A 57,671-nucleotide genomic window follows, 5' to 3' on the forward strand; every position below is an offset into this window, starting at 1 on the left:
CCACAAGTTGCCCAAAATAGAACCCTTGTAACGCGCCTCTAAATCCCGGCGTACTAGAGTTCTCAGTAAGTCGAACTTCATCCACAACTGTTCATCTATGGGCAAGATGCGCCTCCATCTCCCTACCTTACGTACAACTCCTCGCATTGTTGGCAACAATTTATGCTTCTTCCCTTACTACTCACTACCCATTCACCTAATTGCTCTCACAGAAGTATTATATTTACGAAAGTTCCTTTTTTACGGACTTTCAAATAAAAAATATCCAACTAACTACTTGTTATTTGTGAGGTGGGTGTCTCAACCGCCTTTGGCTACGGGCGCTCGTGTCGCCCACCCCACAAGAATTGAGTATTTTTTTATTTGTCAATCCCTAATTTATTTGTTGGAAATCTCTTTAGTGCTTTGAGAATCTATCACCAGTAGAAAATTGTATCCAAATTATCTTGGTGATTATACAATGAATCGGCTATCTTAAGTATATTTTTAATACAAATCTAAATTCTGTTTGCAACGCTGCTTTCCTTGTTAAGGAGGTGAGTTTTAGCTTAACTCAAACTATCTGGATCAACTCCCTGCGATCGCAAATACTTTGCCAATCTATCAGCCCGTTGGCGTTCCTGTTCTGCTTGTTCTCTTTGAGTCGGCATCCAACCCGCAGAATTATACCAACGCAACCACAAACCTGTGTCTGCTGGTAAGAACCTTGCCAAAGACCCAATCCTAGTTCTAACTCTTGCAACCATAAGCGGTTCTCTGGTAAAGATATTGCCTCGTAGCGAGTGCCTATGAGTTGAAAAGCACCCAAATGATTTTCGTAGCGATCGTAGATAACGTAGTAAGGAACCCGTAAAATCAGTCACTAGCAAGCAAAATTTCTTCAGATGGATAAGTCAGAGGCTGACAAGTCTCACTGAGCAAATCCGCCTGAATGCGGTGAAATTCATCTGGCAAACCTGATTCCCCTACTAATTCACTGGGTAAATCATACATCGTCGGCATGGTTTCTTGTGGCGGACGGGGTGGATCTGTTTGATACATGACTACTACCTTTGTTGCTTAACTCAAGCTATCTGGATTAACTCCTAGCGATCGCAAATGTTCCGCCAACCGTTGCGATCGCATCTGTTCTTGTTCCAACCGCAATTGTGTTTCCGATACCTGTTGCTGTGCTTCCGATACCTGTTGCTGTGCTTCCGATACCTGTTGCTGTGCTGCAATAGCTGCCTGTTGCGCTGCTATTGCAGCTTCTTCTGGTGTTGGCACTAAATCACCATCAGGTGTAAAGTAGCGTAATTTACCTTCTTCTACGCCTAAATACAGCCTAAGCACGTCGCTCCAACACCATCCCCGCGCATTTGGTGTAATTTCCTGATACTTGTTGCCTACCAATTCAAAACCGACAAATTCCAAATTTTCCGGCGAAAACCAAAAATATTCTGGTGTGTGAAATCGATTTTCATAGAGATTTTTCTTCAAATTCCGGTCAATATCAGCCGTACTTTCTGAAAGTAATTCAATAATCAAATCTGGATAACGACCATCTTCTTCCCAGACTACCCAGGAATTGCGTGATCGCTTTTCAGTGTCTTTCACCAAAAAAAAGTCTGGGCCTCGAAAATCTCGATTTCGCAACTGCTGACGGCTAAAATAAATCGTTAGATTCGCACCTATAAAGAAATCATTAGAGTCACGCCACAGCCACTCAAGGGAAGTTACTAGCAGCAGTAGCTGCATATAGTGCAATGAAGTTTCCATCTCTGGCTCATCACTTAACAACCGAGTTGCATCGGGCATCTGCTGTTCTAGCTCTTCGGCTGTGACAAACATGGGTATCTACCTGCTTGGTTGTTGATTTAATTTTAAGCTGTAAGGTCAGGACTGAGAAGTTAGAAGTTTGGAATTTTCTCCCTCAGATCCACTGAATTTGTAAGAGCATCACGGATTCCGCTACACTGAGACTTGGTTTATTTGAAATCAGGCATGGAAATCGGACAAAAGGTTAAAGTCTTTCGTTTGCGCGATCGCGTTTCTCCCCCGGTTGTGAAAAAACTCGGACAAGTGGGTATCATCCAAGGCTACAAAGTCACTGATGGTGGTGGAATCGGTGTAGTGGTGGTGTTTGACGACAACACTTCCACCTGGTTTTTTGAAGATGAAATCAAACCTGTGTAGTAGTAAAGAACTCAGAACCGGGTTTTTCTCTTAATCTGAAGTTGAAAGCACAGGCCCAGAGTCTTTGTTGAGTGCTAAGTTGGAGTTGAAAAGCTCGGCGGTGAAAAGAGGAATCAAATAATGGCTCTAATATTGACATTTTTGGGCAAAGGCGGCACCGCTCGTACCAAAATTGCGATCGCCGCCGCCAAATTATTGGCAAGTCAAGGCAAGCGTGTACTTCTAGCAGCACAAGCAGAACCAACATTGCCAATTCTGCTGGGTAGTCCCATTGCTGCCGATCCCCAGGAAATCGCTCCCAATTTGCAAGCAGTCCAGTTTCAAGCATCTGTACTACTAGAACGCAACTGGGACGAAGCGAAAAAACTTGAGGCGCAATATCTCCGCACGCCCATCTTCAAAGACGTTTTTGGTCAAGAACTGGTAGTATTGCCGGGGATGGACAGCGCCCTAGCCCTGAATGCTATCCGCGAATATGATGCCAGTGGCAAATATGATGCGATCGTTTACGATGGCACGGGTGACTCTTTAACGTTGCGAATGTTGGGTTTACCAGAATCTCTCAGTTGGTATGTCCGGCGATTTCGGCAATTGTTTGTCAACTCCGATTTGGGAAGGACGATTACTGAATCACCCTTGATTCAACCACTGATTAGCAGCTTTTTCAATGTCAACTGGACAGCAGATAACTTTGCCGGGCCCACTAACCAAGTCAATAATTTCTTAGAAAAGGGGAGAGCTGCTCTTGCTGACCCCAAACGTCTGGCTGCTTTCTTAGTAACTACAGGAGATCCCATTGACGTAGCAAATGCCCGTTATTTGTGGGGTAGCGCTCAACAAATCGGTTTAACTGTCGGTGGTGTTCTGCTTGTGTCTAGTGAGACAAACGTCAACCTGTCAGAGGAATTTCTACCATTACCTGTGAGCGTCGTTCCCGACTCGCCAACAGGTGACTGGCAACCACTGATAGACGTCCTACCCAACTTTGAAGCACAAGCGTTACAAGCTCCCAAACCAATTGAGATAGATATCCACAACCGTCAAGTACGCTTATTCTTGCCAAGTTTTGACAAAAAGCAAGTCAAGCTCACCCAATATGGGCCAGAAGTCACGGTAGAAGCAGGAGATCAACGGCGCAATATTCCCTTACCCCCGGCTCTGAGTGGCAGACCCGTTGCTGGAGCAAAGTTTCAGAATAATTATTTGATAATTTCGTTTTAAGTTATGGGAATCGGGAGTGGGGAATTGGGAGTGGGGAATGGGGGATGAGGGAGATGTAGCTTTAGCTGACCGCAGGGTGGGAGATGAGGGAGATGATATTAATAACTAATGCCCAATTCCCAATGCCCAATGCCCAATTTTCAATGCCTAATTCCCAATGCCCAATGCCCTATTAATCAGTAAAAATTATGTCAGAATCAACTCCCATTACTCCAGACCCCAACCCATCTGAGGTATTAGACTCAGTGGTAAAGAATCCCAACGAGCAAGTGATGGCATCTGCCTCTAGCAATGCGAAAACTAGGCAACTGCTGGGGATGAAAGGTGCAGCGCCAGGGGAAACTTCAATTTGGAAAATTCGTTTGCAGCTAATGAAGCCGATTACCTGGATTCCCCTAATTTGGGGGGTAGTCTGTGGTGCGGCTTCTTCTGGTAACTATACTTGGACACTGGAAAATGTGTTGAAGGTAGCAACTTGTATGTTACTGGCTGGGCCATTAATGACAGGTTACACCCAAATTCTCAATGATTACTACGATCGCGAAATCGATGCGATCAATGAACCCTATCGCCCTATCCCTTCTGGGGCAATTCCCTTACCCCAGGTAATTATTCAGATTTGGGTATTACTGATTGCTGGGATTAGTTTAGCATTTGGGCTAGATGTTTGGTCTGGTCATGAATTCCCGACAATTACAGCGATCGCGATTATCGGTTCTTTCATCGCCTACATTTATTCTGCACCTCCCCTGAAACTCAAGCAAAACGGCTGGTTAGGCAGCTACGCCTTGGGTGCAAGCTATATCACCCTACCTTGGTCTACAGGACACGCTTTGTTTGGTGATCTAAATTCCACAATTGTGATTTTGACAATGTTCTACAGCTTGGCTGGATTGGGTATTGCCATTGTTAATGATTTTAAGAGTGTAGAAGGCGATCGCCAGCTAGGATTACAGTCACTACCCGTAATGTTTGGCATCAGCACTGCGGCTTGGATTTGTGTAGTAACGATTGATGTATTTCAAGGATTGATCGCAGCTTATCTCGTCAGCATCCATGAGAATTTGTATGCAACAATACTAATACTCTTAATCATTCCGCAAATCACCTTGCAGGATATGTATTTCCTGCGTGACCCTGTAAACAATGATGTTAAGTACCAAGCCAGCGCCCAACCCTTCCTGGTTCTAGGAATGCTCGTCACTGGTTTAGCGCTGGGTCATGCTGGCGTTTAACTTCTACTTCTATAGTAAGAAGTTATGAATTAAGAGCGTCTCCGGCTCCGCTTTGCCTCCGGTTAGGAGTTAATATACTTTTAGCTCCTAATTTATATCACCACATACCGTGTTTAAACTAATATCTTTCCTGATTTATGCGATTCAACCTTTATTAATCCCGATTTGCTTTGTCGTTGCTTGGACTGTAACTATTCTCGCTGTTTTGAGTCTGTGGACGGCGGCGCGAGATAGTGTAACTACAGCCAAGCAAATGCATCAAATTCCTTGTAGTGGTTGCCAGTTTTTTACCGACAATTACCGTCTTAAATGTACTGTACGCCCATCTATTGCTAATACAGAAGAAGCGATCAATTGTTTTGACTATCAACCGAAGACGAATCCTTATCTGTATTAAAGAGTGGGGAGGGGGGAGTGGGCCAATTGCATACCCATTTACTTCATTATTCATGAACCTGCCTTAAAAAAGCATCATAACCTAGACGAGGTATATGCTTGAAATCTCACAAGCCCCTCTTCAGTAGCTGCGAACGTGGTTAGCGAAGCTGTCGATAAAATTAAAGATAAGCTCACTATTTATTCTGGCGGGCTTTTAACCAAAACAGATCGATTCGACTCTTTTTCTTAGTTTATGTTATTTCGTTGCTGGTCTTTATAGTGCAGTCACGCTAAAGCCTATAACACTCGCATTTAAACTTAAAATTAAGCTATGTAGAACAATATTTAAATTTATCGCAGATGTAAGAAATAAATAGAATGCTCCATGCGTCGAGACTCAATTTTTTACAAACTGTTTCAACAATCCCCCACTCTTTTATTTGAACTCTTGACAAATCCCCCGACAAACGCAGATGCTTATCGATTTGATTCGGTAGCTGTCAAGGAACCCAAATTTGAAATTGACGGGGTATTTCTACCACCAGAAAGTGAGACTCCTGGGGTTGTATATTTCTGTGAGGTACAGTTTCAGAAAGATGAACAGCTTTATGAAAGAGTATTTGCTGAATCTTCACTATATTTCTACCGCAACCGCGCCAGATTTAACGACTGGCAAGCAGTTATAATTTATCCATCTCGCAATACCGAACAAAGTAACATTTACCCTCATCGGGGATTTCTCAATAGTAACCAAGTACACCCTTGTGTATTAGACATCTCCAGAAATTAAATATGCGTTATCTAGAACCCTTGTAGAGACGTAGCATTGCTACGTCTCTACATTCTTTTTCGGAGATGTCTATTTGGATGAATTGGGGGATATTCGCCAATTACCTTTATGGGTAGCACTGATGGTACTAACTACGGTAGAGAAAGAACAAGCACCTGAAGAAGCAAGGTATTTGTTAACAAGAACTCGTCAAGAAGTACCATTAACAGCGAGTCGCGCCATAATAGAGATGGTAACGACGATCATGATGTATAGGTTTGAACAATTAAGCCAAGCGGAGGTAGAGTCTATGCTAGGACTAACACTACAGCAAACGCAAGTTTACCGAGAAATCAAGGCAGAAGGGCGAGAAGAAGGCCGAGAAGAAGGCCGAGAAGAAGGACGAGAAGCGATGGCTAATGCTATTTCTCGACTATTGACTAAGCGGCTTGGAGAACTGTCTGAGGAAATACGCTCCTCAATTTCTGGTTTATCTTTGCCTGTTCTCGCAGATTTGAGCGATGCATTGCTTGATTTCACCACCTTGGCTGATTTGCAATCTTGGTTAGAAGAGCGAACGAATTAAACTACCTGTTGTTGTTTTTGAGTTAGATGCATCGCAATTCCTTTCTCGTAATAAGCTGCTTCATTAATAAAAATAGGATAAACAGTAGACGCTCCCTCATAGAAAATATCTTTTCCTTCAAAAGTCAGAAAGATTGGATCGCCTGGATTCAAAGGTTCATAATCTCTAAACTGAAGTTGAGGGTGAATCATAGCTTGAATCTCCCCGCTATCACTTCTAGGATAATCGATAGTCCCAATGTATTCATAGAGTGTAAGCGTGTTGTTTATCTGCGGAATATTACCTTGGTTACACCCTTCAAAATAGTCTAAAATTCCATAGATAAGCTGTTCTGTTTTCTGAAATAATTCGGCGTTTAAAATATTCTGAGCCACAGCACCAACTTCTATAACAAAACCTAATTCGCACAGAGAACGCAGAAAACCATTTTCTTTAGATTGCTGATTAATACAGACTTTCACCAAAGGATTGATAGAACTTAAATAAGCACCTAAACGAAGTAATAAAGGATGCATATCACAAAAAATCAGACTTAACCCCATGTTGGCAGTTGTGCTGTGCAAATCAACAATTACATCCACAAAGGGCTGATTTTGCGGTTGCAATATCTGTTGAATTCCTTTCGCACGCGTATCTTCATAACTTGAGAGTTGGAAATTATGTAAGCCTTGATTGGTGAAGGAACGATTTAAATCCTTATCAATGTATCGTTTGCCTTCTTCAATAGCTTTGAGATTACCAAGTAATGCCAGAGTTTTAAAACTTGATCTATTGATTAAATTAGGATACTGCTGAAACTTTTTGACTAAATGTACTCCTGTTAACTCATTACCGTGGATTCCTCCAACGATCGCAACTCGTTCAATGTGACTCATAAGAACCTCATGCCTAAAAACTTATAGGTGGACACTATAATGCCCATCCTATGCTTATTGAGAATAGTGCAAGATACAAGACAGAAGTATACCTTTAGGGAAACTGAAACTTGATTTGTCAACCCCTAAAATGTTTAGTTATGAACATTTTGCTTAAACAAGAACTCAAAACCTTTCTAGCCAAGGGGTTCGGGACATTAGTAGAAGTTATGGGCGATTTGGACAGCACCCCTGTAATACCTTATAGAACAGATGTAATCTTGCGTGGGGAGGATGCTGACTAAATATTGTAAGAGACTGACGCGATGTCTACGACGGGCTACGCCGGAGCTCCATATTCGATCCAAAATATAATAACTGTTAAGCTGTTGGTTTTAGCAGAAAAGGTGAGGAAATTTATGGGGTATAACTTTCAAGCGATTGCTGAACTTTACAAGAACGCCCTCCTCAACGATGTCCTCCCATTTTGGGAAAAATATTCTCTCGACTGGCAGCAAGGCGGCTATTTTACCTGCCTCGATCGCGACGGCAAAATTTATGATACAGACAAATTCATCTGGCTGCAAAACCGTCAGGTGTGGACTTTTTCGATGCTTTACAACCAGCTAGAAAAACGCGAAAACTGGCTAAAAATTGCTAGCAATGGCGCTAATTTTCTCGCCCAACATGGCAGAGATAGTGATGGTAACTGGTACTTTGCCCTCAGCCGTGAAGGGAAACCACTGGTTCAGCCTTACAATATATTTTCTGATTGCTTTGCGGCGATGGCATTTAGTCAATATGCACTCGCAAGCGGCGAAGAATCCGCAAAAGATGTGGCGATGCAGGCTTATAACAACGTTTTACGCCGCAAGGATAACCCCAAGGGCAAATATAATAAAACCTATCCCGGCACACGCCCGATGAAATCATTGGCTGTACCGATGATTTTAGCCAATCTGACTCTAGAAATGGAATGGTTGCTGCCAAAGGAAACACTAGAGAATGTTTTAGCTGAGACTGTCCAGGAAGTAATGACCGATTTTCTCGACCCAGAACGGGGATTAATGTACGAAAACGTTGCCCCTGATGGTTCCCACATAGATTCTTTTGAGGGACGGCAGATTAACCCAGGTCATGGTATTGAAGCTATGTGGTTTATTATGGACATCGCCCGTCGTAAAAATGATACTAAAACTATTAACCAAGCCCTTGATGTGGTGCTAAATATCCTGAATTTTGCTTGGGATAGCGAGCACGGCGGATTGTATTATTTTATGGATGCAGATGGTCATCCCCCACAACAATTGGAATGGGATCAAAAACTGTGGTGGGTTCACCTAGAGTCTTTGGTTGCATTAGCGATGGGCTATCGCTTGACAGGGCGTGAGGCGTGTTGGAAATGGTATCAAAAGATGCACGATTACACCTGGTCATATTTTGCTGATTCAGAGTACGGTGAGTGGTTTGGCTACCTGAATCGGCGTGGAGAAGTATTGTTGAACCTTAAAGGTGGCAAATGGAAAGGATGTTTTCACGTACCGCGTGCATTGTACCTTTGTTGGCAGCAATTTGAGGCGATCGCTACTCCTTTAGAATAGATTTGTTGCAAAAATTCATCTTCATAACGACAACTTCATCTGTGGTAACGACAGCTTAAGCATTCATAACAACAGCTTTAGCTGTGGTAACGACAGCTTTAAGATTACTTATGAATGTATTAGTTGTGGTAACGACAGCTTTAACATTCATAACGACAGCTTTAACATTCATTAGGTGATCAAGCAGTCATTCGTGGACAAGATCCCGTTACTCTTCCTAATCAAAGTGAGCCTGAGCCAGATGTTGTCATTGCACGAGGAAGAGATGAAGATTATCTGGCTCATCATCCCTATCCCGAAGATATTTTGTTAGTGATCGAAATTTCGGATAAAACTCTAGATTATGATCAAACAACCAAGCTGTCATTGTATGCGGAAGCCGGAATTTCTGATTACTGGATTGTGAATTTGCCAGCTCGTCAACTTGAGCGACACAGCCAACCGTATCAAAATGCTCAAAGCAAGTTTAGCTATCTCAGCAAACAGATTTCTCTATCTAACCAGTCAGTAACTATTCCTGGATTTGAAGATGCATTATTGGACTTGAGTCGATTGTTTCCAGAGAGTGCTAGTGAATGATTTTGTGAGTGCGATCGCGTAAATAAGTGTTGTAAGTAGGTAAGCGCAAATAATTAAAAGATAGTGTAGAGTGTGTTACCGAAGCTGTAACACACCGAAAATCAGAAATGGTGCGTTAGAGTTTCACGCTAACGCACCTTATAAAAGTTTTTTTATGCTCGAACAATTATTTGACATAGACTATAGAACTGATCCACACTGGATAGTCAAGTCATACTTTAATGCAATAGGGGGTATCTCTTTTCCTTATGCAATCAATACTCTTTTAAAAGGTACTGGTTATGGTAATGAATATAATATGTGTGCATTTCCTTGCGAAGATGAGGATGATATATTTGATGGGGTTCGCTTTAGCCATCTTGATGAAGATAAAATAGTTTCTCAGGAGATATTCAAAAAATATCTCAAAATAGCGGCTGAAAGGTACATTGAACTTAATCCCGAAAGGGCAGATGAGGTTCAAAATGTACTCAAAAATTTTAATTTATTAGGTTCGCCTGAAGTGCATTGACCAAAGAGAAATGATCACACTACTAAAATTATCCAATCTTTTTAAGATTAAATGTAGAGCGATCGCTTACAATACACTTCAAATAAGTTTGCTCAGAATTCATCGGCAAAATCCGCAACTTCCGATTTTTAAAGTCTGGTTCTAACCCTAAAACTTCCATTGGCGTTACGCCCAAAAGGGCATAGGGTACTTCTGTGAGTTCCAAACAATCAAAGGTTCCTTGACGCTCTGCAATACTAAGTTCAACATCTCGGAAAATCCGCCCCTGCTGCACTCCAGCAGCAGTCTCTACCTGGGCTTCTCCACCTTGAACTAAACCTAGTTGACTAATAATGCTAGCAGGTCTCACAAATTGACTCATAACCAAAAACAGTGCTTTACTTATAGCTTACTCTGCGATCGCCTCACTTAAATCATGAGTTCTTTCTGCATTTTCTCAAGTTTTTCTAAATTCCTAATTATGTAAAAAGACGTATTAACCAATTGGTAAACCTTCTAGCAATATCTGTATTGGGTCGGAGAGCTTGCTTAGTAATCGCTTGTCCCATAGGGCGACCAGGTTCATCTTGCCAAGCAAGATATGTGTGAATAACTGCTTTACTAATATCTAATGGTTTAAAAGTTGTTACTTTATTCACTTGTGCTTCAGCAATAGATTCTCTCACAAATGCTAGGGACGTCGGTTCTGCCAGTTCGGCACAAAAGTCCTCTAATTTACCTGAATCTTGATTATTTGGCATCAGCCAAAATCCTAGCTTGGGTTCATCTGTAATCCCCTCAACTATTGTTCCATCAATATCAGGAATATCAGGTAATTTATAGCTATAGTGACTTAATTTACCTTTGATGCTTGCCCATCTGCCTTCAAGAGAAGTATCAGCATCAAGCATTACTCCTATCACTTCAGGATGATCAGGACGTACAATCAAAGCATTCAGACGTTTTAAAACTTTTGTATCTCCATTGCACTCATATATTCCAAAAGTTTCAGGAACTTGGTGAGCAGCACACAAAGCCATTACGACATGGCAATCATCTGTCCCTTCTACAAGTAATACTTTATCGGTGTCTTGCTTACAGATATCACTCATATTATTTAGCGTATTTCAACATCTGTTTCAAGAGAATCCGTAAGCGTCTCTGAAGTGTATTCTGTTACCTTAATAAGATTATCTTTAACTTCAAGTCTAAAGAAAGCACCAAGTGAAGGACACTTATTCCATGCACTTTCAAAACCCTTTACACAATCTCGACTATGTGTTGTTGCAAATACTTGAACGTTCAACCTTTCAGAGAAACGAAAAACAATATCCCAAACTTTAGGCTGTACTGTCCAATGCAATCCATTTTCAAATTCATCAATTAAAAGGATGCCATTTCGAGCATTTACGAGAGCAACAATTATATGGAATAAACGAGTCATCCCATCACCCATACTTTTTAGAGGTAATGGCTCATCTATACCTTCAATTTTTATTAGTGGAATACGATTATCGCCTCCCTGCCTACGATTATTGCCTCCGATTCCTTTGCTAATATCTTCTACAAAAGCAACTCCAGATACTTTAGGTTCAATAAGTTTTAGGGCAGAAATAACCTCTGATTCCAAATTAGTTAAACTTGTCAAATCCCAAAGAGCGGCTAATTTTCGATTAGGCATATTCTCTGTCGAGACAAATTGCCATGTGTATTTAAATTCAGCATCTAGCCGTTCGTAAACAATTCTAGATGTGAGCCTCATATCTTTAAAATCACGATTTAATCTGAAGAGTCTCCGAGTTTTTTCACTTTCTTCTGCTACCAGAACAACTTCAATATCGGATAAATCCTCATAAAACTGCTCATCAGTGATGCGGATTCTTTTCGTGCTTCCTTCGTCATCAGATTTAATCTGATATGCAGCAACACTAATATGAATCTTTGCGCTTGAAGAAACTTCTCCTAGAATGATGCCTTCTTTTCCTATATCGGGTAATTTATGACCAAAAAAGAGATGACGTATGGGATTACCAAGAAAAGTTTGAGAATATGGTTGTGCCTCACTAACCCAAGATCCTTGCCTCGAATCTACAAGTTCAAGGAGATTCATCGGTGAAGCGTTGCTGGCATAAAGTTCTATTGCTTCGAGAAATGTACTCTTACCAGCATTATTCCTGCCGACAATGAGGTTAACATTACCTAATCTCTTAACCTCAAGATGATGAAAAAGTCTGAAATTATGTATTTGGAAGGACTCTAGCATATAAGCTCGACCTAATCCTTTTTCATTAGCTTACAAGATACTAGACTATACAACCAACATCCTCAATCAAGAAGACTGATTGTTACGGAACAAACTGGAAAAGAAATGCTTTTTCTTTGAAAAAAAGTAAGCGATTCACCCTCTCAGCAACAATACTCAACTAATTCTTCTACGTAACGCATGCACTACTAGCATAAAACAAAGACGCTAAGAAACCTTTGCCTCTTAGCGCCTCTGGGTGAGATATTCTTTCTAATTTCCTACACCATCTCAGACGAAGCCTGCATCATCTGCTGCGGCTGCGGCTGGAACATAAATAACGAGTACACCACATCTCGGCGAATGTTGACCATCATATCCAAGAAGAGTTCGTAACCCTCGCTCTTATACTCAATTAGCGGGTCTTTTTGCCCATAACCACGCAATCCTACCGATTCGCGCAAGGCATCCATTTGTTGCAGGTGTTCCCGCCACAGAGTATCAATGCGTTGCAAGATAAAAAAGCGTTCAGCTTGGCGCATCAGTCCGGGTTGAACTTGGTCAATCTGCGCTTCTTTGAGATCGTAAGCAATTCGCACCTGTTCATGGAGGAAAGCTTTAATCTCAGTAACCGACATATCCTCTAATTGATTTGGCTGCAAATCCGCTAGCAGATAGACGAATTCTTTGACTTTCTCCACCAGCTTTTCTAATTCCCACTCTTCCGAGGGCAAGTCTATATTGATGTAGTAGTCAACGATGTCATCCATCGTTTTTTCAGCGTACTTGATTACCTGTTCTTTCAAATCTTGACCTTCTAACACTCGGCGACGTTCGGCATAAATAGCACGACGTTGATTATTCATCACCTCGTCATACTCAAACACCTGCTTACGAATGTCGTAGTAGTAGGTTTCAACTTTTTTCTGTGCGCCTTCCAAACTGCGGGTAAGCATCCCAGATTCGATGGGCATATCTTCTTCCACTTGGAAGGCATTCATTAACCCAGCAACGCGATCGCCACCAAAAATCCGCAATAAGTTATCCTCTAAACTGAGGAAGAATCTCGTGGTTCCAGGGTCGCCTTGTCTTCCTGCACGTCCGCGCAACTGGTTGTCAATCCGCCGCGATTCATGGCGTTCTGTACCAATTACGTGCAAACCGCCGATTTCCACGACCTCATTATGTTCGCGGGTCGTAAATTGTTCGTATTCCTGCTTAATGCGGTTATAAGCTGCCCGCAATTTCTGAATCACGGGGTCGTCGATGGGAGCTTTTTCTGCCGCTACAGCTACCTTGTCTTCTGCTTCCAATTCCGGTAAACTGCGATCGCCATATTCACGCACCGCAATATCTACTGCTTCTTTAAGTAGTTTCTCCGTTTCTTTTGTCAACTGGGTGGGGAAAATTTCTGGTGAAGCCCGCCAAGTTTTGACTTTTTTACCAGGGGCAAAACCTTGGCCACTGCCGTGTCCTGTTGGTAATCCGGCTGCTCTTTGAACGCCAAAGCTGTCTTCATCTTCTGGCATGACGATTCGGGGCATGAAGTATTCCCGCAGCTTCAGACGCGCCATATATTCGGAGTTACCACCGAGGATGATATCAGTACCTCTACCAGCCATATTGGTAGCAATGGTAACAGCACCTTTCCGTCCGGCTTGGGCGACGATTTCCGCCTCACGCTCCACGTTTTCCGGTCGGGCGTTGAGTAATTCGTGGGGAATTTCTAGTTGCTTCAGCAGTCGGCTGAGAAGTTCTGATTTTTCTACACTAGTGGTTCCTACTAATACAGGTCTGCCGAGTTCGTGCATTTCGGCACATTCTTTAGCGATCGCACCCCATTTGCCCGATTCTGTCTTAAAGACCATATCAGACAAATCTTCGCGTCTTCTGGCTTGATTGGTGGGAATTACCGCGACTTCCAGCTTGTAAATTTTTTCAAATTCTGGTTCTTCCGTTTTTGCTGTTCCGGTCATTCCACCGAGTTTTGGATACAGCAAAAACATATTTTGATAAGTAATTGTCGCTAGAGTTTGAGTTTCTGGCTGAATTTCTTCGTGTTCTTTGGCTTCAATAGCCTGGTGTAATCCATCACTCCAACGCCGTCCGGGTAGCACCCGGCCAGTAAATTCATCCACAATTACCACTTCCCCATTGCGGACGATGTAATTTACGTCCTTGAGAAAAAGTTCTTTGGCTTTAATCGCATTGAAAACAAAGTGCGCCCAAGGATCTTCAGGGTCAAATAAATCTGTGACTCCCAAAAGATTTTCCGATTCAGCAAAGCCTTCATCTGTCAATAGCACGTTACGAGCTTTTTCATCCACATCGTAATGCTCGTCTTTTTTGAGTGTGAAGGCGATTTCGGCGGCTTGCAGATACTTTTCTGTAGGTCTTTCTACCTGCCCAGAAATAATCAGTGGTGTCCGCGCCTCATCAATTAAAATCGAGTCTACCTCGTCAATTACACAATAATTGAACGGACGTTGCACCACATCTGCCATTGATGTCGCCATGTTATCCCGCAGGTAGTCAAACCCGATCTCACTGTTGGTGACATAGGTAATATCGCAGTCGTAATTTTTCTGGCGTTCGCTGGGAGTCATGCTTGCCTGGATTAGCCCCACACTCAGCCCCAAGAATCGATGCACCTGTCCCATCCATTCCGCATCTCGACGAGCCAGGTAATCGTTGACGGTGATGACGTGTACACCTTTACCAGTCAGGGCATTCAGATAACTCGGCAAGGTGGCAACCAATGTTTTACCCTCGCCGGTTTTCATTTCGGCAATTTGCCCTATATGCAAAATGATCCCGCCAAGGAGTTGGACATCAAAGTGCCGCAAGCCTAAAACTCGTCGTCCTGCTTCCCGGACAACGGCATAAGCTTCTGGCAATAGGTCATCGAGAGTTTCGCCTTTGGCAACCCGTTGTTTAAATTCGGCGGTTTTACCTTTTAACTGATCATCGGAAAGAACCTTAATGTCTTCCTCTAAAAGGTTAATTTCAGTAACAGAAGGTTGGTATTTTTTAAGCTTACGAGCGTTGGGGTCGCCCAACAAAAGTTTTAGCATGGCAGATTATAGAACTGAATCAAGGGGGATGGGAATTAAAGGTTCGGCATTGATTATAAACATTTAACCCAACCCAACCGTCTTGGTTGTGGATGGGTGTGAAATGAAAATTAACTCAAAAACAGGAGAAAAACTAGGTAATCAGTTTCTTAAATGATTGGTTTTAACTCTTATCTTATATTTACTCTTTCTTCATAGTATCATTTTGCCCCCAGATGAGGCCAGAGAACGAGTGGGAGAATAGAGTGAGGAGTTATTGTCAACTTAATGTGAAAGTTAGTAAGCGAGAATCCTTTAACACATTACCTCGTTCTCAGTCTCAGACTCTTAATGCTGATCATTGGGGCTGCCACCTACCTTACTCGCGGCAAAGTCGCAATCAGCAGCATTTCCAGAACTCCTAACTCTTCACTTCCACTCTGGTGTCAGGCGGCGGAAATTGTAATCATTAGCACTGGGATGACAGCTGACACAGCTGCCAATCTGGACGGGACGTGGTAACTTAACTTTTGGATGCAAAGCTTTGAAATAGCGAGAGTTGTTGACGCGATATGGTGTTTCTTCGTCGTCTAACTGCACACGGGAGAAAGTCGAAAGATATTTCCACACTAAGATGCGCGGCGGATCGACTAAAGGCTGTAGTTGTGCGCCGTAGTGCTGCGAGTCTTGCAGAAGATTTTTCCAAGTTTGGCTGGGCAAAACGGCTGGTGGTAAGCCGATGTGGCATGTGGAGCAGTTTTCTAAATACAGTTCTTGCCCTAGTTGGTACTGTGCAGGCACTACGTCAACAGTGCCAATTTCGGCGGAGGGAGTAGCACTTTGGGCGTTAGTTGCTAAGGCTAGAAGCCAGCCCATAGCTAGACTCCACGTTACAATTACCAGAAGTAAACCGAAAAATTGGCGTTTGAATTCACGTTCGGCGCTTTGCTGTAGCGGTTGGCGTTGGCGTAGCCCGCCGTAGGCATCGCGGGTTTTGCGCTTAACAAAAATTGACATTCCTCACATTCCCAGATATTTAGAAGTGGCGCTTGTGCTAATCATAAGACTTACCCAGTATTGGCAGTGTTTGAGATTTTGCGTAAGTATTTTCGGTAAGCAACGCATCTTTCACATCCACAACAGTAATATAAATGTCTATTGGGCGCACCACTGACCATGCAAGTAAAATATCTTGGCAGTTTTAACCTGACTCATTAGAAAAATCAGCTAAAATATCTCGGATTTCATTTACACCAATATCTTCTCGGTCAGACTTGGAATAAATCGTTAGTAGCAAAATACTTGTAGGTGACTCAAGTTGATAAATCAATCGGTATCCAGCGCTCTTACCTTTTTGGATACTACTGTTGCGAACTCTCACCTTGTGAATAATATACTACTCACCAATGCCCGCAATGCGTAGGCGTAGCCCGCCGTAGGCATCGCCGACAAAATTCCCTTGTTGTAATTGCTCGATAATCGATTCAACATCAGAGCGAATATTGCGAAATCTCTTTGATAGTCTGTAAAGTTCTTGCTCAAACTCATCGGAAAATCGAATTGAAACCGCATTATCACTCTGCATCAATCCTGTCCCATAGCTCACTAATTGGTCTAGTTTGACCCATTTTTGCTTGCTGCAAGGCTCTCCTCAAGCTGACTTTAATCTCCTCAACGGGGGTATCGTCAGGGTCAACCTCTTCTACTTCTGCTTGTTCTGGAACCAAGACAATTACCCGAACCTGATGAGGATAAGTTGTTCCCTGAATTGGTTCATCTAAAACTAGGTTTCCTTGAGAGTCAATCCTGCCGGTAACTTCGATCGCTTTCATCTGTTGTCAACCTGATTTTGTAAGAGATCCTAACACGCCCAAATCCAAGCAGGAGCAGGAAACTGAAGTTCATATCTGCCACCCAAATCCAAAGTCTAAGTCTGAGGTAATCGCTTTTTTGATGCTTGTCAAAAGCGATGCCTACGTATTTCTTCAACTCTCATAAATCCTCTCCCAAAACTGCTAGTATTTGACATAGGCTATTTTTCAGGGCTTTTGATACCTCACAAATGAAAGCGATGTCTAACGACAAGCCGAGGAAGCGTCTACGCAATTTTGTGGCTGGGTTTTCCCCGTAAACAAGGTGCGAGGGATGACTGTTATGAGGTATTTACTAAAATGCTAGCGCGAGGAACTTTAAGAGATAGTTTGGATGAATTGATAGGCAATGTGCGAACTTACGCAGGATGAACCGGAGTAGAAGCAAAAAAAAATATCCTCCACAGCAAGAAATACAGTTACCACCCTACTAAGAGTTGAGGGTGGGGACTTCCGCGATACCGTTAAGGAATAGAAACCGATCGCAATAATCGCTCAACAACAGTTCTAGCGTTGCGCCCTCCTCTGGGAATAAGGCGATGACAAAGAACGTGAGGGACGAGAAATTTCACATCATCGGGAATGGCATAATCACGCCCTAATAAAAAAGCTAGCGCTTTGGCAGCCCGTTGTAATGCTAATGTGCCACGCGGACTGACACCAAGGGCGATTTCCTCATCGTGCCGTGTTGCCCGCACCAATTCGAGGATGTATTGTTGCAAGGAAGTTGCTACTTTTACTTGAGAGCAGAGGTAACGCAATTCTTGTACTTCTGCCAAGGTAATACAAGGCTGCAAATCAACAAATTTTACACCATTTTGAAGATTTTGCAGCATTTGGAGTTCTTCTGCCTCAGAAGGATAGCCCAAACTCAGCGACAACATAAACCGATCCATTTGCGCTTCCGGCAGGGGAAAAGTACCTTGATACTCGATTGGGTTTTGAGTGGCAATCACAAAAAACGGCTGGGGAACTGCACGAGAGACACCATCGACTGTTACCTGATGTTCTTCCATAACTTCCAGTAAAGCTGACTGAGTGCGGGGTGTAGCGCGATTGATTTCGTCAGTTAACAGGACATTAGCAAAGACTGGCCCAGGAAGAAAAGTAAATTCGCCGCTTTTTGGATTCCAAATGTTGGTGCCAGTAATGTCAGTTGGCAGTAAATCGGGGGTACATTGTAGCCGTTGAAACTTGCCATCCACTGAACGAGCTAGGGATTTAGCAAGCAGGGTTTTACCAACACCAGGGACATCTTCTAAAAGAGCATGACCACCACCGAGCAATGCTACTAGCACTAGGCGTATTGCCTCGCTTTTGCCAACGATGCTAAGAGCTAGATTTTGTGTTAAAGCGTCAATTTTTTCTCTCATGCGGTGCGGGGAGTGGGGAGTAGGGAATGGGGAATGGGGAATGGGGATTGGATTCTTCCCAATGCCCAAATTCCCTAAATACATTGTTCCCACTCAGAACTCCTAACTCCTAACTCCTAACTTTTAACTTTGCGCTCCAGCACTCAAAACTTCTTTAGCAACAACGCAGTCAAGTTGAATTTGTGTTTTCAGGGCTTCTAGAGAAGGAAATTTTTGTTCAGGACGCAAAAATTTAACTAGCTGCACAACCAGTTTTTTGCCATATAAATCCCCAGACCAATCGAGCAGATGTACTTCCGCAGATGAATAAGTGCCGTTTACAGTGGGACGATTACCGATATTCATTACACCCAAATTCTCACTTGGAGTGACATCTGATGTTTCACTGAGAGTGAAAACGCGGACAGCGTAAACTCCTTGGCGGGGCAAAAACTTTTCTTTTGGTAGTTGGAGGTTGGCGGTGGGAAAGCCAATCGTTCTGCCCAATTGTTGACCTTGAACGACATCACCAAGGAGGGTGTAAGGGCGTCCTAGTAGTAGATTTGCGTTTTCGATGTCGCCTTGTTCAAGGGTTTGGCGAATCAATGAAGTGCTAATGCGGGCATCGTGAGCCGGAGTAGTACTGACGCAACTGCTTTCGGTGGGCGAGTTACCTGTATAAGTTTGTAAAGGAACGATGGTAACGGGGATATTGTGCTTGGCGGCGATTAATTGCAAATCATTGGCAGTACCACTGCGCTTTTCGCCAAAACAAAAATCCTGCCCGATGCTAATTCGCTGGCATCGCAGTTGTTGCACAAGAATTTTTCCTACGAATTCTTCGGGGGTCAAAGCAGACAATTCTTTGTCAAAGGGTAGTAGTACCAGTTGTTCTACCCCAAGCGATCGCAATTGTTGGACTTTTTCATCCAGTGGCGTTAACAAAGTCCGGGGTTGCCCCGTAAAAAACTCGTGTGGATGGGGGTCAAAGGTGACAACTGTTGAATAGGTATATTCTCTATTTGTTAGTTGTTGATTTTCGTTTGACTGCGGACTACTAGCTACTGACAACTGACCACCAGCGTGCAAGACTGGTTGAATTACCCTTTGATGACCAAGATGAACACCATCAAACTTGCCAAGGGCAACAGCAGTCGGCGTTAGCAGCTCTTCGCTTGAAGAAGCAACCCACACAGAACACCCATTTTGAGACAAATTTAGCACTTGGATTCTGAGATTTTAGGTTTATTTTAGCTATCAGCAGAAAGCTACCTGATGGTACGCCTTGAGGAGGACAGCTTTTGTAGATGGTCTGAACTTTCACCAACTGCCCATGAGGTCTTGTGCGATCAGCCAGGGTGTTGATCACACCCCTTTTAGCTATCAGCCAAAAGCCTAACCCACGGGAAGTTGCCCAAGATGGTATCTTGTGCTATTAGCTTGACAGCTAATTGCTAAGTCCAGATAACCCCAAATACCAGAGCTAACTTCGCTTTAGTTCCGTGTTGAGACTGCAAGGAGGGTAAAACGCTCCTTGCAGTCTCAATCTTAGGGCGTCTGTGGGTGCCTGGGCTGTGCTGGTGAATCTATAAAGTGTGTCCTCCTGTTGTCGCCCTGAACCTGTGGTCGGCGTGACAACTCTGGGCAGCGCTCGCTGTCTCAGCGTGCAGCCAACAGGTACGCTCTCGTGCTGAAAGCTTCTGATCACCAATCTAATCTAAAATCTCCAATTGCTGCGATCGCAATCTTTAGACAGAAGACTTTCTAACAGGAAAAGATTCTGATAAGGAAACTGAGGTGGGAACCTCAAGTACCATTCCTTCCCGTGCCATTATAGCCCCAGGAAATTTTGCAGCAGCTTGTTTCCCAACACAATCTAAAAAGTCGTCATCGTGTGCGGGGTCGTGGTGATAAATCACTAGAGTTTTGACATTAGCAGCTTTCGCCACCTTTACAGCTTCTTGCCAAGTCGAATGTCCCCAGCCAATTTTCGGGGATGTTGGGGAATAATATTCCTCGTCTGTGTAGGTAGAATCGTAAATTAGAATGTCGGCATTACGAGCTAGCCACAGCACATTGTCATCGAGTCGATCGGGAAAATGTTCGGTATCAGTAATATAAGTAGCAGTGCCACCATGCCAGCTAACGCGGTATCCTACGGCTTCACCTGGATGATTTAAAGGTGCTGTTTCCAGGGTAAGGTCATCGATGTGTATTGGTTGCCCCGGTCGAATATCGTAGAAATTTAAATTGGCTTGCATTATCTGCAAGGGTACGGGAAAGTTGGGGTGCAACATTTGGTCATTCAGGCGCTGTTCTATGGTAGAACCATCAGGTGCGATCGCGCCGTAGATATGAAAGTCATTCCCTTTCACAAACCCTGGAGTAAAGAAGGGAAAACCCTGCATGTGATCCCAGTGAGAGTGGGTAAAAAATATATGAGCTTCTAACGGCATTTGGCGCAACAAAGATTGGCCCAAAACATGTAGCCCTGTGCCAGCATCGAAAATTAAGCGTTTATCGCCCGCTTGCATTGATATGCAAGGGGTATTACCGCCGTAACGAACGGTGTCTGGCCCTGGACTGGGGATGCTGCCGCGAACGCCCCAAAATTGTACGGTAAATTGGTTCTCTATCCTAGACATGGGTGTTGCTTGCTGGACTGAGCGGGCGATAATTGGACAAATTGTTACTTATTTTGTCTAAGTTTATGCTGTCTCACCGATTTTGGTAGAGGGAGGATTTCTTGGTAAAACAGCATATCCTGTTTCTGGCTGATTGTGTAAATCTGGATGAAATACTCTCAAGTAGAATTTTCCAGTTTTTGAAGTGGATGTGTATCGTTTATTTCAAGAGTGTCCCTAAGTTATAGCCTACATTTTTCTGTGATGCATTTGAATAACCCCGGTTTTTTCCTAATAAATCAAATGCTTCACGGAAACTTGAATTCCCACTCAGACAATTTATCTAATCCAGTTGCGTAGGTAAGATTGTATTGTAACGGGGTAATACTGATGTGATTATTACGTACAACAGCCACGTCTGTCGGTACATTTTGAGGCAGATTTAGTCCGGTTGGGGGTTCCACCTCCTCAATTACCTCTCCGGTTAACCAGTAGTACGTTTTTCCACGAGGATCAACTCGTTTATCAAACACATCAATGTAACGCCGCACTCCTTGACGGGTGAGAGTAACTCCGGCAATTTCTTCCCATTTGACCGCAGGAATATTGACGTTGAGCAACATTAAATCTGGCAACGGTTTTTCGGCTAACTGGTCTACAAGAATTTTGGCAAACTTAGCAGCAGGTTTAAAGTCTTTAGATGTGTGACTACTAAGACTTAGCGCTACACTGGGAATGCCTTCAATTAGACCTTCCATTGCCGCAGAAACAGTGCCGGAATACAAGATTTCAGTTCCCAAATTCGCACCTTGATTAATGCCAGAGAGAACCAAATCCGGGGGAGTCTCTAGCAAAGCCCACAACGCTAATTTGACGCAATCTGAAGGCGTACCATCGCAAGCCCAAGCTTTGACAGATGGATGGAAAATCTCTTCCACAATTTCGGCGCGAATGGGTTGGTGTAGAGTTAATCCATGTCCAGTTGCCGATCGCTCTCGATCTGGGCAAACTACGCTCACATCATGACCTGCGTCTGCCAAGTAGTTGGCTAGGGTACGAATCCCCAAGGCAGAAATGCCGTCATCGTTGCTAATTAGTAATTTCATAGTCATTGATCATTGGTCATTAGTTATTAGTTATTTGTTATTAACCATTTGTCAATGTCGCAGGTCACAGGCAGCAAAAAAACATATATACTCACTAGTACCGCAAGGCGGAAGTTTGCCTACCTTTAACACTTGTCGTTACCCACATTTTTGTAACAGTCAAACTGTCGCGCTTACCCTGCAATCCCGCCCAGAACTTAAGTTCTAGGCTAATAGCTCAAGTCCACTAAGCGTGGACTGAAATTTTCCCTTTCACTGAGTCTAGCTATGTACATCGCTTCAAATTTTGTATTTAGTCCTCTTGAGAGGACTTTAGCTATAAGCAAGAGGAATTTATTCCCAGGCTCTATGGCAACGAAGCACAAGATTTATAAAGATGTTGGGAATGATAATACCTTTAACAAGGGGCTTAAGCCCCAAGTCTTGTTAATTGAGATATTAGCTGGATTTATGCCAAGCTGTACTAGTCCAATCGTCTCTAACTGATAAACAGAGGTTTGGTTTCGACGCTCACCTTTGGCTGATGATAATGGCATAGCTGTAAGTTTATTTATGGAGCAGTTCACAGCTTTTGACTATAAACTAATGACTAATGACCAATGACTAATAACTAATGACTAGCAATTTAGAAGCTCAACTTTTAGCACTGCGGCAGTCAGGAGAAAAAGCGATCGCAGCCGCCGATACCTTAGAACGTCTGGAAGAACTCAGAGTTAACTATCTGGGTAAGAAAGGGGAACTAGGGGCACTGTTGCGAAGTATGGGGCAAATGAGTGCAGAGGAACGTCCGAAAATTGGAGCGATCGCTAATACAGTCAAAGAATCCCTGCAAACTAGTCTAGACCAGCAACGCGCCGCTTTAGAAGCCGCGCAAATCCAGTTACAGCTAGAGGCGGAAACTCTGGATGTAACTATGCCAGGAATTTACAGCCCCCAAGGTCGCATTCATCCCCTCAATGGTATTATTGACCGGGCACTGGATATCTTTGTCGGTATGGGCTACACCGTGGCTCAAGGGCCAGAAATGGAAACAGATTACTACAATTTCGAGGCTCTCAATACTCCGCCTGACCACCCCGCCCGTGATATGCAGGATACCTTCTACCTGCCAGATGGCAATCTTTTACGCACTCATACCTCGTCAGTACAAATTCGTTACATGGAAAGAGAAGAACCACCAATTCGGGTTGTGGCTCCAGGGCGAGTTTATCGGCGAGATAATGTAGACGCGACTCACTCAGCAGTTTTCCATCAAATAGAACTTTTAGCCATTGATGAGGGACTAACCTTTACAGACCTCAAAGGCACAATTAAGGTATTTTTACAAGCAATATTTGGCGATTTACCAATTCGCTTCCGCGCCAGTTATTTTCCCTTTACCGAACCCTCAGCAGAGGTAGATTTGCAGTGGAATGGGCGCTGGCTGGAGGTGATGGGCTGTGGTATGGTCGATCCAAATGTACTTAAGTCTGTGGGTTATGACCCAGAAGTTTATACAGGGTTTGCTGCGGGTTTTGGTGTAGAACGCTTTGCAATGGTGTTACACCAAATCGATGATATTCGTCGGTTGTATGCTAGTGATTTGCGATTTTTGCAACAATTTTAGTAATTGGTTGCTTTAAATAATCAGGCGGTTACTAAATTTTTTGCAAAAGTCAAAGAATTTTGAGTTTTGGATTGAATAATTCAAAATTCAAAATTTAGCACGGTGTCAGCTGATGCAGTTCACTTGGGATGAAAATAAGCGCTAATCAAATTTGGGCAAACACGGGTTTGATTTCGTGGATGCTTCTCAGGTTTTTGAAGGTGCAACATTCACGTTTGAAGATGAGCGCTATGCTTATGGAGAACAGCGCTTTATTACACTGGGACTATTGCGCGGGCGAGTGGTGGTGATTGCCCATACAGAAGTTGGAGATGAAATTCGTGTCATTTCGATGAGAGAGGGAACTAAACGTGAGCAAATCATTTTCTTCCAAAACCTCTCAAACTGATTGGGAGAGGATTGATGCAATGCAAGATGAGGACATTGATCTTTCTGACATTCCAGAAGTGACTGAAGAACAGATGAAGCAAGCGGTGCTGCGGGTTAGCGGAAAACCTGCTGAACGGGGTCAACAAGATGGCAAACGTCTAAGGCTTGAGGAATATTTGAAGTATGACGATCGCACGGATAGCCAATATGAACTGGTGGCAGGTGAGTTAGTTGCAATCCCACCCGAAAGTCCAAAAAATGTCCAGATATCTCTCTTTTTGCTGGTAAATTTCCTCAAGTTTATTCCGGTTAATCGGTTAAGTAACAAAGTTGAAATTGTTGTTGCTGGTTCTCGTGCGACAACTCGTATTCCTGACTTAATTGTGCTGACGGATGAACTTGCAACAGCCTTAGAAGGTGCAACGCGATCCACAATCACCCTGGATATGCCACCTCCAGCATTGGTTGTTGAAGTTGTTTCTCCTGGCAAAGCTAACGAAGACCGGGACTATCGCTACAAACGTTCCGAGTATGCCGCTAGAGGAATTGCTGAATATTGGATTGTTGACCCCCAAACAAATGCAGTTACCCTACTGATATTAGTTGACGGGTTTTATGAAGAAACCAGATTTGCCGGAAATAGTGCGATCGCTTCTACCATTTTCCCAGATTTACAGCTAACTGTAGAGCAAGTACTTAATGCTGGAGAAAGCAATGTCGGTAAGGAAGACAGATGAAGTGATTTGAGAAGTGCGAGATCAAAGAGCTAACTCATGAAGGTACAGCACCCCCTATTCTCTCAAGTTGCCTTAGCCCAAGACTTGCCAGAATACAACCTGAAGCGAGGGAATGTTGCAACAATTGTGGAACATTACCCCATGCCTGAACGGGAAGAGGACGGGTATAGTCTGGAAGGATTTGATCTGCCCCATGTGACGATCGAAGTACCAGCATCTCAAATTATCCCCATTGCCCAGTGGCAGCAAGAAGAAATGATTTTAGCCAAGTTACGCCAGCTATCTAGAGCGAGGCTGTTGCAATTACAAGACTATCTCGATTTTCTCTTGCAAAAAGATGAGTCTGAGCATTAGAATAGGTTCAAATCTCCCACCTAAATATTTGGCGAGAAAGTTTTTTGCGTAGGCGTAGCCCGTCGTAGACATCGCATCCTCGATCAAGCAATTTTATAGTCTGGCAAACCAGCCTGCTGTTGACCAGAACTATTGGTAAACTAGAGGCAATGCCAGTTCTGCTGAGTGATTTTACCCCAAATGAACGAATCAGAAGACTTTCGCCGGAATCTTCTCAGATGCTTGGGAGGCGAATGGCCCGAACCTTGTCCGCTCGATCCACGGCTGGAGGACTCAATAGCTCGTGAGGGATATCGAATAGATAAAGTAACATACCAGGTTGAACCTGGAGAGCGTGTGCCTGCGTATGTTCTTGTACCGGATGATGTGACTCCCAAATCACCTGCCCCAGCGATCGCACTCTGGCATCAGCATAATAATAATTGGACGCTCGGCAAAAGCGAGCCTGCCGGTCTTATAGGCGACCCAACACAATTCACAGGTGTTGCTCTGGCAAGCGAGGGGTATGTTGTGCTTTGTCCAGATGCCCTGTGTTTTGAGGAAAGACAGGACTCGATTCTTCGAGGAGGTGATTTCGAGCGCTTTGCTTTCTTGCAATATCTCGTCAACGGCAAGTGCCTTGCATGGAAATACATACTCGATATGCACAGAGCTATCGACTACTTGTGTTTGCGACCCGATGTGAATGCTGAAGCGATCGGTTGCTATGGTCATTCCCTTGGCTCGATTTTCACATGGCTTATTGGCCCTTGGGAAACACGGCTCAAGTGTCTTGTGGGAAACTGCGCTCTGCCAACCTACTCTGCCATTCATAGCACTCGTCGTCTTGCTGGATTTGGTATCTTTATTCCTGGTTTGAACCAATACGGTGATACACCGGAGATTGCGGCGCTGATTGCTCCTCGTCCTCTACACCTCAATTTTGGCAGCGAGGATAAACACAGTCCGGTTATTGAGGTCAGGAAGGCTATGGAGAAGATTGAGAAGGCTTATTATAAGCATGAAGCCGAAGATAACTTTACTTACTTTATCGAGGAGAACCAGGGGCACGTATTGTCTGAGCAGATGTGGGAGCGTGCGAAATCTAAGTTTCTCAAATACTTGCCGCCAAAAGGTGGTCGGTAAATGACACTAACCACCCTTTTGATACTTTATTTAACTATTCCTGAATGACCGGGGATATCTGCCAAAGGTTCAAATCTACCGCCTAAATATTTGGTGAGAAATTCTTCTGCGTAGGCATAGCCCGTCGTAGACATTGCATCCCTCAATTAAGCGATTTTCTACTCTGGTAAACCAGCCTGCTGCTGACCAAAACTATTGATAAACTAGAGGCAACGCCAGTTATACTGAGTGATTCGTTATATGTTTGCTGAAACCTCCTCGCACTACGTTACCCGTAACCCGGAAATTTTGAGTGGAGAGCCAATTATTACAGGTACTCGCACATCTGTTCGTACCATTGTCGGTTTGTGGCGGTTGGGGATTATGCCAGAAGAAATCTTGAACCATTTGCCACATTTGACGCTGGCACAAGTGTTTAATGCCTTGAGTTTTTATCTCGATCATCAGGCGGAGATTAATGAATACATTGAGCGAAACCGAGTACCCGATGAATTAATACATCCATCTGTAAAAGCTATATTGGGGACATCGTGACGGTTTTTGCTGCACTATTAACGGCAATTGTCGCAATGTCCGCAACGCCAGTTAGCAGCTTCTTTATCAAAACCAAAAGCGTTTAATAAAAACTGCCAACGGCACTGTTTTGTAGTTAGATATTGATGCATTTGTTTGGCGGCGTGTAATTGCGTCGGTGGCTGAGTTCCCGCTTTTTGAGTAATAGTGTAATGGAAAGGATCAAGCCAGTTTAGCTGACCATTGCTATGGAGTAATGCTAAAGCGATCGCACCATCAGGAAATTGTCGGGTTACTGCATTCACTTCTCCCTGTTTTGGTAATTTTTTCACAAGTTGCTGCGCTATTTGTTGTTGCGATCGCATTTGTTCTTGAAAAAATTCCTGTCTTCGCTTATCCTCTGGATCTAACCACCCTGTAGGTTCACTTACCAGCGTCAACGCTTCTGCCGGTTTCCCATCTCGCCCAGCGCGGCCTATTTCTTGCACATATTCAGATAACAAATGTGGCGCGTGAAAGTGGACAACCCACCTTACATTGCTTTTATTAATCCCCATGCCAAACGCACAGGTGCAAACTACAAAAGGTATTTTACCACCTAACCAGCTTGCTTCTACTTCACGGCGTTCGGTTGCACCCAATCCCGCATGATAGCTAGCTGTAGCATAACCCATCTCTGCTAACCATTCGGCTAAATCTTCGCTATCTCTCCTAGTGCGAACATAAACTAATCCCGATTGTTGCGGTCTATTTTGAATAAACTTTAATAATTGTTGTTTCCTACCTCGTGGTGTCCAAGCGATGCGAATGCTGAGATGCAAGTTAGGACGGTAAGGATTCAAACGGAAAATCTCTGGTTGCTGTAATTGTAAAACTGTTTGAATAATCTTTTGGGCTAACGGGTCAGCAGTCGCAGTAAAAGCAGCGATGCTAATTTTTGTTCCCGGTGGTTTTGATTTTAGCAATGCAGGACGCACAGCCCCTAATCTGCGATAAGCTGGGCGAAAACTATCACCCCACTGCACTAAACAATGGGCTTCATCTAAAATTAAGCCATTAATTTGCAATTCTGGGTGAGACAATCTTTCCCACACTGGCGCACTTAGCAAAGTTTCTGGCGATAAATAAAGTAATCTTAGCTGTTGACGTTCTAAAGCTTGCAGAGTTGCACGACGTTGAGATGAAGACAATTCACTATGTAAAAGCGCTGCTTTCTGATGACTTTGTTTTAGTTCCTGTACTTGATTTTCCATCAACGCCACCAAGGGCGAAACTACCAAGGTTAATCCTGTTTGTAGGAGTGCGGGAAGTTGAAAACAAACCGACTTACCTCCACCTGTAGGCATAATAATCAGCGCATCTTTTTGTGCTAATAAAGTGCTGACAATTTCTCCTTGTGGTGGACGAAAATCTTCATAACCCCAGATTTTTTGAAAAGCTGCGCGAACTTCTTGCCAAGATTTTGTTGTAGGCTGATTCATAATCAATAGTAGATGCACTCATATCCTTGAACGCTGAATATAGCCTCTCTTATCCAGCTAATGGTTCAGTAATTTCATCATCTTAGGTGCAACCCACTGACTGCAAGAAGAGAACATCTCAGTGAAAGCAAATGTACCTAAATCGGCCCCTTTAGTCCCTCTTTGCTAAGGGGGTAAACGACATTTCTGCTCCCTCTCCTTAGTAAGGAGAGGGTTGGGGTGAGGTTTAAAGAGCTTTCTACGAAAGTGAGATACTCCCCTGTAACAATGAATTATAATTAAATATTATGCATCAAAATATTAAATAAAAGATTCAGGCAGATGAACGAAGAATTAAAACATAAATTTTACATCAGCACTGATAAATCTAAATTGGATATTCAAATTATTCATGATTTTTTACAAACTTCCTATTGGGCTGAAAACATACCATTAGCCCTTGTGGAAAAGTCAATAAACAATTCTTTATGTTTTGGACTTTACGAAGGTAATCAACAAGTTGGCTTTGCGAGAGTCATCACTGATTATGCAACTTCTGCGTTGTTAAAAGATGTTTTTATTCTGGAGCCTTATCGAGGACAGGGTTTAGGAAAATGGTTTGTAGAATATATTTTGGAATATCCAGAACTGCAAGACGTTCAAAGGTGGATGTTAGGCACAAAAGATGCTCATGGACTTTATCGCCGTTATGGTTTTAAAAATTTGACAGAGCCAGAAAAAATTATGATGCGTCTAAATCCAAATGCTGCTCAAGCATAAGCAATGTCTAAATTGGGCAAAGCCTATATAAACCAGTTTCACTCGATAAGCGCTTCTGGTTTGTATACAAGAGACTCTGACTTCTCGTAAAAGGAGAGAGGCTTTGAATCTTACTCCCCTTCCCTTGTAGGGAAGGGGTTGGGGGTTAGGTCTTATTAAACTTAACTAGAAGCGCTATAAGCGCTCCCGATTGTTTACTAAAAGCGTTGTTTGAGTGAACTATATAAAAATTAGTGACTGTTCTGATTTTGGGAATGCAAGGGACAACCACCTGCCGTTAATTTCTGAAGAAAGACATTATTATCAAAATAATGCTCTAAAGACTCAATTTTCAAATCATCAGTCACGCGAGCAATACTAACTCCTACGATCTCTACTGTTTCCCCTGTGGGTGCATAGTCTTTATAGGAACCATTAAATGTTCCCCAATGTCGCCACTTAAAGGTTACATTAGGCGGCCCCGATAGGACTTCTGTTAATTCCCAAAGAAAGCCATTATGAAAGGCATTATGAAAAACCTCAAATGAAGATTCAAAGGTTTCTGTTTCAGAGCTATAATGCTCACTTTCACCTAGAAACAGGTTATAAGTACCTTGCTGGGCGACCTCTTGAGCAGTGTATTCTTGTCCCCCATTGGTACTCATCTTAAACTTATCAGTAACAATGGAAAGCCACTGTTGGGGATTAGATTTATTAGAAGCTTCCATCTCAAAAGTTCGGACTAAATTTTGAGCGATTGCTTCTAAAGAACCTTCTGGATGCTGAAATTTGCTTTCTTGATGAAGAAATTCATTGGTGTAAGAATAATCTGGGCGTTTTCCTTCCCGCCACTGTACTTCTTCATCATGAGTAATGACTATATCTCTATCTTGTACCCAGAGCGGTAATTCTGTAGTTTTTTCGCTACTCATACAAGCTGACTGACTATAAACATCGTTTCTCAGAATAAAGTTTTATGGATACAAGTAAATCAAAAAGTCTAAAAAAGTAAAAAATATTCATAATGAACTAAATCAACTTGACTTTTTGCACAAATTATAATACAAGCAAACACAGATGCTTCTTGAGCTAGAAACTTATCCGCTCGGATTTAGAAGTTAGGCAAAAAAATGCTCTACTTAAATTAAATCTAATTGCATTACATTCCCTTCAGAGAAACCGAGACTGGAGTAAACTGGTTTACCGCCTGGTGAGGCGTTAAGAAGCACTCGCGTACAACCGAGCAGTTTTAAATATTTAATTGCTCTATTAGTTAGGTCTTTGGCTATGCCTTGTCTGCGGTAAGATTGTTCAACGTAAACGCCCCAAATATATCCAAATTTGCGGTATTCATCTTTGAAAACATTTGGGTATAAATCTGCAAAGAGTTGACAATTTGCAGAACCCACAACTGTATTATTAACCTCTGCAACAAAAGCTTTGTAAAACAAATCCCGACGCGCCTCTTCTATGAATTGGAGGGTAATATTCTGCCAGTCAAGCTGGATATTACTCTCATCAACACCAATATCTAGCCACATTTGGTAAGAGTGTTTTGCAATCAGTGAGTCTTCTTTGGTGGTAGCTTCTCTGATAACGATATGTTTTTCTGTCAGCATAATTTTCTAACAAATTTTCGGAACTCACAGCTAACTCCTCCCCAAAGTCGGGGAGGAGTTTTTTAGCTGATGCTAAAAACAAGGTGTGGTGCTTGTATTATGGGCAGTTTGACAGATATGATCTCAGACTTTCTGTGCAGATACTTCCTCTGGCTTTTCTTGAGTTTGCAATGCAGAATACAACCTATTCAACGCATTTACATAAGCTTGCGCGGATGCCACGATGATATCTGTGTTCGCCGCATGACCAGAAAATACTCTAGATTCATAACGTAAACGAATCGTCACTTCTCCAATCGCATCAATACCGGCTGTTACTGATTGCACAGAAAACTCAATCAACTCGTTGGGCACATTCACCACACGATTAATAGCTTTGTAAACTGCATCCACTGGCCCAGTACCGATCGCTGCATCAGTTAATTCTTCACCTTGTGGGGTGCGGAGGGTAACTGTAGCAGTGGGACGGGCGTTGCTACCACAGGAAACTTGCACCAACTCTACACGGAACAAATCGGGTGCTTGTTGGATTTCATCGTTAACGATCGCTTCCAAATCCCAATCAGAAATTTCTTTCTTTTTATCTGCTACTTCTTTGAATCTGACGAATGCTTTATTTAATTCCGTATCCGACAATTCAAAGCCCAATTCTTTCAACCGAGTGCGGAAAGCATTTCTACCTGAATGTTTGCCCAAAACTATTTGATTGTCTGTCAAGCCAATCAATTGAGCATCCATAATTTCATAGGTCAGCCTGTTTTTTAACACACCATCTTGGTGAATCCCAGACTCATGGGCAAAGGCATTCGCCCCCACGATCGCTTTATTTGGTTGTACTAACATTCCCGTCAAATTAGAAACTAAGCGTGAAGTTTTATAAATTTGCCGGGTGTCGATATTTGTCAGAGATTCTTGAGAATCTGCTGGTCTTCCCAAAAAGGGGTTAAAATATTGTCGCCGCACATGCAACGCCATCACTAATTCTTCTAGTGAGGCATTTCCGGCACGTTCGCCAATCCCATTGATTGTACATTCTAATTGCCGTGCGCCATTTTTCACGGCTTCTAAGAAGTTAGCAACTGCCAAGCCTAAATCATTATGACCGTGAACGGAAATAATCGCTTGGTCGATATTGGGGACATTTTCGATAATCCCCTTAATGATCGCTCCAAATTCGCTAGGGGTGGTGTAACCCACAGTATCGGGAATGTTAACTGTTGTTGCACCGGCTGCGATCGCTCCCTCTAACACTTGATAAAGAAATTCTGGATCACTACGAGCCGCATCCATCGGCGAAAACTCTACATCTGTCATGAAGGACTTGGCATAAGCTACCATTTCTTGGGCGATCGCTAGCACTTCTGCCCGTGACTTCCGCAGCTGATACTCTAAATGAATATCAGAAGTCGAAATAAATGTGTGAATTCTGGCGTTAACTGCTGGTTTTAATGCTTCGGCGGCTGCTTCAATATCTGCTTTAATCGCTCTTGCCAAACTGCAAATTACCGGGCCGTTTTCTGTGCCGACAATTTGGGAAATCTTCTTAACTGCTTCAAAATCTCCAGGACTGGCAAAGGCAAAGCCTGCTTCAATTACATCTACACCCAGACGCGCTAATTGCTTGGCAATAACTAGCTTTTCGTCTATATTCAGAGTCGCCCCTGGACACTGCTCTCCATCTCGCAATGTTGTATCAAAAATGATGATTCGATCTGTTTTGTTTGTCATTTGCGGTTTGTTGTTTAGTTTCTACTTGTGGCTCAATATATCTTCAACCTTAGTTTTTCTTTTACTTTTTCCTTTGTAAATAATTGCTAAGGCTACTAACCTTCGGTTTTTTCTATTTGTTCTCTGATATCATTTAAATCTATATATCTGTCAGTAGCATTCCGTAGCTCTCTAGCGATCATCCCTTCTGTTGATACTACCGTAATATGTGTATTCTTGGAGCGTAATAGTTCGATTGCTCTTTCAAAATCTCCATCGCCACTGAATAATACTACTCGGTCATACTGGTCTACTGTATTAAACATATCTACAACAATTTCAATATCTAAATTCGCTTTTTGCGAGTAACGACCTGACGTATCATCATAATATTCTTTAAGAATTTTAGTTCTGACTGTATATCCTAGACTAATTAGAGCATCTCTAAAACCTCGCTGATCTTGTGGGTCTTTTAAGCCAGTGTACCAGAATGCATTAATTAATGTTGTTTCTGATTGCTCATGTTTGAAGTATTCTAAGACTCGCCGTGGGTCAAAAAACCAGCCATTTTTTTGTTGAGCATAGAACATATTGTTTCCATCTACAAAAATAGACAGACGATTCATTGGAGAACCCATACAAATTTACACCTAATAATATAAATGAATTTAGATGGAACAATAGATTATAGCAATTCTTAAATGACAAGTTTGCTAATATCTATAAAGTAGCTCTTCATCTATAGCTTTTATCCTACCTCTTTCAAGGCATAAAAACGGCTGCAACATTGGAGTTGAGATACTGGATGCTAAACCTTATTCACCTCCGGCACTGCAAGAGCTACCCTGTGATCAAAATCTACCAATAAAATTGACTGAGTAACAGCATTGATCGCTGTATAACACTAAATTTTACTCCTAAAGAGGTATAGCATAAGCTTAGGGTAAGATATAAGTTAATGCCTATCTATAAGTAAAGCTTTCAGTATCAGGACACGCTTTATGGGGAGTACCAATATTGCGCCAGAGACAGAAGACGGACTTGGGACAGCTTCTGGTATAGTTCCCAGCTAAAAGCATACCTGTTGTTTAGGCTGGGGTAAAATCTCCCCGCAACCAAATGCACAGGCAAAGTATATCCGACTCTGAACTATGAGACAATCACTCTTTTATAACTCACTCAACAGAAAAAGAATAACTTAGGTAGTGCTTGAGTAGGAATCTGTTGGGGGCTAGCTCTGCCAATAAAAGTTTGTTGATGAATAGAAGATACTTTACAAATGTATAAGATTGCCATTTAAGTCTTATTTCAATGTGCTTGTACTAAAACGTCGTCTGAATAAATAAAAGTGTTGGACTTAAATCAATCAGTAAAACGATATGGCAGAAGAACCTACATCTACCTTAACTAAAAACTATGTCTCTGCTGCCAATAGACACTCAAGTAAACCGACAAAAGTAACTTCGACAGCATCGGCTCGGCAGTCCAAGTGGATGGTTAGCTTAGGTCATCTCCTCGCTGGTGCTTGGGCAATCGGGGCAGGACTGCTGAGTGCTTCTGGTTGGGAATTGGTTCAATTGAGCGAAAATCAGGCGCTTTCTGACTTTTTCCAACTGCGTGGGCCGATTGTGCCTCCAGAAGATATCGTAATTTTAGCAATAGACGATCAGTCAATATCAGTTCCCGAACAGTACTATAAAACAGATCCGAAACAATATGCCTACCTAGAAACACTGAAATCTTATCCTTATCAACGTGCTGCATATGCTCAGGTAATCGCAAAGTTAATCAAAGCAGGTGCCCGCTCTGTAGCGTTAGATGTCGTTTTTGACACAGGAAGTAGTTATGGAATTACTGACGATCGCCAACTGCAAGCAGCATTGCAAAAATATGGCAGCAAAGTTACCTTAGCAGCCGTCTACGAAAATTCCCAGACGCACCAAGGGTCTTTCATGCAACTGATAGATCCACAACAGATGTTTCGTACCGGGTCAGTGTCCATTGGCTCAGTTAATTTCCCCGTAGAGGTGGATGGTAAAGTTCATCGATTGGCGAGTGAGTTTTCTAAGTTGTTACCTGAAGATAATTTGATCGAGAAGCTACCCTCTTTTGATGAAGCAGCACTCAGGACAGCAAAAGTAAATTATCCCCGACCAAAGGGCGATCGGATTAATTTTTGGGGGTCTGCGGGTACATTTGAGCAAATACCCTTTTGGCATGTACTCGACCCGCAAAACTGGAATAGCTATTTGCAGCGAGGAAAGGTCTTCAAAAACAAGATCGTGCTGATTGGTGCAACAGATAACTTAAACAATGATTATTATCCAGTCGCTGCTAGCAACAGCAATAAACCCATGTCGGGCGTGGAAATTCACGCCAATGCGATCGCAACTTTGCTCAAAGGTAAAGCGATCGCCCCAGGAATTAACAGCCTACCATTGCGGGGTTTGTTTGTGCTAATTCTAGTTGGCAGTACAGCCTTGATGATTAGCCGACGCAAGCGTAATATCAATAGATTCCTATATAGCCTCGCCCTCTCTGGTACTTGGGTAGGAATTAGCTATGGGTTATTTTTCTATGGTCAGTTAATTTTTCCCACTACTGTACCAACGATTGCGATCGCAATGATCGGACTTTCCTACCTGGGAACCTCATTAGTCAGAGAAAGCATCAAAAAACGCCAATTAGTAGACATTTTTCAGAAGTATAAAACCTCCGCCGTTGTCCAAGAGATTATCAGCCAACAAGATGACTTCCAAGACCTAATCCAGCAACGAGATTTAGCCTTATCAGGCAAAGTCCTGGCTCAACGCTACAAAATTGTCAAAGTTCTTGGTTCCGGTGGATTCAGCGAAACCTACATTGCCGAAGATATCCAACGTCCTAGTAATCCGCGATGTGTTGTCAAGCAACTAAAACCAGCCAACACCAAACCCGAAGGATTGCAACTTGCCAGACGTTTATTTAGCTCAGAGGCGCAAACACTAGAAAAATTGGGAACCCACGCTCAAATCCCTCAACTTTTAGCGTATTTTGAAGAAGATGAAGAATTTTATTTAGTCCAAGAACAGATAATTGGTCATCCTTTAAATCAGGAACTCCCAGCAGGTAGAGCAATTGATGAAATTGCAGTGATCAAAATTGTCAGGGATTTATTGCAAACATTAACATTTATTCATAAAAATAACGTGATTCACCGGGATATTAAACCCAGCAATATCATCCGGCGACATTCAGACGGTAAACTGGTACTGATTGATTTTGGAGCCGTCAAAGAAGTCAGCACAAAACAGCTTGATCGTCAAGAGCAAACCCCCTTCACCATTGGCATTGGTACTCAGGGTTACGCACCAAGCGAGCAATGTTTTGGGCGTCCACACTACAGTAGTGATATCTATGCAGTCGGCATGGTTGGGATTAAAGCCTTGACTGGTATAGCGCCCCGTCAGCTAGATAGAGATGCTGATGGAGAGATCAAATGGAGCGATGCCGAAGGCGGTAAACTACGCACACAAGTTAGCCACGCCCTAGCGAAGATTCTCAGTAAAATGGTACTGGATGACTTCAAACAGCGATATCAGTCTGCATCAGAGGCTCTTGAGGCTCTTGAGGCTCTTGAGGCTCTTGAAGCTTTTGACGATGTTGTAAATTCCCAAAGCATATACCCCATGCTACAGAATGACTCATTAATGAATACTTTAGATGACTTAGGCGCTCCCACAAAATCTTGCTCAGAAGGACAAGATTAACAATTCAAAATTCAAATTACGAATTACGAATTATTTTAACGACAGGAATTCTTCTCCTACCGTGGGATGAATGCCTATGGTTTCATCCAGGTCTTCCTTGGTAATGCCCTTGCGAATTGCCACGCCGAGACTTTGAATGATATCTGCTGCGTGTTCACCCACCATATGAGCACCCAAAACTTGCCCAGAATCACCATTTAACACTAACTTTATAGTGGTTGGCTCATTCTGTTCGATTAGCTGATACAACAGTGGTTGGAACTGGGTGTAGTAGCATTGTACAGATTCACCAAATTTTTCCCGTGCTTTTGCCTCCGTCATCCCCACACTAGCCGCTTCTGGACGGCAAAAAACAGCAGTGGGCACATAATCATAATTCAGTTTTTGGGGCTTGTTGCCAAAAACTGTATCGGCAAAGGCAATACCTTCTGCTTGGGCGACTGGAGACAATTGCACGCGGCTGGTGCAGTCACCCACAGCAAAAATGTTTTCTTGGCTGGTGCGGCTGTATTCATCTACTTTAATTGCACCATCTTCGCCAAGTTCAACATGGGCATTTTCCAAACCAAGATTCTTGGTATTGGGAGCGTAACCGGTGGCAACTAAGATGGTATCTGCTGTAATTATTTCTTGGCTCTCACCAGTAATAGTTAACAAGAAACCTTCTTCTGAGAATTTGATTTCACTAACGGTGCTATTGGTGAACAACTTAATTTTGCGTTTAATCAAACCCTGTTGTACAGCAGAGCAAATGTCATGATCAAACCCCGATAAAATCATCTCGTCTTTTTCAATTAACGTCACCTCGCAACCGAAAGCGTGCATCATGCTGGCAAATTCTACGCCAATGTAGCCGCCGCCAATAATTGCTAAACGTTTCGGTAAATAAGGTAACTGAAACATCTCGCGGGATGTGATAGCGTATTCTATACCTGGGATGTTGGGCTTGAGGGGTTGCCCTCCCACAGCAATTAAAATTTTGTCTGCTGTAACTTTGCGCCCATCAATATTGATAGTATGGGCATCAATGAAAGTGGCATATTCAGAAATTAGTTCAATTCCAGCTTTGTGCAATTGCTGAAAATAGGATTGGTTAATGCTGCCAATATGCTGATGTACTGACTTAATAAATAATGTCCAGTCAAAGTATGTTTGGCAGTCACTCCACCCATAACTGTGTGCTACTTGATTTTGCAGGGCGAAGTCAGCCGCGTAAACAATCAGTTTTTTGGGAACGCAACCGCGATTTACACAAGTCCCACCGATGGCTTCTTGTTCAGCAATGGCGACACGTACACCGTAGCTAGCTGCTTTTTTAGCTGCTGCCAATCCCCCAGGGCCAGCACCAATGACAAACAAATCGTAATCAAATGTCATAAAAATCTGTTCCTTTTTCACTGTTTGGAAAGCAGAGCTATTTCATCCCTTATACTTATTCACACAAAACTTCATCTACTGTCTTTGGGTGGACAATTTGGGATGAAACTAGGCTGATATGTAGCACATTGGCGTATTAATCGCAATTAGCTCCAAAAGGAACAGCGTAGGCGCAGCCCGCCGTAGGCATCGCTCGATTATTGCTAAGTTATATTACATTATGTTGTCAAATAAGCATTTTGTCTATTCTACAAGAGGTAGATGTTGGCGTAGCCCGTCGTAGACATCGCTTCGGGCGGGTATGCGATCGCACTTCTACGCAGCAACTGCACTGAAGAAGAAATTCAGCCGATTAAGCCATTGATGCCAGACATGAATTAGCCTTGCACGGTCAAATTCAAAAATCTCTGCTTCTTCACCTGGCAAGGCTACGACAATGAGAGCATGGTTAATTTTGCAGTTAAAGAGGCGATCGCTATAATACCGATTTATTGCACCACCATAAGCAGCTAGTTGTAAAGGCTTGTCATAAAGCTTATCAATTCTCAGTTTTGGTTCCTCGGCTGTAGTCCATTCAATTAAATGCGGAACACCTTGATAACGAGCAACTAAATCAACTTTCCCGGCGTAAAGTTCTTTATAGTTAGGCACAATTTGCTCAACAAGTTGAACATCACTAAGTTCGTTTAGCACAGATTGAACGCTATCCCAGTAAGGCTGAATCAGGCTGTTGTCAAGTTTGGGCGAGTAATCTTGCAGGTGTTCTTTAACCAACTGATGCAAGGCATTTCCTCGACGGCGGCTGTTAGCAGCGATTCGGTTTGCTTCTGCATCGCCAACTTTATTGCGCCAATAGGAAAGGGCGGCTAGAGACTTTGGTGGCTGTGTCGCTTTTAAAACTGTGGTGACAGCAGGAAGAAGAACGCCACCATTGCCTTGATAGTAGGATCGTCCGTTGATGTAAGTAGATTTCATAAGTTGTGAGTAGTAAATTACTACATCAACTTTTGCGTTAGCCTAGTACACAAGTAATACACATGCTGTGAGTCTTTGTGACTATATCGAGTACACAGATGTGTACTGTGGTTGTCATGGGCTAATAGTTATGAATCAACAACATTTCAATGCACTATTTAATCGCTTAACTGAAAGGCGGCGAGAGGTGCTGCTGAAACTACTGGCTAACGAAAAAGATGAAGCGATCGCAAAATCTTTGAATATCGCACAAACGACAGTTAGAAAATACCGTCAGAAGATTTGCGAGATATTTGGTTTAACGAATGAATTTACAGATCAACGCCACTCGAAGTTCCCCGAATTGATTGCTTTATTTGCCAAGTACAAGCCTGATTTATTAAATCAAAATACTTCATGTTTACCAGAAACTGAAAATTTCAGTCAAGAGAAAACGATATTGAATAATTCTGATTTTGTGGGGCGTGAGGATGTGATCGCACATCTCAACAATCTTGTTAACGAAGGTGCAAAAGTTATCTTAATCCAGGCAGAGGGTGGTGTAGGCAAAACTAAGTTAGCTAAAAAATGGTTTGAGCGTCAAGGTTTAAAAATGTTGGAACTACAGTTTGCAACGATGCTGGAGCAAATTAAAAGTGAGCTTCATACTCAAAAAATCGGCTTTTTAATTAATAACTTAGAATCATCTCTTATAAATGGTCAATTCAAAGAATCACATCAAAGCGACTATGTAGAACTATTAAAATCGCTAGCTGATACTAGTGTAAAATCAATTACACTTATTACAAGCCGTGAGCCACTGGATGATGATAGATTAAAGTCAGAGGATATAAAACCTTATCACTTGGAAGGTTTGAAAGTAGATATATGGAAAGATTTTTTTAAAATTAATAATATCAATATAGACATAGATGCTATTAGTGAGATTAACCAAGCCTATGGTGGAAATGCTGAGGCGATGTCTCTTCTTTGTGCTGATATTAAAAGCGAGGAATTTAAAGGTGATTTAAATGCATATTGGCAGAAATACAAGAATGATTTATTGGTAAATGCAAAGTTAGAAAATCTTGTTAAACGTCAGTTTGATAAACTTAAACGAGATAATGTGCAAGCCTATAAACTTTTATGTAGATTAGGATGTTACCGTTATCAATATATTTCTTTAATATCTGAAAAAGGAATTTTTTGTTTACTTTGGGACGAGCAAAATGAGCGAAATAAACGCCGATTTATCAGGGATTTAAAAAACAGGGCTTTAGTAAAGTTTAGCAGTGAAGGATACTATTTATATGAAGTTATCCGCCAAGAAGCGATAGAAAGACTTAAATTAACAGATGATTGGAAACAATCTCACGCTGAAGCCGGAACATTTTTATCTACATTAATATCTAATAATTGCCAAACAATTATCCCAAAAATTACTTTTACGAAAGTGAATGATACTCAAGAACAAATGTATCTAAATATAGAAAGTGCAGAAATAGTAGTAAAACAAGAACTAACTAAACAGGAAACTATTGCCTTAGAAGTTGTTTATCATGCTATAGAATTTTATGGAGCAGGTTGTTTTGAAGAATTAAGACAAGAACCAAATTTATTAGATAATGCTTTTTTTCAAGCTATCAGAAATATGGTTTTGGAATATATTGATTGTTATAGTAATTTAGGTATAGTACTTTATCAATTTGCATTAACTACACAAGTATTAGGAATAATCGATGAAAGGGAAGGGAATTTTACAGCAAGTAGCAAGAAATTTAAGTATTACCAAAGAAGTTTGAAAGTAAGCCAATGTTTTTTTCAAACAGCTTTGCTGATAGCGACGAGAGTTAAAGAGGATAAATTAATGATTAATTTACTTCGTTCCTTAGCTGAATGTCAGGATTTTACGGGAATATTTTTACATCAAATTACAAAAAATAACGAAAGTAAAGAAGCTTTTGATGAAATCAAAGTAAAGTTGGAAAAAGTAGTAGAAATATTTCCTAAACTGTCATTTGAGCAACAAATTGAGGAAGTAAAACAAGCAATTCATAGTCTAAGAATAAATGAAGAATCTTACAGTACATTCATAGTAACATTTTTGACTTAATTAGCATAATTTTAACTCACAAGTTTGACAGGTGCGATCGCACATCGAAGACACCCTACTCTTACCCATCACTGAAATAGAAAAACGACCATTCAAAAATTAAATCGCCTTCTTCTTTGCGTAAGGTAAAAATCAAACAAAGGCGGGTGCGGGGATTGAACCCGCTAATCCCCACAATGGTGGAGACGTAACCGATAACCTTAAATTCTTCGGCCCCGAAAGGCAAGTTGTGAACAAGGATAACCCGCCATGAAGTATGAAGGATAAAGTGTTTCATCCTTTACCCTTCAGCAATATCTACAATTCATCTGTAGCAAGCATCTGGATGATCCGAGGCGTACCTGGATCGAACCCTGCCAAATCCCAAGACAGCGAATCTTCAGGATCTACCAAAGTAATCTGGTAAGGTGTCAAGGTGACATACACCGCCTTGACGTTGGGATTTACCTTTTTGCGGTACTCCTTCAACGCTTGACTTGGATGCTTATTTCCCGCCCAGCTTTCAGAGTCAGTCCAAAAGCAAACTACATCCGCCTTGAACTTATTCTTAATCATCCAGTCGTAAGCCACAGATGCATCCGTTCCGCCGAAGTTTTGGTTGCTAGCTTTGCGAACCGCAGAACTAAAACTATCTTTAGCTGTGATACCTAATTCACGGAATTCAGTAGCAAAGCCGCGAATCATGTAGTTTTTCTCTGCTTTTGCTGTCACCAGTGCCATTGTGGTAGCAATTTCACAACAAGTTAGTCCCATATCTGCAACCAAGTTACCCATAGAACCAGAAACATCCACGGCGTGCATGAACACTTTACCAGTGGGTTGCACAACATCAAAAGACAGTTCAACAGCCTTTTCTAAGATGTCTACAATCCGAGGAACTGGGTTCCAAGTTTTCTTACTGCGTCCTAATGTTCCACCAGATTGATAAGTTTTGAGTGCTTTCAAAACATCAATCGGATGAATGCGACCTTTACGCAGATGTTCTCTGCGATTAAGAACTGCTTCCACTTGCAGCAAATTAGCGTTTTCATCAGCTCGTAACACACCCAGTTCAGTTAAAGAACCCAGGTTACGCAACATTGCGCCTATTGGCATTTCCTGAAAAAGCAGCTGCCAAGCAAGCTTGTCCATTTTGCCCACAGGTGCAGCCATTTCGTGGGTTAAGCGTCCTTGGGAAATAGCTTCATGAGTTTGGGTAGGATTCCGCTTCAGCCACTCATACCACCAAATCTGCGCCAACGCCTCAGAGGGGATATCTGCTGGCAATTCTTCCCAGCCTCTAACTACCCACTCAAATAGTTGACGGTGATTTTCTGTAGGCGGTTTGACATGGAACAACCGCAATGCATCTCGGTGGGAGAAGCCTTGACGCTGTTGATATTTCAACAGTTGATAAGCTAAACCCTTGACATCTTCCCTTGAGAGCCAAGTTTTACCAGCTTCCCGTACTACTTTGCCAAATCCCCGCAGAGATTTAGTGTAGTTCAACCATTCGTAGAAGTGACTACCAGTGCGGACAACTTGCGGGAAGATTTCACCAAAAGCTTGTTTTGCTTCCGGTGCTTCACCCATCGATAGCAGCACCAAAGCTAATATTGGCGCACTGTTATTGATGGCGCGTCCATCGCTAGCATACAAAATTTCTTCTGCCGCACGGCTGGGATTTTCGGCAACAGCTTGTCTGACAACTGTCACAAAATCTTCAGTTAATTCCTGTTTTCCAGCGTAGTAAGTGCTTTTTGCTGTGCCAACCAATAGACAACGGCGCAGCATCTTCCAAATACCAGCATCAAACATCCAGCCGCCGGAACGCCCCTGAACCATTTCTGCTTCTCGTCCGGGGATAGGTTGATTTTGGGGTGTAGTTGTTTTCTTTTTAGTGAAGAAGTTGTAATTCATGGCTTCATCTCCCGGCCCTTGCGGGCAAAAATGAAAGGTGGCAGAGCGGGAATCGAACCCGCGACATCCGGCTTAACAGGCGATAACCCTAATTCGTCGGCCTTTTCAGGCAAGGTGTGAATAAGGATGTTTTTCGGCGCTCTACCAAACTGAGCTACCTGCCACATGGAAATTTTGGATTTTGGATTTTAGATTTTGGATTGAATCTTAAATCTAAAATTATTTGGTGTAGCGGAGCGGGATTTGAACCCGCGACCTCTCGAACCCTAATCGATAACCCTAATTCGTCGGCCTTTTCAGGCAAGGGGTGAACAAGGATGTTTAGCGCTCTACCTCTGAGCTATCCGCCACATGAAAATTTTGGATTTTAGATTTTAGATTTTGGATTGAATCTAAAATCTAAAATTAATTGGTGTAGTGGAGCGGGAATCGAACCCGCGAATGCTCGTTTTTTACGATAACCCTCAATTCGTCGGCCTTTGCAGGCAAGGGGTGAATAAGGATATTAAGCGCCTTACCACTTGGCTACCCACCACATGACAATTTAAAACTCAGCACTCAATTTGCTGTAGCGGAACAGGATTTTTACCTGCACCTCCAGAAGTTCGATCAAGGGTGTTTAAGTTATATGCGATAACCCTCAATATGTCGCCCCTTCCGGGTAAGGTGGGCGCTCTGCGATTTGAGCTATCCGCTACTGGTGAAAGCTAACTCCCTAATGAAAGTTGGCTTGTATTATTAATGTAGTATATGTATTATCTATTGTCAAGGGTCTGGCAAGCTAATGCGCGAATCATTGCTTTGGAAAGAGAAGTCTGAGCGGCACAAGCAAGCCGTCGCTGAGAATTTAGGGGGGATATTATCCGAGATGTATTGCGATCGCTCTGGTTAAAACCCTTTTATTTTCTCTAGGAAAAAACTTATGTGCGTAGTTTACCGCCGTAGGCATCGCACACAAATAGTCACATAAGCAGAAGGGCGATCAGGGTATAACACCTAGCGACTAAAGGTTTTGCCGACAAATTTGCCGCAACTTTGCCAAAAGATACAAAAAAGTACCCAAATTTTTGCCAATATAATATATTATTTCCTAAAATTCACTTGGCAAAAATCGGTATGAGTGAAAAACCGATAGAAGGTAACGGTAAGGCTTTTCTCGTTCTACTTTTGCCCATCTCGTTTTTGATTATTTTCCTGATTACTACTTGGAGAATTTTACTGGCAGCAATTTTGCTGGTAATTGGCTTCAAGGTTTGGCAGGAATATCAATGGCAACAGTGGACTGTGCGAGTTAACCCAATTTTTCATCAGTTGGTTCGCGAAAATCAGGGCAGAATTACGCCAATGGACTTGGCAATCAGGGGCAATTTTCCTGGAACAACGGCAAAACGCTACTTGGATAGTAAAGCCTCGGAATTTGGTGCGAGTATACTCAACTCTGAAGATGCAGGGCAGTCTTATTACTTTATAACTGCCAGCATTCTCGGTAATATTCTTGACAGTAGTGAGCCTGTTAAAGAACTTCCTGCTCAACCAGTTACTACAACTGCGCGATCGCTCTTAGCACCACCACCAACCCCACAGGAGGAATCAGAAACCGAATCACTTCCACAGCCAACCCATGATCAAGCTAAACGATCGCTGGAAAAACAGTTAATTTTTGGCTCTCTGATCCAATCTGAACTTGCCAAACGGCTAAATGTCTATTCCAGTACGGTTTATAAACGGCGAAATGATCCAGAGTTTCCAGAGTGGAGTCGCAGCAAAGACCCTGATGGTATTGCCTGGTCATACTCGGAAAAAACTAAAGAGTTTTTCCCAGTGGAGGAAGAAGGTTAAACAATTCAAAATTCAAAATTAGAATTTTTGAATTTTTGTTTGTAAACCCACAGCTTCGTTGATGGAAGTTAATCCGCTTTCTTCTAGCTTGGAAAGTAAACCTGCGAGAATTCGGCGTACCATCAGTGGGCCTTCGTAAATCCAGCCTGTGTAAACCTGGATCAGGCTAGCACCAGCAGTAATTTTCTCCCAAGCATCTTCAGGAGAAAAGATGCCACCAACGCCAATAATTGGGATTTGTCCTTGAGTTTGCTGCCAAATAAAACGAATTATCTCGGTGGAGCGATCGCGCAATGGTTCACCGCTAATTCCGCCAGCTTCATCCTGGGGTGATTTGCCCGTTTGGTCAATTATCTGGGTTTTTAGTCCATCACGGCGGATAGTGGTGTTAGTGGCGATAATTCCCGCCAATTGGTAGGTTTTAGCAAGAGTTATAATGTCAGCGATCGCTGACCATTCTAAATCTGGCGCTATCTTCACAAAAATTGGTTTTTGTGTAGTATTTTCTTGTTGCAATAAATCTAAGATGGCACTGAGCATAGAAGCATCTTGGAGCGATCGCAACCCCGGTGTATTGGGGGAAGAGACATTAACAACAAAATAGTCTCCCAAATCCTTGAGGTAGCGAAAACTATCAAGATAATCCTGTGCAGCTGCTTCTAGGGGAGTTATCTTAGATTTACCCAAATTTATTCCTATGGGTATTGGCTGGGTTAACTTCTGTTTTTCCTCTGCCAAAAGTGCCGCCATTGCTGCTGCACCGCGATTATTAAAGCCCATCCGATTGAGAGCAGCTTTATCCAACGGCAAGCGAAACAAACGGGGACGGGGATTTCCCGGCTGTGCGTGAAAAGTTACAGTTCCTAATTCTGCAAAGCCAAAACCCAGGTTAGACCAAATACCAGCAGCGACTCCATCCTTATCAAACCCAGCTGCTAACCCTACGGGATTAGGAAAGTTTAGTCCAAACAAATTCTGTTCTAGGCGTGAATCGTACAGACATAAGGACTGCTTTAGGCGTTGGTTTACCCAACTAGCAGGGGGGCGATCGCCTGTTTGGGATAGCCAGCTAAAATTGCGAATCGTCTGCTGGTGCAACCACTCTGAATCAGTTTTTACCACATTAAACAAAAGCGGACGAATGGCAAATTTATAAATATCCATTAGCTTTTAGAAAACTGTATTTGCTTTTCAAGAAAATTACCCACTTAGGCATAGTTACATAAAAAATACCCTCACTTACGGGTAAGGGTATTGGAATATTACTATGTATGAGATATCCTTGTTTTGTCAGTTTGGCAGAATGTAATAGCCCAAAGGGTTACAGGGCTTTAGTTTCTAATTTGTTATAAAATAAAGCCTCAAACCTTTATGAAATCAAAGTCTCAGAGTTTGGCTTCCATTATTGTTTTCCGAGAGTGACAAAACAGGGATAAAACAGTTCTTTAGCTGTGTAACAACGACGAATTTATTCTGCTTGCGAGGCTTTTTGCTTGCGCTTGATCATCCATCCCATGACACCAGCAACTGCTATAGCACTAAGAGTACTGGGTTCAGGAACAGAGGTAAGCGCTAGTTTCGTTCTGAAGATGGCATAATTGCGATCGCTGCTAGAGTCGTAGTCCAGCGAGTCATGCCATATAAACTTTGCTTGCGAAGATATACCTGGAATCGTACCCCAAGGACCAGTTCCTTGGGCAGCCGACACCTGTGGGATCTTCCAAGTTGCGCTACCTATTTCGCCAGCGACAGTTGTTAATAAAGGAACATCACCAAACTCACCTGGATTTGCACCACTAGCAATTTTGTATACCCAATCGCTAGTATTTGATAAGAGGGAACCGCCACCAGCCAATGTGAAGTCGCCTATCCAGGATTGATTGAAGCCATCATCCCAAGCTAGGACATACAAGTAGTCTCCGTTATTGGCGTTGAAATTGAAGGTTTCAGGCAAAGACCAGTTATATTCGCCAGGATTGCCAGATGCACCCTTCTCGTTTCTACCAACAAATGTCAACCCGCTACCGTCCGCTTGACCGTAGTAAAGACCATAATGGTTATCTGCTGTGAGCGTTGCTGTAATATTGACAGCGTGCGCCGAAGTTGTTCCAGTTAACAATAAAGCAACTGATCCTAACATCCCTGTTAGCCCAAGTTTGAGAGAATTAGGATTTGAAATGAAAGTAAAACTCATTTGCTCTCCAAAAAAGCTCAAATTTAGTTTGTCCAGACGTCCATCCTCGGACAACACAAATATATTATTGCTAAAAATACTTAGTATCAATCGCTAATTGAGCTTTTTACCAAATCAACATAATATCAACATCATGTATAATTTATTCTTTTATAAAATTAAATATATTTAAGCTATTTACCAGGGTTGCAGCTTTTTTAGAGTGTCTTTAGTTAAAATAAAGTTTTTATAAAGTTATAAATGTTTAGGATTGACGCACTGTACAAACGAATCATCTTGTGAATCTAACGTAAATATGTCGTTTCAGCCGTTTACCAACTATCCTCTGTTAGTCGCGTAGGCTAGCAAGAACCGCAGGCATCGCAAAAATATAGTTGAAAAATCTGATTAAAAGCCTTGAAAAGCATACCTGCTATTTCGGCTTTTCTGTGGATGCGTAAGTCCTAATGTTTACTATTGAGCTGTGTAGGGGTTCATCTTGAGACATTAGAGTTTCAAGCTAAGGAATTTTATGAATCTCAAGGCTACACTGTATTTGCTTTTCAAGAAAATTACCCACTTGGGCATAAAAGATACTTCATGCAAAAGTTATTTAACTAATTCTGTGAGTTGAAATCCCCGTTATAAAACTTAATGACGTTAGCGAGTCCGCGAACGTCATTACGAATTACGAATTATTTTAAGTAGACTGCCGCGCTTAATCTTTAGCTTGTCGGAGTTCATCTTTAGCTTGTCGGAGTTCATCTTTAGCTTGTCGGAGTTCTTCTTTAGTTAGCCGCACTTCTTCAGCAATCTGCCGTATTTCTTCGGCAGAATTTCTCATTTCTTCAGCAAGCTGCCGGGTTTCTTCGGCAGAATTTCTCATTTCTTCAGCAAGCTGTCGCTGCTCTTCTTGTGAGAGCCTGAAATCTTCAGCAGACTCTCGATCCTTCTCTTCTAAGAGCCTGCTACCTTCAGCAGACTCTCGCTTTTCCTCTGAGACTTGTCTCTGCTCCTCTTGAGCATTGGACGAAGTTTCGCCCATTTCCCTAGCACTCCATAATCTAACTTCAACGAACCCCTTAGCTAGAACTTTCAGCAAACACCCCTGGCAATATTACTCAGGATGCTTTTCTGGGCATTTCATATATTACCTTAATTTTCCCGGTATCTGGAAAACCTCAGTTCCATTCCCTAGTAGGAGAGGGCTGGGGGGTTAGGTTTAGCGTTGACTTTTCCATATAACGTGAAAAGTCAGATATATTACAAGCTATGTTAACCAATAAATCAGATGGGGCAGCCACAAAAACCTATAGCCGCCGAACAGCAGATCCTTTCCTTGGGACGTGTGCTCCAACGGCTTAGGGAAGAAGATGATGTTGACGTTCTGATTGAAACTACTATTTCATATCTCAAAGAACAGTTTGACTACAAACTGATTTGGATTGCTCTTTACGATCGCCTGAATCACATATTATTCGGCAAAGGAGGCATGACACCTGATAATGATACGGTCTTTTTACGGCAAAGGGTTGTTCTCAGTCCTGGGGATTTATTAGAGCAAGTAGTGATTGAACAAAACCCCTTGGGTGTAGCCAATTTACAAACTGAAATCCGCGCCGCCGAATGGCGAAAAATTGCCGAAAAATTCCACATCCAGGGAACAATTATTATACCAATTCGCTATAAAGGCCATTGCTTAGGCTTGCTGTTACTAGGTTCAGAACGCTGGGGCTACCTACTCCCGGCAGAAGCAAAAGCACGTTTGATGATGGTTTTAGGCGAACTGGGGGCAGTGCTTTATCAAAATGAGATGGATTTGCAGCACAAGCAAACCAAGAGAACCGACGAGCCATTATTAGAATTGCTGGAAAAATTACGCACCCTCAGTAACCTTAATCAAAGACTTGAAGCAGCAGTCCAAGCAACTCATAAATTTGTCTCCCCCAGCCGGACAAATGTTTACTGGTTTGAACGGGAAGGGCGCTACTTTTGGTGTCGGATGGGCAATCAGCTTGTCAAACTTGATCGCAATTCCAACACTCCGCAAGCAGCAGGAATGACTGTACAGGACTTGAGCGACTTTTATTATGCTTTGTCAGTTAACCAAATTGTCTCGATTGGTGATGCACGCAGTTCTTTAAAGAGTCATTTTACGGCAAAATTGCTGCAACGGTTGAAGGTGCGATCGCTCTTGGCAGCTCCAATAATCTGGCAAAAGGACTTAGTAGGCTTTCTGGCGGTAGAAAGCAATGAACCTCGGATATGGACGGAGACAGACAAAAATTTTGTCCAAGGTGTTTCTGGCTTAATCTCCCTGGTTGCATCTACCGAAAGCATGGAAAGCACTATCAAACAGATTCAAGAGGATGCTCAACTGACTAGCCAAGTTGCCCAAGGTATTTATAGCGAACATGACCTTCAGGAAACTTTACATAGCTGTGCTAAAAAAGTTTTAGCTCGACTAGCTGCGACGCGATTTTTGTTGTTGCAGTATGATCCTAATGAGAATAATTATCAATTTATTTACCAAAATCAGCCCTATAATCGCCGCTCGTTGACATTTACCCTTGATAGTCTCAAAGAATTAGATGGGCAGCTTTTGCAACGTTCAACTCAAGCGGTGGAGATTCAGAACTTAGATGAAGATTTACGCTTTTTTAACTGGCGTCCCCTTTTACTAGAAAATGGTGTGCGATCGCTACTTATTTGTAAATGCACTCACGAGCATATACCAGCAACGCTTTTGGTGATCACTCAGGAAACCCATCATTCTTGGACAACTCTGGAAAAGGAATTGCTGTGGGCCGTCAGTCAACAGATTGGTGTAATTGTTCGTCAGTGGCAATTACATAACCGCACCACCCAGCAGCAAAAAATTTCCCAGGCATTTGAGCAATGCCTACGCATCCTGACACAATCCCAGAACAAGAAAATCGAGGTCGAAAAAAAGCATTTAGAACGCACAGCACTCGAACAAATAGCATTAATTTTGGGCTGTCCCCTAGCGATACTGCTATCTTGGTCGCCTGGTGAAAGTTCGGCAGAAATTATCCCTGGAGTGATTGACAATAGTAAATTTGGGATTTTTTCCGAGGCATCTATTCCTATTCAGGCTGAAGCCTTAATTCAATGGGCACTTGCTACGGAGAGTTACCTGACTTTGAAGGTAGATAATTTACCCCCGGAAACCCGGAAATGGTTGAATGTTCCAGACAAAGGTCAAATTTTGGTGATGGCATTACGTACCAATACTGACTATGAAAGCACAGGTGTAGTGTTGTTGGCAGACTATCAAGAGCATCGCTGGTCAGAACAAAGCCTCAGTGCGACAGCAACCCTGGTTTCTCAATTAGCCTGGTGGCGTCGTGAAAAGCTTATTTCCCGACTTCTAGAATCCACAACAGAGGAATTAAGACAACTCAACTGGTACAAACATCGTCGCTTAGAGGAAATCCAAAGAATAACGGCGCTCTCCCTTAGAAAAATACATGATTTGGGCATTCCTAGTAATGAACTTACTCAGATGCGCTACCAGCTATTGCTGCGGCAGTTAGACCACACAGTTGCCTCTATGATTGGAATGCTCAAACTTGAGCAGTGGCAGCTACATATCAGTTGGGAAACTATGCCCATAGCCAGTTTACTGAAGCGATCGCTCGAACGCATCGAAAATTTACTTAAACAACAAAAGCTGTGGATTGGTGTACATGGTTTGGGACAACAAGTTGAGGCGCAATCGCCAAATAATTCTTCATTAGCCAAAGCTGTTCCTACCTTAAACGCTCAATCTGCAATGGCGATCGCTGGTGATATTGTCAAGATTGAATTAGTTATCCATGAATTATTGGTTACTGCCTGTAACCGTTCTCAAATCGGGGGCAGAATTGATATTTGGTGTCGCCGTTTAGATGCATCTAAAATCGGAAATGCAAATCCTTCTTCTGAAACCGTAGAAACTGATCATCAGACATCGCTAGAACTATCGATTACATACAACGGTGCGATCGAACCACAGTTACTTACGGAATTACATAATAATACACCCAAAGATGTGCTTGCTCACTCCAACCTCGACCAACCGCCAGGTTTACATCTGCTAATCTGCCAAAACCTCATGCAGGAGTTAGGAGGAGAGTTAAATTTCTATCAATTACCAGATAATCGAGTAGTTAGCCGCTTGCTGTTACCCTTAGTTGGTCATGATTCTTAGAGGATGTTTGAAAAGTATTGGGCGAATAGAATAGAGCCTCCGGCACGCTGACGCGTAGCTTGCTTCTCCGTAGGAGTACGCTACTACACAAAACTTACTCCACCGACCTGGACTAAGAGAAAATAAAAGGTTTTAACCGAATGGCACTAAGTTAAGATACAGCCCCTGCCCTGACTGGTTCCCAGCCTAGAGGCTGGGAACCCATTCTGTGAGGCTCCGCCTCCAGTGGCTTGACCAGAGGCAGAGCCTCTTGAAATTCGTTCCCAGCCTGAAGACTGGGAACGAGGCGACAAAAGCCTTGGCGATGCCGAAGGCGGGCTTCTTTACGAGACGCTACGCGATCGCCAACGCGTTTGTTACATTGGCGACTCCATTTGTTATATTGGCGCTCGCGTTTGCTACATTGGCGCTCGCGTTTGCTACATTGGCGCTCGCGTTTGTTACATTGGCGATCGCGTTTGTTATATCGGCGATCACGTTTGCGACATTGGCGATCGCGTTTGTTACATTGGCGATCGCGTTTGTTACATTGGCGATCGCGTTTGTTACAAAAACCATCACTTGATATTTATCCAAAATACTTGCCTGCTCTACCTCCTGCCATTTTTTAAGTCGTCGAACTCACATCATATTAACTACAAGCGTTAACAATTTATCCTTGTCACTGTCAACGCTAATTAAACGGAAATATAAAATTATCTTGACTTGAATATCTACAAGAAAACGTGACATTTTTTAAAATAGTAGTTAATATGTAACTTGATAAAACACTGATCAACATCATTCGTTTTTGAATATTAAAATATATTAGCTAAATATCACGAAGATATTTATGATTTAGCATGAATAATATAGCGCTTCTCGGTTGAGTGAAATACAGACCTAACCCCCAACCCCTTCCCTACTAGCGTTGGGGAGTAAGATTCAAAGCCTCTCTCCTAAAAGGAGAGAGGTCAAAGTGTATTGCATACAAACGAGCGATCGCTATAAAACAAAAATTGATTTTTATAAATTACATTATCGTATTTACATATTTAGATAGTTAATTAAATGTTTATATCTATTTGGGTATGAGAATAGCGGCTTAAATCTGCATTTATTAGGTAATAAGATGAAATCAAAACTCTTAAGCCATCGCCTTTACAAAGATCAATATAAAATTTATCTGCCTGGAGGAATCTATCAATGAGTTTTAGATACTTCAAGCGTTTGTTGAGATTTAATTCAATCCAAAGCATTATTGTTTTGGCTCTAATATCAATTCCTAACTTGTGTGGTCTATCTGCTCAGACTACTCCTAAAGGGGGAATTGACTGGATTTTAGTAGTAGATACTTCTGCTTCAATGCGTGGTGTCGGTGGAACAAAAAATATTTTTGAACCAGTAAAGAATTCTGTTAATGAATTTGTTAACACGGCCAGATTAGGCGACACAGTTACTATTTATAGTTTCGATCAAGATGTCACCTTAAATGCCAATGATGTCAGTATTACGAGTAATGCAGACAGAGGTAAACTCAAGCAAATAATTAGTTCACTTCAAGCTCAGGGTATGCGTACTCATACAGGTAAGGCTGTACAAAAGGCTTTGGAACATTCTGCCCTGTTAAACAAACGTGCTGATGCTCTTGGTCGTACTGTCAGTATAGTATTTCTGACAGACGGATTAGAAGATGTGCGTGGTATTCCTAATCCTATTTCTATTCCTAGCAATACCAAACTTTTGCCTGATCAACAATGCAAGCCCTATATATTTTTTGTGTCTTTAGGATTAAAAGAACACGAAAAGCAGCTGAATGACTTTGCTAGCAATCCAGCGCTTTGCGGGAAGGGAGAGGTATTGCGAGATCCTGGAGGAGTTCAACTCAACAAGCTGGCTGAAAATATCCGACCAGTGCTGATTACACCTAAGCTTGATGTCAATTTACCCACGGCGAATTTGCAGCCAGTATTACCTGGAACAACTACTGAACCGCTCAATATTAATGGCATTAGTAATGTCAATGGTAAGGTAAGTTTGCAATTGGAAGACCCTCAGCAAAGTGGTATTCGCTTAATTCCACCCGATCGCACCATCGAGTTAGTTGCTAATCAAGCAACAGCCATTCCCGTGCGTTTACAGATACCAGCAGAGGCAAAGGGGGGCGTTAGTAGCTTGCGCTTGGTGTTGGCGATCGCAGACCAAGCGATCGCACCGATTACAATTGACCTACCTATAACCATTAAGTCGAAACTACAAATACAACCGACAAAGATAGATTTTGGCTCAATAGAAGCAGGTAAAACCACTGAAATTCAAACTTTGGTAGTTAATACTAATACATCTGGAACAGCTAGCTTACAATTGCAAGGCAATTCCAAAGACGTTTCTATAGCAGAACCTTCAACAGCCATATCCTTACAACCAGGAGAAACTCAAATTCCTGTGCAGTTGCAGGTTAATGATAGCAATTTTGAAAGCGATCGCACTTTCACCTTAGTTCTAACCCCAGAAAACTCAATTGCTAGTCCTGTCAGTGCGAAAGTTCACCTGTATATTTTAATGCCACTGGCACGAAAAATAATCATTTGGTTGCTCTTAGGGCTGTTGGTGTTGTTAATTGCCCTAATCGTAGTTTGTCTGATTCAACGCAAAACCCCTTTGGAATTAGTTGAACATTTCCGCAACCGTAAGTATTTAGAAGGGGCGCTGGTAGTGCTGGAACCACGACCACAATCATCGGAAGACCAAGAGATTAGTCTCACTCACCAGCACAAAAACAAAGTGTGCCTAAGTGAATTAATACCAGTAATAGCTGGTACAAATTCTGATGCCGAGTTAGTCACAGTTTGGCGGGCAGGCAAAAAAAATATAGATTTACATTGTTTGAAAGGTGTAATTTTTGTGAACACTAAAAATATAAATACAGATGAACTCTACGACGAGGACATCATCGAGATTGGCAACGTTAGGTTGCAATTTAACTGGATTGAACACCAAAGACCCTCTGAGTTAAGCAGTGGGCAGACAAACTCTTGAATAATATCACAGGAAAATGAATGTTAAGTCCCACGGTTGTGCGTCCCACGGTTGTTTTTCGTCCTACCGTTGTTATCGGGTTAGGAGGAACGGGTTATGAAGTTGTACTCAAACTCAAAAAGCGATTTATAGATGTTTACGGCTCAGTACCAGAAGTTATTCGTTTTATTTCGATTGATACTACTGAAAACATCCAAGAACGAGAAAAATCACCCGATGGCACCAAGGTTATCTTAGAACCTAATGAACTTTATGCCATCTCTGTAGCAAATCCACAACTCCTAATATCTGGAGAGCATATCGCTAAATGGTGGCCTAGGGGCATTCCAACATCCAGCTTGATCAGTGGTGCTGGACAGATTCGGGCCCGGGGACGGCTCGCCTTATTTGCTAAAGTAGGGGATATTGACGCTTTAATTGGTCAAGCAATCAATGCTGTACGCGAAATTCGCACTAGCACAACAATATTTTCAGGAAACTTTCAAGTTTCCAATCGGGATGGTGTCGAAGTTTTTATTGTTGGCAGTTTGGCTGGTGGGACGGGCAGTGGCACGTTCTTAGATGTGGCATTTTTAACACGAGAACATCTTAATAATTTTTCTAATATTACGGGGGTATTTGTTTTACCGAGAGTGTTTGCCAATATTCCCCAAACTAACTTAGTGAAGTCTAATGCTTATGGCGCTCTCAAGGAAATCGAACACTTTTCGGGATTGTCACCGTCTAATAGCATTGAGATTGATTATGGTATTTCCAAGATTCAAGCCGATCGCTCTCCCTTTGATGCTGTATTTTTAATTGATGGCGTTAACAAAAATGGAACTGTAGTCAGCCGTCCAGACGATTTGCAAAATTTAGTTGCAGATGGTTTATACATCCAGATTGGTTCTCAAATCGGTCTAGACGCTGCTAACGTTGCTGATAACATTCGCGCTTATCTGGCAAATGGTGAGAAAGTCCGAGGAAAGAATATAAATTACTGTAGTTTTGGCTTTGCTACCCTGACTTTACCACTACAGCAATACGAGCGCATGAAATTAGAGGACGCTCAAAGCTTGCTGAAGAATGAGTTAATGGCATCTACCCCAACAATCAATTTAGAAAGCGAAATCACCCGGTTTTTAGAAGATTGCAAGTTAGCAGAAGCGACTACTGTCCTCAATGCCTTAAGTGAAAGCGATCGCGGCGGACAAATGAAACCCGAATTGCGAATTGGCGAAATGCATTATGACGGTACAGCTTTACCGACGATCAAAAAACTCTACACACAGCAGTTAGATCAATTTGAACAACGGACGGCTCAAGAATTGGGATTGAGTTTTTATCGCTTACAGCAGACTACAACTGCTGCGATAGCAACTTTCTGGGAGCGGAGTCTTAATCGTCCTAATGGACTAGCTTATGTCTTGCAATTTTTAACCAGACTTTCCCAAAAGCTGGATGAATTGCAACAGAGTGTGCAACGCAAATCTCAAGAGGTACAATCGAACTTCAATGCTTTGAAATTAGAAGCCCATGAACAAAGGCTTAAAGAAGCTTCAGAAACTTTCTTTAAAAATAAAAATACTATTCAAGCAGCTTGCCAGAAGTACAAAGAACGGGCTGACCAAAAGTGGAAGACTTATTTACATTGGAAGCGGTGTGATAAAGCGGCTGAACTCTATGGTGTGCTGCGGGTTAAGGTAGAGGAAATCCAGGAAAAGTGCCAGCATTTACACAGCAACTTAGATAAAGTTTATCGAGATTTAGAACAGAGTTATCAGGAGGTCAACCGTCAAGGAAATAACAACAATCCTTTTATTCATACTATTCAACGTGCAAATCTGCAATCTAAACGCCCCAAAATCACTGGCGAAGATTTTATTCGTTGGTATCGAGAACAGTCTCAAAGTTTAACCAATTGGTCTGAGAAAAAAGCTGAAGATGTCAAGAATGAAATTTTGGCATTTTTAAATGAGGTTTACCTTCCACTGACCAGTATGACTGTTGAGGAGGTTTTGGCAGATAGCAATCCAGAAGACGCGGGACAAGATTTGCAACAACTTGGCAAACTTGCAGTTCCTCTATGGCAATATCAAGCAGAGGAAATTCCCATTCAACAGCAGCATTTAATTACGGAATTTTATTACTACGGGGTTGAGAGTAGCAACACAGTTTTTAGCAATCCGCCGCTTTCAAGTCGTTTGCCTAAAGGAAAAAATAATCCGTCTTTCGTACCAACAGGCGACCCCCATAAGGTGATGCTGTTTCGAGTGGAAATCGGTGTCCCATTATTTGCCTTCAACGGAATGAAGGATCTGGAGCAAGCTTATCTAGATCCGAATAAAGCCTTCAAGCACTTAGACCGCAATTGGACAAACTTACCCAATTTAATTCCACCGGAAGATGATGGTGGGGCGTTACGTTGGTTTGCCTTAGCGTTGGCATCCGATCCGTATAAATTGATTGTCAATGAGAGACGGCAATACTCTGCTCATACAGACCAAGCGAGAAGATTAGAAGGTCAAGTTTTGCCATTGGGAGGCGATCGCAAGTCAGCATTTGAAGCTTTCAAACGTAACTTGCCTTTAGTCAAGGAAATTTCTGAAAAAGTTGAGTGTATTACTTACGAAGACAAAGACAAAGCCAAATCTACTCTGGAGAGTCATATCAATCAACTTAATAAGCATTTAAGCATAAAAGATAGGATTGATTCCCGGATTGAAGAACAGGTAAAAATGGAAATCCAGGAAATTGAAGCTTACCTGGAAGATTTAGATGTGATTATTTAGCCCCGTAGTCTACGCTCTAAGAGTGTTTTTATGCCAAAACCAACTATTTTACTTGCACTCGATCCTCACAGTGCCGCTTTTTGTGCAGCCATTAAACGGCAACTGCAAGAATTTCCAGCCGAGCAAAGCAGTTTAATTCAAACTTATACTTTAACTTGGGATGGTCAAACTTTTGGCTTTAGTGGTGAGTTAGATCAGTTTGCTGATACGAGTTTTGATCTCGCTCAAACTCATAGTAAACAAGCTTATGTCTCCAAAATTCGGACTCAGTTCAGCGAAGCGACTGGCGAACTGCAAACTGCACTGATCGATTTATTGAAAACGGCAAATCAATCCAAAGAAGCGATCGCAGCGAAACGTCAAGGAGTGGAAATCAGTAGCACGCATCGAATATATCTCATGCTGTCAGCTAGCAATCAATTTACTAGGGGAGTCGTTTTTGAAATAGTACGCTTGATTCGTTGGCTATTTTCTAAGTACTTCACAGATATTCCTTACAGCTTAGAAGCTTTATTGCTACTACCAGGGTTATTTATCCAAGCCACAACTGCTGATTACGGTGCTGCTTACGCGTTTCTGAAAGAGTTAGATTACAAAATGACTACTGGAGTTGCGATTACAGGTACTCAAAAAGCACCACCTTTTGATAACTGCTGGCTGATGGATGAGCAAATTGGGGGACTGAGGGATAATTTGCCCAGCTATGCTGATGCTTTGGCAGGTTTTCTCACCGTGGAACCGGAAACCAACGGCTTATTAATTGGCGCACAAAAAGTCCGGGGGAAAATACCCGCCTATAGTGCATTTGGCTATGGAGAGCTATTTTTTGCCGGAGAAATAACTATTAATTGTTTGAGTGCTGCCTTAGCTGCCGATATTTTGATCGAGCAGTTTTTACCGAAGCCAGAATTCACTCCAGAGGCAATTCGCAAATGCCTGTTAGATGCGAAAGGATTTGTACTCAGCGAAGATTTCAGCAATGCTTTTCTCGGATTAGAACGAGATAACGGCAAACCAGTTTGGCAAGATTTTAATCCGCGCATTGAGATGCATATAGGCCAGGCTCAGGAATATGGAATGGAATTGCAGCGTGCTTATCGCCAATTTGAAAATAAAGAGCTACTTTCCTATAAGCGCACCCTGGAAACTTGTTGCAAACAATTGCAGGTAACATTAACGG

At 42.4% G+C, this 57,671-nt stretch carries 49 protein-coding genes, 3 tRNA genes and 4 pseudogenes (2 of these 56 cut by a window edge); 25 read left to right on the forward strand and 31 right to left on the reverse strand.

What is annotated here, in order from left to right; genetic code table 11:
- From HWQ23_RS20860 to HWQ23_RS20870, 3 genes and pseudogenes are all read right to left on the reverse strand, one after another.
- Positions 1-147, reverse strand: partial view of an ABC transporter permease gene (locus tag HWQ23_RS20860; protein WP_292832428.1) — the start only. Its footprint begins 702 nt before the window's first position; 147 of the gene's 849 nt are visible here — the first part of the coding sequence; it begins with the start codon at positions 145-147; its stop codon lies off the left edge, out of view.
- Between the two features lie 401 nt (positions 148-548).
- Positions 549-1,041: pseudogene (locus tag HWQ23_RS20865) on the reverse strand (hypothetical protein).
- A gap of 18 nt (positions 1,042-1,059) precedes the next feature.
- A complete protein-coding gene (locus HWQ23_RS20870) occupies positions 1,060-1,830 on the reverse strand; it encodes a Uma2 family endonuclease (protein WP_292832166.1) in 771 nt (256 codons plus the stop codon).
- A gap of 153 nt (positions 1,831-1,983) precedes the next feature.
- Between HWQ23_RS20870 and petP the strand changes: the two genes are divergently transcribed.
- From petP to HWQ23_RS20895, 5 genes and pseudogenes are all read left to right on the forward strand, one after another.
- A complete protein-coding gene (gene petP, locus HWQ23_RS20875; protein ID WP_292832168.1) occupies positions 1,984-2,175 on the forward strand; it encodes a cytochrome b6f subunit PetP in 192 nt (63 codons plus the stop codon).
- A 120-nt stretch (positions 2,176-2,295) separates the two neighbouring features.
- A complete protein-coding gene (locus tag HWQ23_RS20880; RefSeq protein ID WP_292832171.1) occupies positions 2,296-3,396 on the forward strand; it encodes a Get3/ArsA fold putative tail anchor-mediating ATPase NosAFP in 1,101 nt (366 codons plus the stop codon).
- Positions 3,397-3,584: 188 nt separating this feature from the next.
- Positions 3,585-4,631, forward strand: coding sequence for a chlorophyll synthase ChlG (gene chlG / locus HWQ23_RS20885; protein WP_292832174.1), 1,047 nt, complete (start codon positions 3,585-3,587; stop codon positions 4,629-4,631).
- 109 nt (positions 4,632-4,740) lie between these two features.
- Entirely contained in the window at positions 4,741-5,028 is a 288-nt protein-coding gene (locus HWQ23_RS20890) for a hypothetical protein (RefSeq protein ID WP_292832177.1), read from the forward strand.
- 366 nt (positions 5,029-5,394) lie between these two features.
- Positions 5,395-6,364 (forward strand): annotated as a pseudogene (locus HWQ23_RS20895) (Rpn family recombination-promoting nuclease/putative transposase).
- Here the strand turns inward: HWQ23_RS20895 and HWQ23_RS20900 are convergent.
- Positions 6,361-7,239 carry an aspartoacylase gene (locus HWQ23_RS20900; protein WP_292832180.1) on the reverse strand — a complete coding sequence of 293 codons (879 nt, stop codon included), beginning with the start codon at positions 7,237-7,239 and terminating at the stop codon, positions 6,361-6,363. The pseudogene HWQ23_RS20895 and the gene HWQ23_RS20900 sit on opposite strands and share 4 nt — an antisense overlap.
- Positions 7,240-7,379: 140 nt before the next feature.
- Between HWQ23_RS20900 and HWQ23_RS20905 the strand changes: the two genes are divergently transcribed.
- The 4 genes and pseudogenes from HWQ23_RS20905 (at position 7,380) to cdiI (ending at position 9,909) form a co-directional block, all read left to right on the forward strand.
- Positions 7,380-7,523, forward strand: coding sequence for a hypothetical protein (locus tag HWQ23_RS20905; RefSeq protein ID WP_292832183.1), 144 nt, complete (start codon positions 7,380-7,382; stop codon positions 7,521-7,523).
- 114 nt (positions 7,524-7,637) lie between these two features.
- Positions 7,638-8,819, forward strand: a complete 1,182-nt coding sequence (locus HWQ23_RS20910; RefSeq protein ID WP_292832186.1) for a n-acyl-d-glucosamine 2-epimerase — start codon at positions 7,638-7,640, stop codon at positions 8,817-8,819.
- Between the two features lie 171 nt (positions 8,820-8,990).
- Positions 8,991-9,398: pseudogene (locus HWQ23_RS20915) on the forward strand (Uma2 family endonuclease); the annotation flags it as partial.
- A 154-nt stretch (positions 9,399-9,552) separates the two neighbouring features.
- A complete protein-coding gene (cdiI, locus tag HWQ23_RS20920; protein WP_292832189.1) occupies positions 9,553-9,909 on the forward strand; it encodes a ribonuclease toxin immunity protein CdiI in 357 nt (118 codons plus the stop codon).
- A gap of 28 nt (positions 9,910-9,937) precedes the next feature.
- On the opposite strand, the gene HWQ23_RS20925 is transcribed toward cdiI, so the two are convergent.
- From HWQ23_RS20925 to HWQ23_RS20955, 7 genes and pseudogenes are all read right to left on the reverse strand, one after another.
- Positions 9,938-10,270: a hypothetical protein gene (locus tag HWQ23_RS20925; RefSeq protein WP_292832192.1), complete on the reverse strand. Its 333-nt coding sequence runs from the start codon at positions 10,268-10,270 to the stop codon at positions 9,938-9,940.
- A gap of 97 nt (positions 10,271-10,367) precedes the next feature.
- Positions 10,368-11,000 carry a DUF3226 domain-containing protein gene (locus HWQ23_RS20930; RefSeq protein WP_292832195.1) on the reverse strand — a complete coding sequence of 211 codons (633 nt, stop codon included), beginning with the start codon at positions 10,998-11,000 and terminating at the stop codon, positions 10,368-10,370.
- A 5-nt stretch (positions 11,001-11,005) separates the two neighbouring features.
- Positions 11,006-12,151 (reverse strand): AAA family ATPase, encoded by a 1,146-nt coding sequence (locus tag HWQ23_RS20935; RefSeq protein ID WP_292832198.1) that lies wholly within the window; start codon positions 12,149-12,151, stop codon positions 11,006-11,008.
- Positions 12,152-12,411: 260 nt separating this feature from the next.
- Complete coding sequence (secA, locus tag HWQ23_RS20940) at positions 12,412-15,204, reverse strand: preprotein translocase subunit SecA (RefSeq protein ID WP_292832201.1); 2,793 nt, start codon at positions 15,202-15,204, stop codon at positions 12,412-12,414.
- A 408-nt stretch (positions 15,205-15,612) separates the two neighbouring features.
- Positions 15,613-16,200 (reverse strand): cytochrome C, encoded by a 588-nt coding sequence (locus HWQ23_RS20945; protein ID WP_292832205.1) that lies wholly within the window; start codon positions 16,198-16,200, stop codon positions 15,613-15,615.
- A 184-nt stretch (positions 16,201-16,384) separates the two neighbouring features.
- Positions 16,385-16,768, reverse strand: a pseudogene (locus HWQ23_RS20950) (type II toxin-antitoxin system RelE family toxin).
- The gene (locus HWQ23_RS20955) at positions 16,758-17,015 is read right to left on the reverse strand and encodes a type II toxin-antitoxin system RelN family antitoxin (protein WP_292832207.1); all 258 of its coding nucleotides are present in this window, start codon (positions 17,013-17,015) and stop codon (positions 16,758-16,760) included. The pseudogene HWQ23_RS20950 and the gene HWQ23_RS20955 overlap by 11 nt, the downstream one beginning before the upstream one ends.
- 276 nt (positions 17,016-17,291) lie before the next feature.
- Between HWQ23_RS20955 and HWQ23_RS20960 the strand changes: the two genes are divergently transcribed.
- Positions 17,292-17,426 carry a type II toxin-antitoxin system YhaV family toxin gene (locus tag HWQ23_RS20960; RefSeq protein WP_292832210.1) on the forward strand — a complete coding sequence of 45 codons (135 nt, stop codon included), beginning with the start codon at positions 17,292-17,294 and terminating at the stop codon, positions 17,424-17,426.
- A 92-nt stretch (positions 17,427-17,518) separates the two neighbouring features.
- On the opposite strand, the gene HWQ23_RS20965 is transcribed toward HWQ23_RS20960, so the two are convergent.
- The 5 genes from HWQ23_RS20965 to HWQ23_RS20985 all read right to left on the reverse strand — a co-directional run bounded on the left by HWQ23_RS20965 (position 17,519) and on the right by HWQ23_RS20985 (position 22,672).
- Complete coding sequence (locus HWQ23_RS20965; protein ID WP_292832213.1) at positions 17,519-18,427, reverse strand: AAA family ATPase; 909 nt, start codon at positions 18,425-18,427, stop codon at positions 17,519-17,521.
- A gap of 123 nt (positions 18,428-18,550) precedes the next feature.
- Entirely contained in the window at positions 18,551-19,630 is a 1,080-nt protein-coding gene (locus HWQ23_RS20970) for a bifunctional riboflavin kinase/FAD synthetase (RefSeq protein WP_292832216.1), read from the reverse strand.
- A 524-nt stretch (positions 19,631-20,154) separates the two neighbouring features.
- Positions 20,155-21,051, reverse strand: a complete 897-nt coding sequence (locus tag HWQ23_RS20975) for an MBL fold metallo-hydrolase (RefSeq protein ID WP_292832219.1) — start codon at positions 21,049-21,051, stop codon at positions 20,155-20,157.
- Positions 21,052-21,338: 287 nt separating this feature from the next.
- The gene (gene surE, locus HWQ23_RS20980; protein WP_292832431.1) at positions 21,339-22,136 is read right to left on the reverse strand and encodes a 5'/3'-nucleotidase SurE; all 798 of its coding nucleotides are present in this window, start codon (positions 22,134-22,136) and stop codon (positions 21,339-21,341) included.
- A 368-nt stretch (positions 22,137-22,504) separates the two neighbouring features.
- Entirely contained in the window at positions 22,505-22,672 is a 168-nt protein-coding gene (locus tag HWQ23_RS20985; RefSeq protein WP_292832222.1) for a hypothetical protein, read from the reverse strand.
- Between the two features lie 77 nt (positions 22,673-22,749).
- On the opposite strand from HWQ23_RS20985, the gene pheS reads away from it, so the two are divergent.
- The 6 genes from pheS (at position 22,750) to HWQ23_RS21015 (ending at position 26,861) form a co-directional block, all read left to right on the forward strand.
- A complete protein-coding gene (gene pheS / locus HWQ23_RS20990; RefSeq protein WP_292832225.1) occupies positions 22,750-23,742 on the forward strand; it encodes a phenylalanine--tRNA ligase subunit alpha in 993 nt (330 codons plus the stop codon).
- Between the two features lie 175 nt (positions 23,743-23,917).
- Complete coding sequence (locus HWQ23_RS20995; protein WP_292832228.1) at positions 23,918-24,130, forward strand: BrnT family toxin; 213 nt, start codon at positions 23,918-23,920, stop codon at positions 24,128-24,130.
- Between the two features lie 73 nt (positions 24,131-24,203).
- Positions 24,204-24,848: a Uma2 family endonuclease gene (locus HWQ23_RS21000; protein WP_292832434.1), complete on the forward strand. Its 645-nt coding sequence runs from the start codon at positions 24,204-24,206 to the stop codon at positions 24,846-24,848.
- A 36-nt stretch (positions 24,849-24,884) separates the two neighbouring features.
- On the forward strand, positions 24,885-25,202 hold the full coding sequence (locus tag HWQ23_RS21005) for a DUF4926 domain-containing protein (protein WP_292832231.1): 318 nt from the start codon (positions 24,885-24,887) through the stop codon (positions 25,200-25,202).
- A gap of 180 nt (positions 25,203-25,382) precedes the next feature.
- Positions 25,383-26,327, forward strand: a complete 945-nt coding sequence (locus tag HWQ23_RS21010) for a dienelactone hydrolase family protein (RefSeq protein WP_292832234.1) — start codon at positions 25,383-25,385, stop codon at positions 26,325-26,327.
- Positions 26,328-26,567: 240 nt separating this feature from the next.
- Positions 26,568-26,861 (forward strand): DUF433 domain-containing protein, encoded by a 294-nt coding sequence (locus tag HWQ23_RS21015; RefSeq protein WP_292832238.1) that lies wholly within the window; start codon positions 26,568-26,570, stop codon positions 26,859-26,861.
- Between the two features lie 17 nt (positions 26,862-26,878).
- Here the strand turns inward: HWQ23_RS21015 and HWQ23_RS21020 are convergent, their stop codons facing one another.
- Positions 26,879-28,321 (reverse strand): RecQ family ATP-dependent DNA helicase, encoded by a 1,443-nt coding sequence (locus HWQ23_RS21020; RefSeq protein ID WP_292832240.1) that lies wholly within the window; start codon positions 28,319-28,321, stop codon positions 26,879-26,881.
- 321 nt (positions 28,322-28,642) lie between these two features.
- Here HWQ23_RS21020 and HWQ23_RS21025 point away from each other — a divergent pair, with 321 nt between their 5' ends.
- Positions 28,643-29,080, forward strand: coding sequence for a GNAT family N-acetyltransferase (locus HWQ23_RS21025; protein ID WP_292832243.1), 438 nt, complete (start codon positions 28,643-28,645; stop codon positions 29,078-29,080).
- 230 nt (positions 29,081-29,310) lie between these two features.
- On the opposite strand, the gene HWQ23_RS21030 is transcribed toward HWQ23_RS21025, so the two are convergent.
- The 4 genes from HWQ23_RS21030 to HWQ23_RS21045 form a co-directional block, all read right to left on the reverse strand.
- Positions 29,311-29,991, reverse strand: coding sequence for a SnoaL-like polyketide cyclase (locus tag HWQ23_RS21030; protein ID WP_292832246.1), 681 nt, complete (start codon positions 29,989-29,991; stop codon positions 29,311-29,313).
- 207 nt (positions 29,992-30,198) lie between these two features.
- Positions 30,199-30,678 (reverse strand): GNAT family N-acetyltransferase, encoded by a 480-nt coding sequence (locus tag HWQ23_RS21035; RefSeq protein WP_292832249.1) that lies wholly within the window; start codon positions 30,676-30,678, stop codon positions 30,199-30,201.
- A 123-nt stretch (positions 30,679-30,801) separates the two neighbouring features.
- Positions 30,802-32,406 carry a 2-isopropylmalate synthase gene (locus HWQ23_RS21040; RefSeq protein WP_292832252.1) on the reverse strand — a complete coding sequence of 535 codons (1,605 nt, stop codon included), beginning with the start codon at positions 32,404-32,406 and terminating at the stop codon, positions 30,802-30,804.
- A 95-nt stretch (positions 32,407-32,501) separates the two neighbouring features.
- On the reverse strand, positions 32,502-33,023 hold the full coding sequence (locus tag HWQ23_RS21045; protein ID WP_196517317.1) for a LabA-like NYN domain-containing protein: 522 nt from the start codon (positions 33,021-33,023) through the stop codon (positions 32,502-32,504).
- 741 nt (positions 33,024-33,764) lie between these two features.
- Here HWQ23_RS21045 and HWQ23_RS21050 point away from each other — a divergent pair.
- On the forward strand, positions 33,765-36,134 hold the full coding sequence (locus HWQ23_RS21050; RefSeq protein ID WP_292832255.1) for a serine/threonine-protein kinase: 2,370 nt from the start codon (positions 33,765-33,767) through the stop codon (positions 36,132-36,134).
- 30 nt (positions 36,135-36,164) lie between these two features.
- Here the strand turns inward: HWQ23_RS21050 and gorA are convergent, their stop codons facing one another.
- The gene (gorA, locus tag HWQ23_RS21055) at positions 36,165-37,511 is read right to left on the reverse strand and encodes a glutathione-disulfide reductase (protein WP_292832257.1); all 1,347 of its coding nucleotides are present in this window, start codon (positions 37,509-37,511) and stop codon (positions 36,165-36,167) included.
- Positions 37,512-37,826: 315 nt separating this feature from the next.
- Entirely contained in the window at positions 37,827-38,486 is a 660-nt protein-coding gene (locus HWQ23_RS21060) for an exonuclease (protein ID WP_292832260.1), read from the reverse strand.
- Positions 38,487-38,616: 130 nt separating this feature from the next.
- Here HWQ23_RS21060 and HWQ23_RS21065 point away from each other — a divergent pair, with 130 nt between their 5' ends.
- On the forward strand, positions 38,617-40,578 hold the full coding sequence (locus HWQ23_RS21065) for a helix-turn-helix transcriptional regulator (RefSeq protein WP_292832263.1): 1,962 nt from the start codon (positions 38,617-38,619) through the stop codon (positions 40,576-40,578).
- Positions 40,579-40,639: 61 nt separating this feature from the next.
- Here HWQ23_RS21065 and HWQ23_RS21070 read toward each other — a convergent pair whose 3' ends face one another.
- From HWQ23_RS21070 to HWQ23_RS21090, 5 genes are all read right to left on the reverse strand, one after another.
- Positions 40,640-40,855, reverse strand: coding sequence for a hypothetical protein (locus tag HWQ23_RS21070; protein WP_292832266.1), 216 nt, complete (start codon positions 40,853-40,855; stop codon positions 40,640-40,642).
- A 20-nt stretch (positions 40,856-40,875) separates the two neighbouring features.
- Positions 40,876-42,477: a TROVE domain-containing protein gene (locus HWQ23_RS21075; RefSeq protein ID WP_292832269.1), complete on the reverse strand. Its 1,602-nt coding sequence runs from the start codon at positions 42,475-42,477 to the stop codon at positions 40,876-40,878.
- Between the two features lie 37 nt (positions 42,478-42,514).
- A tRNA-OTHER gene (locus HWQ23_RS21080) sits at positions 42,515-42,641 on the reverse strand.
- A 60-nt stretch (positions 42,642-42,701) separates the two neighbouring features.
- Positions 42,702-42,828: transfer RNA gene (locus HWQ23_RS21085), tRNA-OTHER, on the reverse strand.
- 59 nt (positions 42,829-42,887) lie between these two features.
- Positions 42,888-43,013, reverse strand: a tRNA-OTHER gene (locus tag HWQ23_RS21090).
- 580 nt (positions 43,014-43,593) lie between these two features.
- On the opposite strand from HWQ23_RS21090, the gene HWQ23_RS21095 reads away from it, so the two are divergent.
- A complete protein-coding gene (locus tag HWQ23_RS21095; protein ID WP_292832272.1) occupies positions 43,594-44,316 on the forward strand; it encodes a hypothetical protein in 723 nt (240 codons plus the stop codon).
- 18 nt (positions 44,317-44,334) lie between these two features.
- Here the strand turns inward: HWQ23_RS21095 and HWQ23_RS21100 are convergent, their stop codons facing one another.
- The 3 genes from HWQ23_RS21100 to HWQ23_RS21110 form a co-directional block, all read right to left on the reverse strand.
- Positions 44,335-45,480: a quinone-dependent dihydroorotate dehydrogenase gene (locus tag HWQ23_RS21100; protein WP_292832275.1), complete on the reverse strand. Its 1,146-nt coding sequence runs from the start codon at positions 45,478-45,480 to the stop codon at positions 44,335-44,337.
- A gap of 304 nt (positions 45,481-45,784) precedes the next feature.
- A complete protein-coding gene (locus HWQ23_RS21105; protein WP_292832278.1) occupies positions 45,785-46,510 on the reverse strand; it encodes a PEP-CTERM sorting domain-containing protein in 726 nt (241 codons plus the stop codon).
- Between the two features lie 697 nt (positions 46,511-47,207).
- Entirely contained in the window at positions 47,208-47,534 is a 327-nt protein-coding gene (locus tag HWQ23_RS21110) for a hypothetical protein (RefSeq protein ID WP_292832281.1), read from the reverse strand.
- Positions 47,535-47,780: 246 nt separating this feature from the next.
- Here HWQ23_RS21110 and HWQ23_RS21115 point away from each other — a divergent pair, with 246 nt between their 5' ends.
- From HWQ23_RS21115 to HWQ23_RS21135, 5 genes are all read left to right on the forward strand, one after another.
- Positions 47,781-50,702 carry a sensor histidine kinase gene (locus tag HWQ23_RS21115; protein WP_292832283.1) on the forward strand — a complete coding sequence of 974 codons (2,922 nt, stop codon included), beginning with the start codon at positions 47,781-47,783 and terminating at the stop codon, positions 50,700-50,702.
- A 416-nt stretch (positions 50,703-51,118) separates the two neighbouring features.
- Positions 51,119-51,313 carry a hypothetical protein gene (locus HWQ23_RS21120; RefSeq protein WP_292832285.1) on the forward strand — a complete coding sequence of 65 codons (195 nt, stop codon included), beginning with the start codon at positions 51,119-51,121 and terminating at the stop codon, positions 51,311-51,313.
- A gap of 574 nt (positions 51,314-51,887) precedes the next feature.
- Entirely contained in the window at positions 51,888-53,720 is a 1,833-nt protein-coding gene (locus tag HWQ23_RS21125; RefSeq protein WP_292832287.1) for a vWA domain-containing protein, read from the forward strand.
- Positions 53,721-53,740: 20 nt separating this feature from the next.
- The gene (locus tag HWQ23_RS21130) at positions 53,741-56,491 is read left to right on the forward strand and encodes a tubulin-like doman-containing protein (RefSeq protein ID WP_292832289.1); all 2,751 of its coding nucleotides are present in this window, start codon (positions 53,741-53,743) and stop codon (positions 56,489-56,491) included.
- A gap of 30 nt (positions 56,492-56,521) precedes the next feature.
- On the forward strand, positions 56,522-57,671 hold the 5' portion of the coding sequence (locus HWQ23_RS21135) for an AAA family ATPase (RefSeq protein WP_292832291.1). Its footprint extends 1,907 nt past the window's final position; 1,150 of the gene's 3,057 nt are visible here — the first part of the coding sequence; it begins with the start codon at positions 56,522-56,524; its stop codon lies beyond the right edge, outside the window.

Source organism: Nostoc sp. JL33 (assembly GCF_017114985.1).
Taxonomy (GTDB): Bacteria; Cyanobacteriota; Cyanobacteriia; order Cyanobacteriales; family Nostocaceae; genus Nostoc.

Bases quoted from the DNA above. Each gene is read 5' to 3' on its own strand.
- HWQ23_RS20870 (WP_292832166.1), bottom strand. From the start codon at position 1,830: ATGTTTGTCACAGCCGAAGAGCTAGAACAGCAGATGCCCGATGCAACT.
- petP (WP_292832168.1), top strand. From the start codon at position 1,984: ATGGAAATCGGACAAAAGGTTAAAGTCTTTCGTTTGCGCGATCGCGTT.
- HWQ23_RS20880 (WP_292832171.1), top strand. From the start codon at position 2,296: ATGGCTCTAATATTGACATTTTTGGGCAAAGGCGGCACCGCTCGTACC.
- chlG (WP_292832174.1), top strand. From the start codon at position 3,585: ATGTCAGAATCAACTCCCATTACTCCAGACCCCAACCCATCTGAGGTA.
- HWQ23_RS20900 (WP_292832180.1), bottom strand. From the start codon at position 7,239: ATGAGTCACATTGAACGAGTTGCGATCGTTGGAGGAATCCACGGTAAT.
- HWQ23_RS20905 (WP_292832183.1), top strand. From the start codon at position 7,380: ATGAACATTTTGCTTAAACAAGAACTCAAAACCTTTCTAGCCAAGGGG.
- HWQ23_RS20910 (WP_292832186.1), top strand. From the start codon at position 7,638: ATGGGGTATAACTTTCAAGCGATTGCTGAACTTTACAAGAACGCCCTC.
- cdiI (WP_292832189.1), top strand. From the start codon at position 9,553: ATGCTCGAACAATTATTTGACATAGACTATAGAACTGATCCACACTGG.
- HWQ23_RS20925 (WP_292832192.1), bottom strand. From the start codon at position 10,270: ATGAGTCAATTTGTGAGACCTGCTAGCATTATTAGTCAACTAGGTTTA.
- HWQ23_RS20930 (WP_292832195.1), bottom strand. From the start codon at position 11,000: ATGAGTGATATCTGTAAGCAAGACACCGATAAAGTATTACTTGTAGAA.
- HWQ23_RS20935 (WP_292832198.1), bottom strand. From the start codon at position 12,151: ATGCTAGAGTCCTTCCAAATACATAATTTCAGACTTTTTCATCATCTT.
- secA (WP_292832201.1), bottom strand. From the start codon at position 15,204: ATGCTAAAACTTTTGTTGGGCGACCCCAACGCTCGTAAGCTTAAAAAA.
- HWQ23_RS20945 (WP_292832205.1), bottom strand. From the start codon at position 16,200: ATGTCAATTTTTGTTAAGCGCAAAACCCGCGATGCCTACGGCGGGCTA.
- HWQ23_RS20955 (WP_292832207.1), bottom strand. From the start codon at position 17,015: ATGAAAGCGATCGAAGTTACCGGCAGGATTGACTCTCAAGGAAACCTA.
- HWQ23_RS20965 (WP_292832213.1), bottom strand. From the start codon at position 18,427: ATGAGAGAAAAAATTGACGCTTTAACACAAAATCTAGCTCTTAGCATC.
- HWQ23_RS20975 (WP_292832219.1), bottom strand. From the start codon at position 21,051: ATGTCTAGGATAGAGAACCAATTTACCGTACAATTTTGGGGCGTTCGC.
- surE (WP_292832431.1), bottom strand. From the start codon at position 22,136: ATGAAATTACTAATTAGCAACGATGACGGCATTTCTGCCTTGGGGATT.
- HWQ23_RS20985 (WP_292832222.1), bottom strand. From the start codon at position 22,672: ATGCCATTATCATCAGCCAAAGGTGAGCGTCGAAACCAAACCTCTGTT.
- pheS (WP_292832225.1), top strand. From the start codon at position 22,750: ATGACTAGCAATTTAGAAGCTCAACTTTTAGCACTGCGGCAGTCAGGA.
- HWQ23_RS21000 (WP_292832434.1), top strand. From the start codon at position 24,204: ATGAAGCAAGCGGTGCTGCGGGTTAGCGGAAAACCTGCTGAACGGGGT.
- HWQ23_RS21005 (WP_292832231.1), top strand. From the start codon at position 24,885: ATGAAGGTACAGCACCCCCTATTCTCTCAAGTTGCCTTAGCCCAAGAC.
- HWQ23_RS21010 (WP_292832234.1), top strand. From the start codon at position 25,383: ATGAACGAATCAGAAGACTTTCGCCGGAATCTTCTCAGATGCTTGGGA.
- HWQ23_RS21015 (WP_292832238.1), top strand. From the start codon at position 26,568: ATGTTTGCTGAAACCTCCTCGCACTACGTTACCCGTAACCCGGAAATT.
- HWQ23_RS21020 (WP_292832240.1), bottom strand. From the start codon at position 28,321: ATGAATCAGCCTACAACAAAATCTTGGCAAGAAGTTCGCGCAGCTTTT.
- HWQ23_RS21025 (WP_292832243.1), top strand. From the start codon at position 28,643: ATGAACGAAGAATTAAAACATAAATTTTACATCAGCACTGATAAATCT.
- HWQ23_RS21030 (WP_292832246.1), bottom strand. From the start codon at position 29,991: ATGAGTAGCGAAAAAACTACAGAATTACCGCTCTGGGTACAAGATAGA.
- HWQ23_RS21035 (WP_292832249.1), bottom strand. From the start codon at position 30,678: ATGCTGACAGAAAAACATATCGTTATCAGAGAAGCTACCACCAAAGAA.
- HWQ23_RS21040 (WP_292832252.1), bottom strand. From the start codon at position 32,406: ATGACAAACAAAACAGATCGAATCATCATTTTTGATACAACATTGCGA.
- HWQ23_RS21045 (WP_196517317.1), bottom strand. From the start codon at position 33,023: ATGGGTTCTCCAATGAATCGTCTGTCTATTTTTGTAGATGGAAACAAT.
- HWQ23_RS21050 (WP_292832255.1), top strand. From the start codon at position 33,765: ATGGCAGAAGAACCTACATCTACCTTAACTAAAAACTATGTCTCTGCT.
- gorA (WP_292832257.1), bottom strand. From the start codon at position 37,511: ATGACATTTGATTACGATTTGTTTGTCATTGGTGCTGGCCCTGGGGGA.
- HWQ23_RS21060 (WP_292832260.1), bottom strand. From the start codon at position 38,486: ATGAAATCTACTTACATCAACGGACGATCCTACTATCAAGGCAATGGT.
- HWQ23_RS21065 (WP_292832263.1), top strand. From the start codon at position 38,617: ATGAATCAACAACATTTCAATGCACTATTTAATCGCTTAACTGAAAGG.
- HWQ23_RS21070 (WP_292832266.1), bottom strand. From the start codon at position 40,855: ATGAAACACTTTATCCTTCATACTTCATGGCGGGTTATCCTTGTTCAC.
- HWQ23_RS21075 (WP_292832269.1), bottom strand. From the start codon at position 42,477: ATGAATTACAACTTCTTCACTAAAAAGAAAACAACTACACCCCAAAAT.
- HWQ23_RS21095 (WP_292832272.1), top strand. From the start codon at position 43,594: ATGAGTGAAAAACCGATAGAAGGTAACGGTAAGGCTTTTCTCGTTCTA.
- HWQ23_RS21100 (WP_292832275.1), bottom strand. From the start codon at position 45,480: ATGGATATTTATAAATTTGCCATTCGTCCGCTTTTGTTTAATGTGGTA.
- HWQ23_RS21105 (WP_292832278.1), bottom strand. From the start codon at position 46,510: ATGAGTTTTACTTTCATTTCAAATCCTAATTCTCTCAAACTTGGGCTA.
- HWQ23_RS21110 (WP_292832281.1), bottom strand. From the start codon at position 47,534: ATGGGCGAAACTTCGTCCAATGCTCAAGAGGAGCAGAGACAAGTCTCA.
- HWQ23_RS21115 (WP_292832283.1), top strand. From the start codon at position 47,781: ATGGGGCAGCCACAAAAACCTATAGCCGCCGAACAGCAGATCCTTTCC.
- HWQ23_RS21125 (WP_292832287.1), top strand. From the start codon at position 51,888: ATGAGTTTTAGATACTTCAAGCGTTTGTTGAGATTTAATTCAATCCAA.
- HWQ23_RS21130 (WP_292832289.1), top strand. From the start codon at position 53,741: ATGTTAAGTCCCACGGTTGTGCGTCCCACGGTTGTTTTTCGTCCTACC.